Raw genomic sequence first — 57,671 nt, 5'->3', positions numbered from 1 at the left:
TACGCAAAGTATTCAACAAACTGCGTGCTCAGGGCCATGAAGCAGCCAAACTGCATCGTACAGCACACCGGCCATGGGGCACCTATACGGTTCTTGAAGAAGGCGAAGGTTTCAAGATCAAACGTATTGAAGTCAAACCCGGCAGCCGCCTTAGCCTGCAAGCTCATCATCACCGTTCTGAACACTGGATTGTGGTTTCCGGTACCGCGAAAGTTGTTAATGGCGAACGTGAAATCCTGCTCACCAACAACCAGTCGACTTATATTCCATGCGGCTTCAAACACCGTCTGGAAAACCCCGGCATTCTGCCGCTGGTTCTGATCGAAGTGCAGAGCGGTGAATATCTCGGTGAAGATGACATTGTTCGTTTTGATGATGTTTATGGACGTGCCTGATCAGCCGATAACAAATTAGCAGTTCTTCGCAGAAGCGAATCCGCTATAGTTGCTTTATGACAATCCGGCATTTAAGCGAAACCATTATCAACCAGATTGCCGCTGGCGAGGTGATTGAACGCCCCGCCAGCGTGATCAAGGAACTTGTCGAAAACGCGATTGATGCGGGTGCCACCCGCATCGAAGTTGTGACCGCAGGCGGTGGCAAAACGCTGTTGCGCGTAACCGATAATGGTTCTGGCATACCTTCCGATGAACTTCCGCTCGCAGTTTCGCGCCATTGCACCTCGAAACTGAGCGATAATGTCAGCGATATTCGTGCATTGGGCTTTCGTGGCGAAGCATTGCCATCTATTGGCTCGGTTTCAAAACTGACACTTAAATCACGCCCTCAAAATGCAGAATCCGGTTTTGAGGTGAGCGTGAGTGGCGGCCATCTGGATGGTCCGCGTCCAGCAGCACTTAATCATGGCACCATTGCCGAAGTGCGCGATCTGTTTTACGCAACCCCCGCCCGTCTGAAATTCATGAAGACGGATCGCGCAGAAGCAACTGCAATTACCGATGTTATCAAGCGAATTGCCATTGCCTTCCCGCATGTGCGGTTTTCGCTCGCAGGCACGGACCGCACCCCGCTTGAACTGCCCGCAACCGGAACGGGGGTGGATGCAACATTAAAACGTATCGGGCAAATTCTCGGCAACGAATTCTCCGATAATGCGCTGCATATTGATGCCGAACGTGATGGCGTACGGCTTGCCAGTTTTGTTGGCATTCCTTCATTCAATCGTGGCAATGCCTTGCACCAGTTTGCCTATGTGAATGGGCGTCCCATTCGCGACAAACAGATATTTGGTGCACTACGTGGCGCTTATGCGGATGTCATCGCGCGTGACCGGCACCCGGTGGCCGTTTTGTTTCTGACAATCGATCCGGCACAGGTCGATGTGAATGTGCATCCAGCCAAAGCCGATGTGCGGTTCCGCGATCCAGGTCTGGTGCGTGGACTGATCGTTGGCTCGATCAAACAGGCACTTGCACAATCTGGAATACGGCCCGCAACCAGTGGTGCGGAAGCCATGTTACAAGCGTTTCGGGCGGAAGGATTTCAACCCCGCCCCTCTGCAAGCAATTATACAGCACAAAACTGGCGCACAACCACCCCTGCCCCGCGCAATGAATGGTCGCCACAAACAGCACACCCCGCGCATAAGCCACTTGATTTTGATCATATTCCAGCATTTCGCGAAGAAACACAGGCGGTTATTGATACAGTTGTGACACCGGCAGCCGATGCACGTGCAACAATTTCAGAAGCCCCCGTTGAGCTGATGCAGAAACCTCTTGGTGCTGCGCGTGCACAAATTCATGAAAATTATATCGTCGCACAGACAGAAGACAGTCTGGTGATTGTCGATCAGCACGCAGCGCATGAGCGGCTTGTTTATGAAGCATTAAAAAATGCGCTGCATTCGCGACCGATCCCCGGGCAAATGTTGCTGATCCCGGAAATCGTTGATCTGGCAGAAGATGACGCCGAGCGACTTGCCACCCATGCGCAAACACTGGCGCAATTCGGACTTGGCATCGAACAATTTGGCCCCGGTGCAATCGCCGTGCGTGAAACACCCGCCATGCTCGGTGAAATGAATGTGCAGCAATTGATCCGTGATCTGGCGGATGAGATTGCCGACCATGACACATCCGATGGTCTCAAAGCCATGCTCAACCATGTTGCAGCGACTATGGCATGCCATGGTTCTGTGCGCTCAGGTCGCCGCCTTAAACCGGAAGAAATGAACGCACTCTTGCGTGATATGGAAGCAACGCCCGGATCCGGCACCTGCAATCATGGCCGTCCGACCTTTATAGAGCTGAAGCTTACTGATATTGAACGATTGTTCGGAAGGCGCTAAGACTTCTCTCGCATCAAGGAATTACATAATGAACAAATTTGAATCACCACGCTCATCTGAAGCCGTCCTGCGCTATCTTGATGGCGATTTTGAAATCGTCAAACACGGCTCATATGTCCTCTGCGCAGTATCAGCGGCCCCCATTCCTCTTGATGAATTGAAATATTGGAGCGTTGCGCGACAGGAAGCCTATGCAACCGGCCTGATTTCCTATGAACGTGAGCTGGAACTCAATCCGGAATTACGCAGCCGCAAAAAGGCCTGATAGCCTCACAAAGAGCGTAGTTTATAAGATTCAATTGCCTTATCAAGAATATGGTCTAAAGCGTCTTTTCGCTCGAATTGCAGGTCAATATCGAGCACAGCAAGATTGTGAATGAATTCAGCCGGTAACCCCTTCATCGTGATCAGACGGACATGATCCTTGGCCGTTGTAATAAGACCAGCGCCTGACTGCCCTGCCGTTTCAATCAGCCTGGCTATATCTTCCGGCTGATAGCTATAGTGGTCGGGAAAATTTTTCCCCTCCACAACTTCTCCGCCAGCCTGCTGTACGCTTGCAAAAAACTTGGATGGATTGCCAATACCGGCAAAGGCCAGCCAACGATTGCCTGCAACATTGGCCGATGACGATGGCAGCAATTGTGCTTCATAGATAGCACGTCCTGCACGCGATGCCTGCCGCACCACATAATCAGCCTCATCACCCTTGCCGATACGCAAAATTGCATCGGTTTTTCGCAACTGGTCAATCAAAGGTGCGCGCAACGGACCTGCGGGAATAACTTTTCCATTTCCAACTCCCCGTGTGGAATCCACAACCAGAAGAGAAAAATCTGCATATAATCGTGCACTCTGAAATCCATCATCCATGATGATGAAGTCGCAACCGCGCTTAAGCAGTTCCACCGCTGATTTCAAACGATCTGGACAAAGGGCAACCGGCGCATGACGCGCCAACAAAAGTGGCTCATCGCCAACATGCCCGGCACTGTCTCTGTCCGGATCGACAATATGCAGACCCTTATAATTACCGCCATAACCACGTGATACAATGCCGGGACGCAAACCGCGTGCAGTTGCAGCCTTTGCAAAAGCAATGGCAGTTGGCGTCTTGCCTGCTCCACCAACGGTAAAATTACCAATGCATAAAACAGGAGCGTCGATCTTTGGCGGTTCAGATTTAAGCAATCTGCGCCCTGCAACAGCCCCATAAACCCATGAAAACGGTGCAAGAGCATAGGCACGCCAGTCAGGTTTTTGCCACCAGAAGGGCGGCGCTTCACCTGCCATGATCAAATGCCGCCATGAACAAAAGCTGCATCATTGCGATTTCCCGGCAATTGCGCTTGCAACACCAGTGGCTGAATAAAAGGTTCAAGGGAATTGAGTGTCCGGTCAAGCGCACCGCGCATGTCCTTAACCGTATCAACTCCCGCACGGATCATCGTGTTCAAGTGCTCAGGATTGTTAAAAAGAAAATTGATTGCGCCAGCTAACATATTGCGATCCTTCACAACACGCGCACCGCCATTCTTGATAAGACGCTGAAAAGATTCACGGAAATTCTGAACATTCTTGCCAGTCAGAACAGCGGTTCCCATCATGGCCGGCTCAAGCGGATTGTGTCCACCTTCTTTGGTCAGCGAATTGCCAATGAACGCAACTTCGGTGAGTTGCAGATAAAGCCCCATTTCGCCAATAGTATCGCCCAGCAAAATATCGGTATCTGCTTCAATCGCATCGCCACGACTGCGTAGTGCTACCTTCAACCCCTTCTCACCAAGCATGGTTTCTATGGCTTCGGCGCGATTTGGATGGCGCGGCACAATGATTGTAACAAGGCGCGGATAACGCACTTTCAGCATTTGATGAACTTCAGCGGCTATTTCTTCTTCACCGTCATGCGTTGAAATTGCAGCCCAGGTGCGTCGTCCCGCAATCTGGTGCTGAAGCAGGGAAAGTGCGTGCGGATCAGCAGGAGCAGGAGCCGTATCAACCTTCAGATTGCCGGAAACACTGACAGGTCGTGCGCCAAGCGTCCGAAAACGTTCCCCATCCAGTTCGGACTGCGCGATCACATGTGCAAAATTTTCAAAAAGTGCTTCCGCCAGTTCTGGCCGCTTTTGCCATGCGGCAAAAGAACGATCTGACAAACGACCATTCACCAAAACCTGCGGTATATGGCGTGCACCAAGTGAAAGAACCGTGGTCGGCCAGATTTCCGACTCGCACCCAATAACCAGATCCGGTTTCCAATGATCTAGAAAATTATTGACCGCAGGCTGTAAATCAAGGGGTGCATATTGATGAATGACCTGATTACCAAGCTGATCAGCAACCAGCTTTGCCGATGTTACGGTACCCGTAGTCATGACAATATGAATACCGTTTGCAGCAATGCTTTCGATCAATGGTGCCATGGCAACAGATTCACCAACACTTGCAGCATGTGCCCAGATGACCGGCCCCTGCGGACGGGCTATGGCAGTTTTGCCATAACGTTCAGCGCGACGGGCACGTTCCTCCTTGCCGCGCGAAGCGCGGTAGGAAATATACGCTCCGATAAACGGATAGGCCGTAGAACCGAGTATACGATAGGCAGACAACATATTTCGCGCCCATCGTTCACTCATTGACCTGCCTCCAATGCAGCATAGGCTCTGTTCGTCGCGTCATTCAGCTGCCGCGTCAGTTCCATGCGCTTTTCTTCCAGTTGTGCCTCATCGGCATTTTCATCCACCCAGACCGGCTCTCCACAAACGATCATCGAGCGTCCGAATGGCAGTGGAATTGTGGTCTTGTCCCATGTCTTATGCAAAACATGATTCCGCGAAAAAGCATATGCAAAAGGCATGATTGGTCTACCTGAAAGCTTGGCCAGCAAAATAATGCCTTCACCGGCCTCGCGCGCCTTACCATGAGCAATATCAGCAATCATTGATGCTGATTGTCCCTTTTTCAATGCATTTTTCAATGTCAGAAGTGCACGGGCACCACCTTTTTTCGCTGAATTTCCTTCACCTCGCCCACCAGAGCCGCGCACCGTGATGAACCCGAATTTTTCAGCAATCCGCGCATTCAGCTCCGCATCGGCACTACGCGAAAACATCGCCACAACTGACAATTCAGCCGGACGCACAACCGGTGCCATAATATGCTGACCGTGCCAGAAAGTTATGATGGACGGGCTGTTTTCCCGCAAAAGCACCTTGATATCCGCAGAATCCTTAAGTGGTGGATTAGTCAAGCGCACCAGTTTCAAATAGCTGCAAATCAACTGCACCAATGCAGATTTCACCAAAGATGATCGCGCCAAAGGGCCACGCATGCAGCGCCATAAGCGTTTGGCGAAACCGTCCGATCGGGCACGTGCATCAGATTGCGCCGGGCCCTCTCTTTGCTTCATATGTTCTTCACCAGGAGCGGTCAAAAGCACTTATTCCATTTTCAGATCAACACCTTCCGGGTCCAGCAAACGATGCAGATGCACAATGAAATAGCGCATATGCGCATTATCAACGGTCTGCTGTGCCTTGGACTTCCAGGCTGTTTTAGCCGTTTCATAATCAGGATAAATCCCGACGACATCGAGATTATCAAGATCACGAAACTGGACAGTGCCAAGCTTTGTCAGCTCGCCGCCAAACACCAGATGAAGAAGCTGTTTCTTGTCGCCTTCAACGCTCATAATACAATCCCTTGAAACTTCTAATTTTTCGACATGATTAGCTCAATGGCCAGTCTGCGACAACACTCAACATTTCCTGCAAAAGATTTCCACTGGACGCAACCAATGCGCCATGCTTGAGCGCTGTCTCACCATAATTGACGGCTCGGGCATCAGCATCAAGTAACGCTCCGCCCGACTCTCTCAAGATAAGATCAGCTGCTGCCAAGTCCCAATCATGCGAATTTGGCCGAATGAAGGTACCGGCAATATCACCGCGTGCCACCATTGCAATACGATAGGCAAGGGATGGCACATAAGGATGGATGATAACACGATCACGCCAGCCTTCGGGCAGCACATCCACCATTCTTTTCGCCGAAGCCATAGGGATTTTTTCACCCGGGGCAGGCAATCGTGTTTGAATTGGCATTCCGTTTTGCGATGCCCCAAAGCCTTTGCCAGCTTCAATCACTTCGTTCAAAACAGGGCATTGCAGAACTCCGGCAATGGGTTTGCCGTCTTCAACAACAGCCACACTCACACACCATTGAGACTGACCATGAATAAAACCGCGCGTACCATCAATGGGATCAACGACAAAAGCACGGCGACGCGGCTGTGCAATACGATCATCACTTGTTTCTTCTGAAATCCAGCCATAATCAGGCCGCGCTTCGAGCAACACCTGTTTCAGATAGCTATCGACAGCGAAATCGGCTTCGCTGACCGGTGACTGACCCTCTTTAAGCCATACCTCCGGCGATTGGCCGAAATAACGCATGGCAATGCGGCCAGCCTCCCGCGTCGCATGACGCAACAGCTCAAGCTCGTTCTGAATGTCTTTTCGTTTCTCAATTTCCGGCAAGGGTCATGCCTTCAATCACAAGTGTCGGGGCCGTCATGCCAAAGTTCCTGTCAATATCGGAAGCAGGTGTCATGTTAAGGAACATATCCTTGAGATTGGAAGCAATCGTTACCTCACTTACAGGAAATGTCACTTCACCATTCTCGATCCAGAAGCCCGATGCACCCCGGCTATATTGCCCGGTAATCATATCAACACCCTGACCGAAAACTTCTGTCACATAGAAACCGGTGCCAAGTGTTCGAATAAGCGATTGCGGTGTTTCAGTACCCGGCTCAATCGCAAAATTTGTTGAAGCCGGAGTAACGCCAGAACCGGAACGTACACCACGCCCATTTCCAACAAGCCCCAGTTCACGCGCACTCGACCCAGATAAAAGCCAATGTGCCAGAACACCATTCTCAACCATTGTCAGCGGTTGGCCTTCAATGCCTTCACCATCAAACGGGCGCGACGACGACCCACGAATGCGCAAAGGATTGTCAGTGACATTAATTCCAGATTTTAGAATCTGCTTGCCCAGACTATCGCGTAAAAAACTGGTTTTCCGTGCTACCGACGCACCATTGATCGCACTTGCAAGGTGGCCTGCAATACCGCGTGCCAGACGCGGATCAAAAACAACATTGACCGGACCTGTTTTAACCTGCCGCGCGCCCAGACGCCGGACAGCCCGTTCACCAGCGTTTCGGCCAATATTTTCAGGTGAGTCAAGGTCCGCAAAATGAAGACGCGAACTAAAATCATAGTCGCGTTCCATCTTCGTACCTTCACCCGCAATTGCAGACGCAGAGCGTCCGAACCGCGTTGCCGCATATTCGCCAACAAAGCCCGATGAAGTCACAAGAACCAGGCCGCCCATGCTACGCGATGCACCTGCCCCACCCGAATTCGTAACACCTGCAACAGCAAGTACCGCCTCTTCGGTCGCCAGCGCATCTTCCGTCAGCCGTGACGTATCAATTTCAGTCGGATCAAAAAGATCAAGGTCACGCGGTTGTTTAACCAGCAATGAAGGATCGGCCAATTGCTCATACGGATCTTCGGGTGATACTCTGGCCATTGCCACAGCCCGCTCTGCCAATTTTGCCGGATCACTACCGGCATTTGCCGAAATACTCGCAATGCGCCGCCCGACAAATACGCGCAATGAAAAATCATCGCTTTCTGACGATTCGGTTCCCTCAACCTTGCCAAGCCGCACAGAAACACTCACCGAGCGCGCACGGATCACAACCGCGTCAGCATGGTCCGCTCCTGCATGCTTGGCCGCGGCCACAAGCTGTGCAGCGCGATCAACAAGTTTACCCGAAGAGTTGTCTGAAATCATTATATAATCCAAAATTGAAATCAACGATGGCCCAATTGGAAAACCACGATATGTAACCAGCCGTAATCGGAATTTGCAAAAAACTTATGTCAAATTATTCGACAATGAACTGATTAGAGACATATCCTGTTTCTATATTGCTGAAATCGGATGGCTTCAAGGGAAGCCCTCATTTTCTTCGTATATCAAGAGCATATCATGATCCCAACTGGCGGAAGCCTCTACATACAAGCGTTGATGATTCTAGGCGGCGCGATTATCGCGGCTCCGCTATTCAAACGGCTTGGCCTTGGGACAGTTCTCGGCTATCTGGCGGCTGGTATTATTATCGGCCCTGTAGCGCGACTGATCTCGGACAGTGAAGATCTTTTACATTTCTCTGAACTTGGCGTCGTTTTCCTGCTCTTCATCATTGGACTTGAATTAAAACCTTCGCGTTTGTGGGCCTTGCGCCATGCAATTTTCGGCCTTGGTGCGGCCCAGGTGCTGCTGAGCGGCGCAGCCCTTGCAGCACTCGGCATCTATCTGGCTGGACTAAGCACCCAGGCAGCCATCATTATTGGCTTTGGCTTTGCTCTCTCTTCAACGGCATTCGCTATGCAAGTGCTGGAAGACCGGTCTGAAACTAACCAGAAACACGGGCAGCGTGCTTTCGCGATTCTGCTGTTTCAGGATCTCGCGATCGTTCCCATTCTGGCAATCATTCCCGTTCTTTCCCCTAATGAACCCTCACAGACCAGCGCCGGTTTTCATCTTGTGACAGCTATTGCCGCAATTATAGCGCTTGTTATTGCGGGCCGCTATCTGATCAACCCTATGTTTCGGATCATTGCCAATACAGGCGCACGCGAAGTTATGATCGCAGCGGCCCTGTTTATCGTTCTAGGCTCGGCAAGCCTGTTAGAAGCAACAGGGCTATCAATGGCTATGGGTGCATTTATTGCGGGCGTCCTGCTGGCTGAATCATCCTATCGCCATGAACTGGAAGCCGATATTGAACCCTTTCGCGGTATTTTCCTTGGCCTGTTTTTTGTGGCTGTTGGCCTTTCACTCAACCTCACGGTCATTTTGCAATATTGGAAGACCATACTAATCGCCGTACCAATTTTTATGATTGTCAAAGCGGCGATTATCTACATTCTGTGCCGTATCTTTCGCTCCAGCCACAATGATGCTGTGCGTATCGCATTTCTTCTGCCCCAGGGTGGTGAATTTGCATTTGTGCTTTTCTCGGCAGCCGCCGCCGCAGCAGTCATCTCCAATGCCTTAAGTTCAGAACTGATCGCAGCCGTCACAGTATCCATGGCCTTAACACCACTTTCAGTTGCCATTGGCTCAAAACTATTGATTAAAAACAAGGTTGAAGACGTCATTGAGGAGAATTTTGAAGGAGCAGGCGCAGATGTTCTGATGATCGGCTTCTCACGCTACGGACAGATTTCAGCGCAGATATTGCTGGCAGGCGGTATCAACGTAACTGTTATTGACAACTCCCCTAACCGGGTACGTGCAGCTGGAAAATTCGGTTTCCGTATTTATTTTGGCGACGGCACACGCAAGGATGTGCTGGAAGCAGCCGGCATCCGCAAGGCAAAGATCGTAGCCGTTTGCACGCATAAGAAAGAAATCACCAACCGGATCGTCAACCTGATCCAGTCCGAATATCCCGATGTGCGTCTGTTTGTGCGCTCCTATGACCGTGAACACACGCTACAACTCCGGGCGCAGGGTGTGGAATATGAACTGCGTGAAACTTTCGAGTCGGGGCTGTTGTTTGGTCAACGCACTCTGGAAGGATTGGGGATGTCTGAAGCGAATGCCTATGCCATTCGGGAAGAAATCCGACAGCATGACGAAGACCGCCTGCATGTTCAGGCGTCAGAAGGTATCATGGCGGGACGGCATCTGCTTTTCAATAAGCCGGTTACACCGGAACCATTGGTCAAGCCGCAGCGCGAAGGGCAACGGATCGACTCAGTAGCCAATATCGATGCAGAAGCATCTTCTTCTGCATCGCCAGCAGCAGAATAGATCAAGGAGTAGCAGGCTTTCCATTCATCACGGAATCAAGGGTCAGCTTCAGCTCTTCACGGATTCCAGCACTTTGCGACAATATCTGTTCAAATTTCAGAAAATCGAGCAGGCCAATCCGCTCGACATTCGGGCGCAGGAAAATATGCGGCGGACGATTGCGGAACTTATTGTCGATAATTGAACACATTGTGAGCTGATTTGCGCCCATAATGGCTTCAAATGTCGTTGGCATATAATCATCCGGGCCAACCGGCGCACCAACGACATCAATGCCAATTACAATATCGGCCTTGTCAAACAGCAGATCAAACGGCACAGGATTAAGCAGACCACCATCAACCAGAATACGTCCATCACGCCGCACCGGCCTGAAAACAGGCGGTATTGCACAGGATGCTGCAATAGCCGAAGGCAGATCACCTGTATCAATATTGAGTTCAGTCGCTGCATGAAAATCCGATGCCGTGATGCTCATCGGGATTTTCAGCTGTTCAACATTTTCAGGCAAAGATGCAGGAAGAAAGACTTCCAATATCTTCTCAATATTGAACTGGCTGACACGCAAGCCGCCTTTGAGCAGCTCCACCCAGCGTTCCGGGCGGGCCTGCCACATGCGGCGAACCACTTCCGAACGGCGATTAAAAATCGCCGCCATATATTCATGAATTTCCACCCCACTCATGCCGTTTGCCATACCGGCACCGAGAATCGAACCAATTGATGAACCAGCAATAGCCACGGGCTTGATGCCAAGTTCATCCAGCACTTCGATAATATGGATATGCGCAATGCCCCGTGCACCGCCACCGCCAAAAGCAACGGCAATACGCGGGGATGCTGTCATGACATTATCCATATGCTTCTTCCTGATCCTAGGACTGAGCAGGCCCGAAAATCAAAATTGCAGGCTCTGCTTCCAGAAGTTTTTTGGCAATAGCCCTTACCTGATCAAGGGTCACAGCATCGATCAATTCATTACGCTTGTCGATGTAATTGCGATCCAGATCTGCTTCCTGAAGACCAACAAGTGTATCCGCAATCGACATGGAAGAATCGAGATTGTTCACGGCATAAGAGCCTTTAAGATAGCTCTTTGCCGCTGCCAGTTCCTCTTCTGTAGGACCATCATTGGCCATCGCAGCCACCTGATCGCGGATGACTTTCAGCGATTCCTGCGCTTTTTCGGGCCGGGTCGCTGTGGAAATAGTCAATGCTGAAACATGATCGCGCAGCGCCATTGCCGATGAGACAGAATAGGCAAGGCCACGTTTTTCACGCACTTCCTTGTAAAGACGAGACGTGAACCCACCGCCCAGAATATGGTTCATCAGATAGGCCGCAAAAAACTCTTCATCCTTGCGTGGAACAGCAGGATAAACAAAGCTGATTGATGTCTGCGGCATATCAAAACTCAAGCTGGTCGTTGTGCCAAGCGCGAGTTTTGCATCCGGCACCGGCACAAGTTCCGCCGTTGCTGGCAAATCGCCAAAAACCTCATCAAGCATCTCGCCAAGCTCCTTGGCGTTGATCGAACCCACAACACCAACTGTCAAACGATCACGTGCAAAATTTTTACGATGGAAATTCACCAGATCATCACGGCTGATCGACTGAAGCGATTTGACAGTACCATCATCCGGGCGACCATATGGATGGCTACCATAAAGAACCTCGCCAAACTTGCGCGATGCAATGGTCGACGGATTGCGTTGCGATGCTTCAAGTCCTGCAACAATCTGCTGTCGGATACGATCAATGGCGTCCTGATCAAAGCGCGGTTTATTGACCGCCAGCGCCAGCAGATCGGTAACAGGCTTGCGATTTTCGGCCAGCATACGAACACCACCGGAAACGGAATCCGGTGACGCCGAAAAACTCATTTCTGCGCCCAGATTATCAATGCGTTCCTGAAAACTGTCGGAATCAAGATCACCTGCGCCTTCATCAAAAAGCCCGGTCATCAGATTGGCAAGACCTTCCTTGCCCGATGGATCCTGTGAAGCCCCGCCCTTAAACGAGAAACGCATGGAAACAAGCGGTACGGAATCATCTTCCACCAACCAGGCCTTGATACCCTTTGGGGAAACGACTTCCTGAATTTCTATAGCATTGGCAGGCAGGCTCACAGCCACCAGCAGCAACATTGAACTCACAGCTGCTGCAAAAGTATTTTTCGCACGCAGAATGCTCAATATAACAACTTTACTCACTGGATTGCTCCTTCTGCGCCATTGCCCTCTGCATCATCCGCTGTGGCGGCAGGCTGCCCGGAAGCGGCTTCCGGTTCAACCTCTGGCGGCAACAGATAACTGGTCACGGACTGTTCCTTAACCAGATAGCGGCCTGCCACATCCTTGATCTGATCAACGCTCACAGATTTGATCAACTCCGGCCACTTCTGAATATCTTCAATATTCTGGCCGATTGACAAGGTCGAACCATAAATACGAGCCATGCCGGACTGGCTGTCTCGCGCAAATATAATTGCTTTGAGAAAACGATTGCGTGCCTGATCAAGCTCATCCTGTGTCACACCATCCCGGATGATCCGCGCCAGTTCAGCATCAACAGCTTTTTCTACATCAGCCAGTGTCTTGCCATTTTGTGGCGAACCATAAACCGAAAATGTACCATCATCGAGAGCATCGCCATCATAGCTCGCACCCGTATTGGACGCGATACCCTGCTTGACGATCAGCTCCTGATAAAGACGTGAACGCAACGACCCACCTAAAATCTCGCCAAGAAGATCAAGCGCTGGCGCATCACCGGCTTTCACATTCGGGAAACGCTTTTCATTGGCATAAGACGGTACAAGCCATGAAATGCGAAATGAAGGTGTGCTAATGCGATCATCATGCAATGTTACGATACGCGCAGCGTGCTTTTTAGGCTCCTGCGGACGTTCGCGTGGGAGAATTTCAGCACGCTTGGGGATTTTGGCCCAGGTCTGCATAACCAGTTCACGCACACGTTCCGGTGTCACGTCACCGGTAATAACCAATGTCGCATTATTCGGCGTATAATATTGCTGATAAAAATCGATGGCATCTTTCAGGCTCAGCTTTTCCATCTCCTGTTGCCAGCCAATAACCGGCACGCGATAGGGATGATTATAAAAAAGAACCGCATCGGTATTTTCCATCAGCATTGCTGCGGGATTTGAATCAACCCGCATACGCCGCTCTTCCAGAATAACTTCACGCTCTGTCGTTACGGCCTCTTCATCAAGAACCAGATTAGCCATGCGGTCAGATTCATAGCCCATCACCATTTCAAGCGCTTCAGGCGCAACACGCTGGAAATAGGCAGTATAATCATAAGAAGTGAAGGCATTTTCCCGACCGCCAATCGCGGCAATCTTAGCTGAAAATTCACCCGCTGGATAAGTCCTGGTGCCCTTGAACATCAGATGCTCAAGAAAATGGGCAATGCCGGATTTACCCGGAGCCTCATCAGCCGATCCCACATGATACCAGATCATCTGCGTAACGACCGGCGCACGATGATCAGGAATGACCACCACCTTCAAGCCATTTTCGAGCGTGAAACTGCTGACATCTTCCGATTTCGTTATCACCGGAAGGATTTGCCCCGGCTGCGTAACCGTAACGTCTACAGCCGGAGCTGATGTCTGCGCCTGAACAGAAAACGTTGCAAGTGGTAAAGCAATTGCAAAACCGAGTGCAGTAGACAACAAAACATGTCGGAAAACACGTCGAACAACGCGCCGGAGTGAGGGGTTGTGCACCAAACGACATCTCCAATAAGTTTTCATTTCATCCACTCATCAGGATGAAATTACCCAAAGCCCATATTCAAATCATTGCCAGCCCAGCATCCCCGGATCGGCTAATTTTCAGCCTTGCTTCAACTCAATGAGGCGAATGATGGTACCACCATAATTGCGCTCTTCTTGCACAACGAATCGTTCATCCAGTTCAAGCGAGGCTTCTGTTTCTTCTTCAAGCACGATAAGTGCGTCAGGATTAAGCCAACCGCCTTCCAGAGCTGATAAAAGTGCCTTTTCCCCCATACGGCGTCCATAGGGCGGATCAGCAAATACCAGATCAAAAGGCTCCATTGTGCCTGCTTCACCAAGCTTGCAGGCATCGCGACGCAGTACTTTCGTCTGCCCCTGCAAGCCAAAACTCTCGATGTTCTGACGCAGAATACCCCGCCCTTCCGCCGACTCTTCCACAAAAACCGTATAGCGTGCACCGCGCGAAAGCGCCTCAAGACCAAGCGCACCAGTGCCTGCAAAGAGATCCAGAACACGAATATCCTCGACCTTTTGCGGGAAACTATGCGCAAGAATATTGAACAGGCTTTCACGGGTGCGATCCGTTGTTGGGCGGATCGCATTTGTTGTGGGTGTAACGAGCGTGCGCCCGCGGAATTTACCGCCGACGATCCGCACCATTGCCTCCAGGCTTGCCACCACGTGGCTTTCCATCAACAGGTCTTTTACCGCCTGGCTTACCACCCGAACCGCCACGATCAGGTCCCTTGCCGAAACCTCCCGGCCCCTTCGATGGTCCACGACCTTCACTGCGCGGACCTGAAGGCTTGCCGAAGCTGCGACCTTCATAACCACCAGATGATTTTTCACCGCCACCGGCTTTTAATTCAGCACGCTCGCGCTTACCCGGACGTCGTTCCTGTTTGCGCTCATCACGACCTTCAAGACGCGTTTCTGTGCGGTTTTCAAAGCGACGCGGACGATCTTCACGCCCCTCGTCCCTTCGCTGCTCACCATCACCAAAACGACGAGGGCGCGACTTGAAATCACCCTCAGGGCGCGGAGCACGATTAGTCGGGCGCCCTTCCGAACGCCCATCAGACCTGTCAGAGCGTCCTTCGAAACGACGTGGACGATCCTCGCGGCCCTCATCACGACGTGCCTTGAAATCACCTTCCGATCGACTTGCGCGTTCACCACGCGCAGTGGCACGTGCGGCTTTTTCTGCCGCAGCCTTTTCACCCTGCGGGCGCGCACCAGAGGCCATCCAGACGTTCATACCACCACGACGGCGCGGCTCGACCTTGTCTTCCTTTTTTTCTGGACGCTTGCGACGCTCCGGCTGGCTTGAAATCCATTCACGCTCACGTGGCTGACGACGATACTCTCCGTCCTGTTCACGCGGCTCACGCTGTTCCATGTCACGGGCAGTGCGCCCCTGAACAACCGTATTGGAAAATTCATTGAGGATCGGTGCATCAAAATCAGCGCCGGATTCTTCAACAAGTTTCTCGCCAAGCTGATCGCGCAGAATACGGCCACGAATTTCACGCACACCGCCCTCTTCAAGATCTCCGAGCTGGAAAGGACCAAAGGAAACACGGATCAAACGGCCAACGGTCAGACCAAGGGCACCAAGGATGTTTTTAACTTCACGGTTCTTGCCTTCGCGCAAACCGATCGAAATCCAGACATTGGCACCTTGTTCACGCTCAAGCGTTGCTTCAATACTGCCATAAAACACACCGTCGATGGCAATACCGTTTTTCAATTCGTCCAGTTGTGCCTGTGTTACTTTTCCGTGCGCACGAACACGATAACGACGCAGCCAGCCGGTAGACGGCAGTTCGAGAACCCGCGACAGCCCACCATCATTAGTCAGAAGCAACAGACCTTCCGTATTGATATCAAGGCGACCAACAGAAAGCACACGCGGCATCTCTTGCGGCAATGCTTCGAATACTGTCGGGCGGCCTTCAGGATCACGATTGGTTGTCACAAGGCCGGATGGTTTGTGATAAAGCCATAGCCGCGTGCGTTCAGCCTGCTTCAATTGCTTACCATCAACGGTAATAACATCGCTTCGTTTTACATTGATTGCAGGGCTTGCAAGCACTTTTCCATTAACGGAGATACGGCCAGCCGCAATCATCGTCTCAGCTTCGCGACGTGACGCAATGCCTGCACGCGCCAGACGTTTGGCAATACGCTCGCCACTATCATCGCCCTCTTGCGTTTCACGCGCTACAAACTTGCGCGGAGCACCACGGTCATCTTCACGGCGCGGCCTGTCGTCTTTAAAACGATCTTCGCTGCGTCCATATGGAGGACGGCGTCCGCCCTTATTGTCGTCTTCTTTACTCATCTGATATCAGCCTCTCAGCAGCGCTGCCGTGTCGTCTCTTGCCGCGGGGGAGCTGGCGAGTAACAGTCTGGTCAAGAACGCTGTATAAATCCGTTCGCAAATCGGTTTTGATTTCGTGAATTATGCAGTAACAAATCGCTCATAAGCTTGCGAGTAAAATTTCCCTCTACCAGCCATGAAATGAGCCGGGATTGAAAAAGATTACAGATATCTCCCTTCCAAAGGGCGCAACTTTCATGAAAATCGCGCTCGAAGAAGCTCGATCTGCCGCTCGTCGTGGCGAAGTACCAATAGGTGCGGTTATTGTACATGATAACACAATTATCGCACGCAATGGTAACAGAACACGTGAATTTAATGACGTTAGCGCCCATGCAGAGATACTCGTCATCCGTCAGGCAGGCGAAACACTCAACTCGGAACGATTAATCGATTGCGATCTCTATGTCACACTTGAACCCTGCGCCATGTGTGCAGCGGCAATCTCGTTCGCACGTATTCGCCGTCTATATTATGGAGCAGCTGATCCAAAAGGTGGCGGCGTTGAATATGGGCCGCGTTTTTACACACAGCCCACATGTCATCATGTTCCAGAAATATATGCAGGCTTTTCGGAAAAAGAATCCCAGAACCTGCTCCGGGATTTTTTCCGTGAAAAGCGATAAATGCCCTTAGGGTCAGAACCCTAGCTGACAGCATTGTGACCAGTCATCTGACGCAACATATTATCACGCAGAACAAAATGATGAACCCACGGCCACTGCCGTGACTGCGCAGCAATGCCAATGCAGGCACAACAAGCATTAAACATAATTAATATTTGAGTTTACAAGATAAACTATCTTACCATGACAACAAAACCATCAATAAAAAAAGTCAGCCGAAAGAGTTTCTTTCGGCTGAGTAAATAATATTATCAATATTCAGATAATCAGTTCCAGGGCAGCATATCACGCCAGCTTTTACCACCGCCGCCAGCAGCCTTTTTGCGTTCACGCTCTTTCTGTGCTTCATCCGTACCCAATTCACCGGCAGCCGCTGACGCAGCAGGCTGACGATAAGCCAAAGGCGGTTCACTCAGATATTTGCGTGTCGAGGCAGACCCCTGCGCTTGCTGTTCCCGCGCTTTTTTCAACGCTGCAATACGAGCCGGATCGGCAGTCGGTGTACGTGTCTCAAATTCCTCGCGGCGGCTATTGCCACCCGGGAGCTTATTTGCATTGGGTGCAACGGCTACATCCTGATCAATCGGCGACACAAAACTTGGATTATCCCGATTGGCAGTAATTTCATCACGCAGGCGCTTGCGGCGCTCTTCCGGGGATTCTGGCCAAGCAGGATCACCAGCGCTTGCAACGCTCTCCTGCGGCGCAGGCAATACGCCCTTTTCACCTTGTGCCGGACGCACAAGATCAGGACGCGGCTTGTAATTAATGCGTTCTTTATTCTTGCCCTGACCAAAGCTTGCCATATTCGACATGTCGTCAAGAAACTGTGCGCCTGCAGTCTTGTCAGTACCATAAGTCGGCGACGATACACAGCCCGACAGCGCAAGACCTGCAACTGCCGTCATCAATACCAGAACTCGTCCTTCAATCTTCATTAGCGCCACTTCTTTTACGCCTGTCGATTCTCTCTTCACCAGAGACATTTTTACATCTCTGACCTAAAAAACCGGCAACTCCAAGGCAGATTGCAAGTTTATCTCAAGGTCAGTCTTGTACATGAGACCATCTCTTCGGGCAATCGCGATATTGATTGCTATTTGACCATCTACGCACGTTACAAGGCAAGTTCCATAGTAAAAGGCCCGGTAACATACGCAAACCGGGCCTTAAAAATTATACTGACAGCTTACCAAGAGCCTTCAATTCATGCAATGCGAGGGCATCACGTGCTGAAACTTCCGGGAATTCCGGATCTGAACCAACATCGGTCGTATAGCGCCATGAACGCGCACATTTTTCACCTTCCGCACGTGCTGGCACAACAGCAACACCCTTAACATCATCCAGAGTGAATGCACCTTCAGGAGCAGTATCATTGGTCAGTGCTATATCACTTGTGATGCAGATTTCAGCAAAATCCAGACCTTCAAGCGAATCGGCAAGGCTCTTATCGGTAATGTAAACAATTGGAGCCGCTTCAAGCGACGAACCAATACGTTTATCTGCACGTTCCAATTCAAGAGAGCCGGTAACAACGCGGCGCACATTGCGAACCTTGCGCCATTTTTCAGCCAGCACATCATCACGCCATTCAGCTTCAATTGCGCGGAACTGCTCCAGATGCACCGAAACAGCCTGCGGATAACGATCAAGCCATGCTTCTTCCATGGTAAAAGGCAACATAGGCGCAAGCCATGTCGTCACGTGATCGAAAATTTCACGCACTGTCTGAAGCGCTGCCTTACGACGATTGCTTGATGGGGCATCACAATAAAGCGCATCCTTGCGGATGTCGAAATAGAAAGCTGACAGTTCGACATTCATGAAATCGATCAATGCGCGGGCAATACGCTTGAAATCAAACGCATCATAGCCAGAACGAACGACTTCATCGAGCTCAGCCAGACGATGCAGCATCAGACGTTCGAGTTCCGGCAGATCAGCATATGGCAGCGTCTCGCCTTCATCATGGGCGAGCGTGCCAAGCATCCAGCGGATCGTGTTACGCAGCTTGCGATAGGCGTCAATATTGGTCTGGATAATATTTTTACCCAGGCGCTGATCTTCCCAATAATCGGTCGTCATCACCCAAAGACGCAGAATATCTGCACCTGAATCCTTGATAACATCCTGCGGAGTAACAGTGTTTCCAAGCGATTTCGACATCTTCTTGCCGTTCTCGTCCATGGTGAAACCATGGGTGACAACAGCATTATAAGGTGCGCGACCCCGCGTTCCGCAGCTTTCCAGCAGTGACGAGTGGAACCAGCCACGATGCTGGTCAGAACCTTCGAGATAGACATCAGCAGGCCATTTCATGTCCGGGCGGTCTTCCAGCGTGAATGTATGCGTCGAGCCAGAATCAAACCACACATCCAGAATATCGCGAACCTGTGTCCAGTCTTCACCGGCGCGGTTGCCAAGGAAACGCTCACGTGCCCCATCAGCGAACCATGCATCAGCGCCTTCTTCTTCAAAAGCTTCAAGAATGCGCTTGTTGACGGCATCGTCCTGAAGGATATTGCCTTCTTCATCTGCAAAGACGCAGATCGGCACGCCCCATGCACGCTGACGCGACAGCACCCAGTCCGGGCGACCTTCAATCATGGCACGAAGACGAGTCTGGCCAGCGGCTGGCACAAAACGGGTTTCTTCAATGGCTTTCAGCGAACGTGAACGCAGCGTGGTGCCATCGCCGAGATTCTTGTCCATATAGACAAACCATTGCGGCGTATTGCGGAAGATGACCGGCTTCTTCGAGCGCCACGAATGGGGATAGGAATGTTTCAGCCGACCCCGTGCAAAAAGATTATTATACGCAATAAGCTGTTTGATCACAGATTCGTTCGCATCACCCTTTTTGCCATTATCGTCGATAACACGTGCAGGACCACCTTCACGATCCGGGCCAAAGCCCGGCGCATCCTTGGTGTAAAAACCATCATCGCCAACAGGAAAAGGAATGCTTGGATCAATGCCACGTGCTTCAAGTTCACGTACTGCATCCATCCAGGCTTCAAAGTCTTCGCGACCATGGCTAGGCGCTGTATGAACGAAGCCTGTACCGGCATCATCAGTCACATGATCAACGGCGATCAACGGAACAACGAATTCATATCCGCCACCAAAGCCTTTAAGCGGGTGATCAAGAACAAGGCTTGATAACTCCGAAGGAGCAACATCACGCAAGCGCTTGAATTCAAGCTTGGCTTTCTTTGCGCATTCTTCTACGAGCTTGTCGCCGAAGATAAGCTTTTCACCTGCCTGCGGGCCGAAATCATTTTCAGCAGCGATGATTTCATAAAGTCCGTAAGCAACTCGACTGGAATAAGACACAGCGCGATTGCCCGGAATGGTCCAAGGAGTCGTCGTCCAGATGACAACAGAGCTTCCAGCAAGATCATTACTGCCTGCAACCGGAAACTTCACCCAGATCATATCTGACTCGACGTCATGATATTCGACTTCTGCTTCCGCGAGTGCTGTGCGCTCAACAACCGACCACATGACCGGCTTCGAGCCGCGATAAAGCTGGCCAGACGATGCGAACTTCAAAAGTTCGCCTGCAATGCGTGCTTCCGCATGGAAATTCATCGTCGTGTAAGGATTTTCAAAATCTCCACAGATCGCAAGGCGCTTGAATTCTTCCGTCTGGACCTTGATCCAGTTTCCGGCAAATTCACGGCATTCCTTGCGGAATTCGTTGATTTCCACTTCGTCTTTATTCTTGCCCTGAGCACGGTATTTTTCTTCGATCTTCCACTCGATCGGCAAGCCATGACAATCCCAGCCCGGCACATAATTCGAGTTGAAACCACGCATCTGGAACGAACGAGTGATCACATCCTTGAGAATCTTGTTCAGCGCATGGCCGATATGAATATTACCATTTGCGTAAGGAGGGCCATCATGCAGCACATAAAGCGGACGGTCTTTTGCGGCTTCACGCAGCTTTTTATAGAGGTTCATCTCCTCCCAGCGCTGCACAAGAAGCGGCTCACGTGCTGGCAGACCTGCTCGCATCGGAAACTCGGTCTGCGGCAGATTGAGGGTTTTGGAATAATCGATCTTAGCGGTCGTATCGCTCATTTTATCATTTGCCTGTAATCCCGCGGCGCAAAATGGCGGGTGAGAATGCTTGAAAACAAAGTAAAGCTGCGAGGCACAGCAGGCCGTTCCCGGACCTTCCTGCCATGCGCCGCGTCAGGCAGCGCCATTAAGGCTTTAAAGGAAGGCCGGGCCAATAATTCGTATGCCAATAACTGGTATGGTTGGGCCGATATGCCGAAAATCCGTCATCATGGGGATGCTTTTAGCAATGACCTTCACAGGAATAAAGAGGCAGGGTGCAATAAACTTGCAGCCCTGCCTCTGAAATCTTTACAGATTGACAGATTTATCAATCAAGCGAGAAATCGAAACGATAAGTCGCCGACACACCAACCGTAAACTGGTTTGGGGAACCGTAATCCCTGACGATACCCGAATTCTTGGCCTTGTCCTGAAGACGACTATATTCCGCGAACAGGCTGGTATCAATTTTATCGGTTGCTCTCCATCGGATAGCTCCACCGACACCAACCGATTCCCAACCACCGCCTGGACGATATTCCTGCAAGCCCGAAGCTAAAGCTTCTTCAGCAGTCACACCATAATAGGTGCGCATATAATCCTTGGAAGCGTATGTCGCACGCGGACCAGCAGAAACACGGATTTTTGGAGTGACATCGTAAAAAACATCGGCAGCAATATCAGCAACAACGCCCTTATGCGCACGAATACCATGACGCACTTCGCCTCGGAAACGCAGCCAGTCAGTCGGATAGACATCGACGAAACCACCGGCTTCACCACCGAATTTTGTTTCCTCCAGCCCGTCAATATCGGTATCGCGTTTGAACATCAGCTTGCCAACGGCACCAGCACGGAAATGCGTGGTATCAATAAATGCAAAAGCTGCATTATCATTGCGTGAAGAAAAACGCTCCGCTTCACCCTGACGGCCAAGCGAGATCAGCGGCTGCGCAGAAAACCGGTACTTGTTCGATCCTTCAAATTTTGGCGCTACCATCCCGGCTGCGCCAACCTTGAGATACCAGTCACCAGACCAGAAATGTTTACGAGCAGGCTGCACTTCCTGAGCCGCATAAATATCCGTCTGCTGCACATCTGCTGCATGAGATGACAGGGAACCTATGAACAATGCGGTGCCTGTAACAAAGGCAAGAGAGACAATACGCGTCACATGAAACTCCGATAAACAGTTCCCCATAAAACTTAAGGGTCATTAATACTGTTTGAACGAAAGATGTAAAATTAAACTTAAATAATAGGAGAAAATATCAACGCTTCTTTATAGGAGCGTTGCAAGCAAACACTAATATGCTGGAAATGACAGAAGGCGGTCCAGCTCGGACAATGGTTTTGCACCCGCCAGAACTGCACGTGCTTCTTCTTCATCCCGTTTCATCTGCTCAATCAATGGGTCAAGCCCGTCGAATTTTACTTCGCCCCGCAGATAACTGAAGAAAGAAACTTCAGCGACTTCACCATAGAGATCGCCAGAAAAATCAAAAACAAATGTTTCAAGCAAAGGCTTACCATCGCTTGCCACAGTCGGACGACGACCGAAACTCGCAACACCATCATGCAATTTGCCATCTGCACGACGAAAACGAACAGCATAAATGCCATGTTTCAAGCTGACATGATCATCAATGATCATATTTGCAGTCGGAAAGCCCAATGTGCGACCAAGTTTTTGCCCATGAATAACTTCGCCGCTGACACGATAACGATGACCAAGAAGACCAGCGGCTTGCGCAACCTCGCCATTACACAAAAGTGTACGAATGCGTGTTGAAGAAACGAGATGACCGCCCTCGTCGTTAAACGCATCGACAAGCGATACACTGAAACCGGCAGCCCCTCCCGCTTCTACCAGAAATTCCGGTGTTCCTCGACGGTTTTTGCCAAAATGAAAATCATAGCCGGTAACGACGCGATGCGCATGAAGCCTGTCTGTGAGAATATTGCTGACAAATGCTTCCGCAGAAAGTGCCGAAAAATCAGCCGTAAAGGGTTGCTCAACCACGGCATCAAACCCCATGATCCGCAATATTTCTGCCTTTTCAACAGCATCGGTTAAACGCTCAACTGGCTCATGCGGCTTGAAAAAACTGCGTGGATGCGGCTCAAAAGTCAGCACAATGGCTGGCCGGTTTTCTTGCTTTGCCAATTCCAGTGCACGCTCCAGCACGGCCTGATGCCCACGATGAACACCATCAAAATTGCCAATCGCCACCACGCAATTGCGAAGTGATTCTGGCAATTTGTCTTTTCCTGAGAGGCGCTGAAAAGCTGGTTTAGTCATGATCGCGGCCGGTTCTTCAACAATTATCAGACAAGAGCATAAAGCGATGCGACCGGCTTATGCCCGTGCTTGTTCAGGAATATGTTCATTCTCTCAAAATCAACTGTGCCATCCACTGTATAATCAGCAGCATGAACGCCCCCTGAGATATAAAGCACATCCAGACCATAATCTGCCGCACCCTTCACATCTGTCAGCACACCATCGCCGATGCCAAGAATACGGGACTTATCAATTGTATGGCCGCGAATTTCCTCAACAGCCTTTGACGCCGCTTCATAAATTGGACGATATGGCTTGCCAGCAATCAATGTGCGGCCGCCGAGTTGTCCATATTCACGCGCCAGTGCACCTGCGCACCAGATCAGGCGTGAACCGCGCTCAACCATGATGTCAGGATTGGCGCAGATGAAGGGCAGATTACGCGAGCGGATACGCTGTAATAAGTCTGCATAATTTTCCGGTGTCTCGGTCTCATCATCATAAAGACCAGTACAGACAACGCCTGATGCTTCAAACTCTTCGACCAGCTCGACATCAAGGCCTTCGTAGATTGCAAGCTCGCGTTCACTGCCGATGTGAAAAACCTTGCGTGGGCCTTCAATAATAAGATCACGGGTCACATCACCAGATGTTACAACACGGTCATAGGCATCTTCCGGCACCCCCAACAATGTCATCTGTGCGATTACACTCGGGAATGGACGTGGTGCATTGGTGACAAGAATAACGGTAATGCCTTTGGCACGCGCGCGTTTGAGTGCAGCCACCGCCGGGGCGAAGGCAACTTCGCCATTGTGCAACACGCCCCAGACATCACAGAAGATCGCATCATATCTATCCGTCAGATCGTCCAGGCGTTCAGGCAGTTTCATCGGTTTCCTCAATATGCTGGCTCCGGCCGCTCGCCGGTCAAATCAAATGATGTGCAGATGCACCACGCGCTCTCGTCTACTAGAACCAGCTCAATCTGTCACCCGACTTGAACCGCTCTGCGGCTAAATGAGCGGCCATACAAGTGGATTCTATTAACCACACAAGCTGTTTCTTTAAGATAAACGGCCAAAAACCATTATTTTCTACCTCGTTTGCCGAACAAAATTATAGTGTCCATATCTGGCAAAAGCCTGTTCGCTGCCTTCACCACGCTTTGCAAAAAAATTTAATTTCCAAACTGTCAAAAAATGGCAACGATCCTTGACAAATAATAACGCCGCTCCTATCTCAGATACACGTTAGCACTCGAGATAACAGAGTGCTAACAAGCGCGGATCGGTTTGATCCGTTAACAGGGTTCAACATCTATAACACCAAGGGTTATACCATGGCTGATATCAAGTTCCGCCCGCTTCATGACCGTGTCGTCGTTCGTCGCGTTGAATCGGAAGCTAAGACCGCTGGCGGGATCATCATCCCTGATACCGCTAAAGAAAAGCCACAGGAAGGCGAAATCGTCGCTGTGGGCAGCGGCGCTCGCGATGAAGCAGGCAAGCTGATTGCTCTCGAAGTCAAGGCTGGCGACAAGGTTCTGTTTGGCAAGTGGTCGGGCACTGAAGTCAAGATCGGCGGCGAAGACCTGCTGATCATGAAAGAATCCGACATTCTCGGTATTGTCGGCTAACGCCTCCGACTGGGTATCATCGGCTAATTTAGCCGGGAGCGGTGTCGCTCTGACCTCAAATCAATTCACCATAATCTGACCGGGACAATTCCCAGGAGAGTAAAATGGCTGCAAAAGAAGTAAAATTCGGTCGCAATGCGCGCGAAAAGATGCTGCGCGGCGTCGATATCCTCGCTGATGCTGTTAAGGTAACGCTCGGCCCAAAGGGCCGTAACGTTGTTATCGACAAGTCCTTCGGCGCTCCACGCATCACCAAGGACGGTGTATCGGTTGCCAAGGAAATCGAACTCGAAGACAAGTTCGAAAATATGGGCGCACAGATGCTGCGCGAAGTGGCTTCCAAGACCAATGACACTGCTGGTGACGGCACCACAACCGCGACCGTTCTCGGTCAGGCCATCGTTCAGGAAGGCGCAAAAGCTGTTGCTGCCGGCATGAACCCAATGGACCTGAAGCGCGGCATTGATCTCGCAGTGACTGAAGTTGTTGCAAACCTTCTCGGCAAAGCCAAGAAGATCAACACTTCTGAAGAAGTTGCTCAGGTTGGCACAATCTCCGCTAACGGCGAAGCCGAAATCGGCAAGATGATCGCTGAAGCGATGCAGAAAGTCGGCAACGAAGGCGTAATCACGGTTGAAGAAGCCAAGACCGCTGAAACCGAACTCGAAGTCGTTGAAGGCATGCAGTTCGACCGTGGCTACCTGTCGCCATATTTCGTCACCAATCCAGACAAGATGATTGCTGACCTCGAAGACGCATACATCCTTCTGCATGAAAAGAAGCTCTCGAACCTGCAGGCTCTTCTGCCAGTTCTCGAAGCTGTTGTTCAGACTTCGAAGCCACTCGTCATCATCGCTGAAGACGTTGAAGGTGAAGCTCTTGCAACGCTCGTTGTCAACAAGCTGCGTGGCGGCCTGAAGATTGCTGCTGTCAAGGCTCCTGGCTTTGGCGATCGCCGCAAGGCAATGCTCGAAGACATCGCGATCCTCACCGGCGGTCAGGTTATCTCCGAAGACCTCGGCATCAAGCTCGAAACTGTTACGCTCGACATGCTCGGCCGTGCAAAGAAGGTTTCGATCTCGAAAGAAAACACCACAATCGTTGATGGTGCAGGCCAGAAGGCTGAAATCGACGCCCGCGTTTCGCAGATCAAGCAGCAGGTTGAAGAAACCACTTCTGACTACGATCGTGAAAAGCTTCAGGAACGTCTTGCCAAGCTCGCTGGCGGTGTAGCCGTCATTCGCGTTGGCGGTGCAACGGAAGTTGAAGTCAAGGAAAAGAAGGATCGCGTTGACGATGCTCTGAACGCAACCCGCGCTGCGGTTGAAGAAGGTATCGTAGCTGGTGGTGGTACCGCCCTGCTCCGCGCTTCGTCCCAGATTTCTGCCAAGGGCATAAATGCCGATCAGGAAGCCGGTATCAACATCGTTCGTCGCGCTCTGCAGGCTCCGGCTCGCCAGATCACGACCAATGCTGGTGAAGAAGCATCCGTGATCGTTGGCAAGATCCTTGAAAACGGCTCGGACACCTATGGTTACAACACAGCCAATGGTGAATTCGGCGACCTGATCAAAGCTGGTGTTGTTGACCCGGTTAAGGTTGTTCGCACTGCTCTGCAGAACGCAGCTTCGGTTGCGGGCCTCCTGATCACCACCGAAGCCATGATCGCTGAACTGCCTAAGAAGGATGCAGCTCCTGCTGGCATGCCTGGCGGTATGGGTGGCATGGGCGGCATGGATTTCTAAGAAATCCATAAAGCACGCCCATGAGTGAAAGTGCCTGCACCGCAAAGCGGTGCGGGTGGCGGCATGGAGTTCCAAGAAATCCATAAAGCACGCCCATGAGTTAAAGTGCCTGCACCGCAAAGCGGTGCGGGTGGCGGCATGGATTTCTAAGAAATCTGTTGCCAGAAAATTTAAAGAAAGGCGGCTTTTAAGCCGCCTTTTTTACGTTACATAAACTTTATTCTTTAAAGAAAAACCATCCATTTTTAACTTTTCAATAAGCAGATTTCTCAAATTAGAATTTTCTGATTTACATCCGATGTCATTCATGATCAATCACAGGTGTATTTGAGATAGACTTCCTGATTGCCCCCGCACTTGGAAGTCTTGTCTCAGGCAACAAGAAAGGCAGGCTCGCGCCTGCCTTTCTCCTTTTCAGAGCGTGCTGCCATTTCATATCCAATGATTTAAGCCCTATCGATGAGTGCATTCTCGTCAATATCATCAGTTCCGGGCCTTACTAATTCTGACTTGTCGCAAAGCTTTTTCGCCCTATGATTATACGAATTAAAATGGGATGAATAATCATATGCACAAGATACTGCCGATAGCCACTGCACCAAAAGACGGGCGCAAGATCACTGTGATCTGGATTGATGATAATGATCAACGCAATGAATCTGTTGGTCAATACCGCTCTCTTGACCGTCTTAGAGCTGGCGGCGGTGACTGGGATGAAACTGACACCGGATGGTGGGTTTTTACTGATAGCAAAACCCAGCAAAAGGTTGAACCAACGGCATGGATATCAGAAGCCGACGACGAGAATGGCGACGATGAAGACAATATTCAATAAAATTTGACTTTTATAGTCATATTTTATTGAATAATTTTGGGCAAAAGCTAAACCGTTCAGCTATGGCATACCAATAAAACCTGCCAATGCGACTATTGCTCAATCAACAGGCAGATACTTAATATCTGAAACCATAGCCGGAGACTGAAAATGACTGCTACGCGTACCGAAACAGATACTTTCGGACCGATTGATGTTGCTGCCGACCGTTACTGGGGTGCGCAAACTCAGCGCTCATTGCAAAATTTCAAGATCGGCAATGAACGGATGCCTCTACCATTGATCCATGCACTGGGCGTGGTCAAACGGGCCGCAGCAGAGACCAATATTGCGCTGGGCAAGCTTGATCCGGTTCTGGGACAAGTGATTGCTGTCGCTGCAACCGAAGTGATTGAAGGCAAGCTCGACGATCACTTTCCGCTTGTTGTCTGGCAAACAGGCTCCGGCACACAATCGAACATGAACGCCAACGAAGTCATTTCGAACCGTGCGATAGAGTTGCTCGGTGGGGAGCTCGGCTCAAAAAAACCCGTCCACCCGAATGATCATGTCAATATGAGCCAGTCTTCAAATGACAGTTTTCCAACCGCGATTCATATCGCAACTGCCCTGGAAACTGTTAGCCATCTGTATCCTGCGCTGGAGAAGCTGACACAAGCTCTTAAGAATAAAGAAGCCGCATTCAAAGACATCATCAAGATTGGCCGCACGCATACTCAGGATGCAACGCCGGTCACGCTGGGACAAGAGTTTTCCGGCTATCGTGCAGCACTTGAATATGCCCGCCATCGCATCGAACAATCACTCGCTGATGTGTTCCTGCTGGCACAAGGGGGCACGGCTGTCGGCACCGGCCTCAATGCCCCAAAAGGATTTGATACCGGCTTCGCGGATGCCGTCAGTGCAATCACCGGCCTGACATTCAAGACTGCGCCCAACAAGTTTGAAGCACTTGCAAGTCACGGTGCACTGGCAAATTTCCATGGCAGTCTCAACGCACTGGCAGCCGATCTCTTCAAGATTGCCAATGACATTCGCTTCCTGGGGTCTGGCCCACGTTCAGGCCTTGGCGAACTTTCGCTGCCAGAAAATGAGCCAGGCTCATCCATCATGCCAGGCAAGGTCAATCCAACACAGGCCGAAGCCTTGACCATGGTTGCCACACAGGTCTTTGGCAACCAGACTGCCGTAACGGTTGCTGCAAGTCAGGGTCATTTTGAGCTTAATGTGTTTAAGCCCGTCATCGCCTATAATGTATTGCAATCAATCCGCATCCTGAGTGACGCGATGGTTTCCTTTGCAGATCATTGCGTTGAAGGAATTGAAGCAAATGAAGATCGCATCAAGGATCTGCTAGAGCGCTCGCTCATGCTTGTCACCGCCCTGGCACCAGCCATCGGCTACGATAATGCTGCCAAGATCGCAAAAACTGCCCACAAGAATGGAACGACCTTGCGGGAAGAGGCTCTCAAGAGCGGCCACGTCACCGAGAACGACTATGAACAGCTCGTTCGAGCGGAGAAAATGATCGCTCCAGAATAACTGTTCACGATAATAGAACGAACTGTCGAGAATTATCTATCTTTTCTTGACAGTTCTTATCATTTAATTGGTAGCTTATATTAATTTGGAGATACCAAAATGTCCTCTATTACTCCCCAGAGCAATGGCATTGCCACACTGATAGCACGTGTATTCCTGTCGATCCTTTTCATTCTTGCTGGTTTTAGCAAGCTGACAGCAATTTCCGGTACAGCCGGTTATTTTGCAGGCCTTGGCCTTCCGGTCCCAACGGTAACAGCCGTTCTGGTTGGTCTGATTGAATTCATTGGCGGTCTGGCTATTCTTGTTGGCTTTCAGACACGTATCGCTGCTGCAATCGTTGCCCTGTTCACAATCGGTGCGATACTCGTCGCCCACATGAACTTTGCTGAAGGCCTGAACGCGCTGATGGCACAAAAGAATCTGGCCATTGCTGGTGGCCTTATTCTTCTGGCACTTCAGGGTGCGGGCTCGATTTCGATCGATGCAAAGCGCAACTAAACAACATATCGCGCATAAAGAATAGAAAAGCCGTACCTCATCAGTACGGCTTTTTAGCATCTGCTTTATAGAACATGCTTTTGTTATTTAATAAAATGCCATGATTGCATCGGCCTATCTTGTACGATAATGCAAAGGTCTATTTTAATTTAAAAAAGATATATCGACTTATAATATCGTTTCATAACTTAGCTTGTAGAGAAAAAATGGCAGTTTCCCCGACATCGAATGGTCAGCTTCGTGCTGATACCCATACGGGCAATAATTACAGCTTTGCTCTCACCAGCCTCACAATGCTTTTCTTCATGTGGGGCTTTATCACCTGCCTTAACGACATCCTGATTCCGCATCTTAAAGGCGTCTTTTCGCTCAACTACTTCCAGTCGATGCTGATCCAGTTCTGCTTCTTTGGTGCTTACTTCATCGTCTCGCTGCCTGCCGGTGCTCTGGTCAAACGTATTTCTTATAAATGGGGTATCGTAACCGGCTTGATTGTAGCCGCAACCGGCTGTGCACTGTTCATCCCGGCGGCATCCTATCGTGTCTATGAACTGTTTCTAGGGGCGCTTTTTGTGTTGGCATCGGGTGTCACCATTCTTCAGGTGGCTGCAAATCCTTATGTCACCATTCTGGGTGCGCCGGAAACAGCAGCCAGCCGCCTGACGCTGACACAGGCCTTTAATTCGCTTGGAACCACTATTGCACCAATCTTCGGCGCATTCCTGATCCTGTCGGCTGCAACCTCCGATGCTGCAAATTCTGCAAGCGCAGATGCCGTTCAGTTTCCTTATCTGTTGCTGGCACTCGCCTTTTCAGTTCTTGCAATTGTGTTTGCAATCCTGAAACTGCCTGATGTTCAGGAAGAAGAAACTGATGTGGTCACAAAGGAAGACGGCTCAGCTTGGCAATATCGTCATCTGGTCCTGGGTTCCATCGGCCTGTTCGTTTATGTGGGCGCAGAAGTCAGTATCGGCAGCTTTCTCGTCAACTTTCTGAGCGACCCGAATGTTGCAGGTCTGGCTGAAGCAGAAGCCGCCCATTACGTTGCCTATTTCTGGGGTGGTGCCATGGTTGGCCGTTTCATTGGTGCAGTCGCAATGCGCTATATTAATGACGGCAAGGCGCTTGCATTCAATGCGGTTGTGGCAATTGTGCTGCTGCTCATCACCGTTGCAACCACTGGTCATGTCGCCATGTGGTCGGTTCTGGCAATCGGGCTGTTCAACTCGATCATGTTCCCGACAATTTTCAGTCTGGCGCTGCATGGTCTTGGCAAGCATACCAGTCAGGGTTCAGGTATTCTGTGTCTGGCAATTGTTGGTGGCGCTATTATTCCACTTGTTCAAGGCGCACTGGCAGATAGTATTGGCATTCATCAAGCATTCCTGATGCCAATCATCTGCTATATTTATATAGCCTATTACGGTCTTATTGGCAGCAAGCCACAAAATTAAAACAAAAAAGCCGGAGCTTTTTGCTCCGGCTTTTTTTCAGTATCGATTGTTATCAGCCAGCAAGACTATTGCGGATACGCGAAACAATCTGTGCCACTTTTACATTTTCTTCGCTACGACGTGCTGAAACAAGACAGGCTTGTGAACGCAGGATCACACCATCTTCAAGCACTTTAAGCAGGTTGGCTTTCAGCGTCGAACCTGTCGAGGTAATGTCGACAATCATATCCGCCGACCCTGCTGCTGGTGCGCCCTCTGTTGCGCCAAGACTTTCAACAATGCGATAGACCTGAATACCGTGTTTTTGCGAAAAAAACTGCTGCGTCAGGCGCCAGTATTTGGTGGCAATACGCAGGCGCCGACCATGACGCTGGCGAAAATCGGCCGCAACATCATCAAGGTCAGCCATCGTCGTTACATCGCGCCAGACTTCCGGCACAGCAACCACAACATCCGCATGACCAAAACCAAGCTCTGCTTCAATCGCCACGCGCTCATCAGCATGAGCCAATGTTTCACGGATCAGATCTTCACCGGTCACGCCCAGATCAACGCTGCCATAGCCAAGCTCACGTGCAATTTCAGATGCCGACAAGAACAGAATGTCGAGCTCACTGTCGCCTTCAACCCGCGCACGATAATTGCGTGAGTCATCTGGCAAAATAACCTTGTATCCAGCTTTTTCCAGAACGGCGAGGGTCTGTTCTTTCAATCGCCCCTTGGATGGAAGTGCGAGCGTTACAGTCATGATTATTCTCCGCTCAGCGCCTCAAGCCGGTCAAGCCAGATGGAAAAACCGACGCCTGGAATATTCTCCGACGCGCCAAGCATAGTCAGCAAACGGTCGTAGCGTCCGCCCCCGGCAAGTACCATATCCTTATCGCCGCCTGCCTGACGGATTTCATAAACAAGACCGGTATAATAATCGAGCGGACGCCCGAAAGATGCATCATAAATGATGTCTTCAACGGGAATACCGGCTGCATAAATGGCATCGGTCCGCGCTTCAAACTTTTGCAGAACCGCACTTAAATCAAGCGCATTATCAGCCGCAAAAGCCCGCAGTGTAATGCTTGCTGTTTCAAGCGAAACGCGGATGGAAAGGAAACGCTTTAATACATCCAGCGCTGATGAAGGGAATCGCGCTGCGGCCAGATCTTCCTTCTCGATCAGGCGCCGAGCAATTTCCGCAGGCGTACGGCCTGCACCCGGCGACATACCGGCTTCAAGCATTTCGGCTTCAAGCATTCGCGCCAATCCTGCTTCGTCACCTTCAGCAACCAGTCCGGCCAGATGTTCTGGAAGCGGATCAGTGCGCTGTTCACCGCTCAGTTCGGCAAAAGCTGTTTCCATTGTGCGTTCATCACCAAAAGCACGCAGCAACTTTTTGCGCCATCCCTGCGGAAGACCCAACGCTTTCAACATGCCAGCAAAAACGGACTGATCACCCAGCACGATTTGAAGCTGCGCGTCTGGAGCTGCCGATTTCACACAAGCGATTGCATCGGCAATCGAACGTGCATCCGATGCAGCTTCATCACTTGCACCAAGATCCTCGATACCAGCCTGAAGAAACTCGGCCGCACCATCACGACGCTGGCGGAACACTTCACCAAGATAGGCATAGCGCTTAGGTGTTGCCGCATTCAATGCAATATGATTGCGGCAGACCGGAATGGTAAATTCCGGGCGCAGGCACAAACTGTCGCCATTTTCATTTTCTGTAAGGAAAATACGCCGCCGCAGATCTTCACCCGCCATATCCAAAAACGGATCAGCAGGTTGAATCAGCGGAATATCGACCAGCTCAGCTTCACTGGCATCAAGCTGTCTGCGAAGTGTCGTGAAGACAAAAGATGTGCGTTGACCAGCCATATTATCCGTCACTTCGCCTGCTGTGCGCGATCACGAGCCTGCGCATCGAGGATTTCGCGAACAGCATTTACAATATCCTCTTCCTTGACCGTGACTTGCGCCGGGCGGCTTTCACGCCAGGTTGCATTGTCCTCGATCTCGGCAGAAATACGCTTGCCTTCAATCAGGTCCTTGATCTGGATTTCGCCTGCTTCACGTTCCTGCGATCCCTGAATGATAACGCATGGCGCATCACGACGATCAGCATATTTCATCTGCGCCTTCATGCCGGAACCACCGACATACATTTCAGCACGGATGCCGGCCTGACGCAGATCAGACACCATCTTCTGATAACGACCAAGGCTTTGCGCATCCTTGTCCATCACCAGCACCACAACCGGGCCAACCACATCGGACACATCAAGTTTTCCGAGGTTTTTCAGCGCCGTCATCAGGCGCGAAACACCGATGGAAAAGCCCGTTGCCGGAACTGACTCGCCACGGAAGCGCGAAACCAGACCATCATAGCGACCGCCGCCGCCAACCGAACCGAACACAACCTTCTGGCCATCTTCATTGGTCACATCGAACAAAAGCTCGGCTTCAAACACAGGACCGGTGTAATATTCGAGACCACGCACGACCGATGGATCGATCTTCACACGCCCCTCATAACCACCAGCGTCAAAAAGCGCTTCCATATCGGCAAGCTCTTTCACACCTTCTTCGCCCTTGGCGTTACCAGCAACCACGCTCTGCAAATTGGCAATGGTTTCAGCCCCTGTTGCGCCGCCCGCAGCGGTGAAGGCCAACACCTTTTCCACGGCCGCAGCAGACAGTTCAGCGCCCTTGGTGAAATCGCCGCTTTCATCAAGACGGCCTTTGCCCAAAAGAAGTCTTACGCCGTCAGCGCCAAACTTATCGAGCTTATCAATGGCACGAAGAACATTAAGGCGCTTGCCCGCATTTGCATCGCCGTCAAGGCCAATGGCTTCAAGCACACCGTCAAGAACTTTGCGATTGTTGACACGGATAACATAATCGCCGCGTGCAATGCCAAGGCGCTCAACCGTATCAGCCATCATCATGCACATTTCAGCATCCGCCGAGACGTTCGGTGCACCAACCGTATCCGCATCAAACTGCATGAACTGGCGAAAACGGCCCGGGCCCGGCTTTTCATTGCGGAACACCCAGCCATTGCGATAGCTGCGGTAAGGCTTTGGAAGGCTTTCGTAATTTTCCGCAACAAACCGCGCCAGCGGCGCCGTCAGATCATAACGCAGCGAAAGCCACTGCTCGTCATCATCCTGAAACGAGAACACGCCTTCATTCGGACGATCCTGATCGGGCAGGAATTTGCCCAAAGCATCCGTATATTCAATAAGCGGCGTTTCCACCGGCTCGAAACCATAAAGGTCATAGACTTCGCGGATGGTCGCGGTCATCTTTTGAGTGGCGCGCAGATCATCCGGCACCCGATCGACAAACCCACGCGGCAACCGCGCCTTCATCTTGTCCGCTTTATCGGCCATTTTTCCTGCCTGATCACTGATTTTGTCATATTGCGCCGGAAAATCCGGCAAATTCGTTGCCGGTTTCCTAACGCATCAAGACCGGTGCGGCAAGTGCAGGAAGCTGTTTAAAAAGAAGCGTTCAGCGTGTGGCAATCGCCACCGCAGCACCTGCCATCATTCCAGCACTTGTACGATTGGCAATCCGCATTGCACGTGGACTGCGCAAGAAACGACGCGCCTGTGCAGCAAGCACCACCCAGGCACTGTCGACTGCGGCCAAAACTGCAAACATAACAAGCAGCAATTCCAGCCAGCCGATCACCGAAACATGCGTAATATCGATCACAGTCGGCAGGATTGCTATATAAAATACCATGATTTTTGGATTGCCGAGCGTCACAGCCAGTGCGCTGAAAAACAGTTTCTTTGCTTCACCATGGCTCGGAATGGCATTCTCGTCCACACTCGTTTCAACGGGTGCAATCCACATTTTCCATGCAAGATAGATCAGATATGCGACACCGAGATATTTGAGAACAAGAAAAACAGTATGAAAGCTGTTTGCGATCGCTGACAAGCCCCATACCGCCAATGAGAGCCAGATAGCATCGCCCAGCCAAAGACCAAACATAAATGGAAATACACCCTTATGGCCGCGGCTAATCACCCGCGCAACCAAAGCGCCAACATTTGGGCCCGGCGTGCCTGCTGCGACAACCAGAATACCGGCAAAAACCACAAGGGATGTGAAATCCATTTTTATCTCCTGTTGCGGCTTTCTGCCAGAAAAAGAATATAAACGCAATCAACGCTTAAGGGCGTTTGAATGCCGTTCTCAGTTGTTCAATATGAGCGCGGCAATGACAACCCTCAATGTGATCATTTACCAGCCCCATAGCCTGCATAAAAGCATAGACCGTCGTTGGGCCGACAAAAGACCATCCGCGTTTTTTCAGATCTTTGGAGATATTTGTAGAAGTCGCTGTAGTGGGATTGGCAATCAGGGTCGGGTAATCCACGACCGCAGGACGCTCTTGCGCACCCGGTTCAAAAGACCAGAAATAGGCAGCAAGCGAGCCTTTTTCCTGCACCAGTTCAATGGCACGATTTGCATTATTGATGGTCGAGACAATTTTACCGCGATGGCGCACAATCCCTTTATCAGCCAGCAACCGCTCAATATCCTTCTCATCATAGAGTGCTACGCGATTGAAATCGAAACCATCAAAAGCGGCCCGAAAATTCTCACGCTTGCGCAGGATTGTCAGCCAGGACAGGCCGGACTGAAACCCTTCAAGGCAAATTTTTTCAAACAAACGGTAATCATCGGTTACAGGGATGCCCCATTCATTATCGTGGTAAGCGATATAATCGGGCAACTCGCCAGGCCAGAAACAACGCGTCCTGCCATCTGCATTGACAATCAATCCGGTCTTTTTTTCTGACGCATCATTCATTCCGGTCTCCCTGTTTCATCAACTCTTAATCATGTCACGCAACCTTGCGCTAACCACAACTTCAATTTGAAGCGCCATGATCTCTTAGTCGCAAAAAAATTTACCTTTATGATTCCATTGCCCCGCACAATAGACCCATGAAATTCAGGGCTGTACTACTGACAGGGGATGTCAGGAGTGCGATGGGCAACCGCGTCAGCGTGAATGCAGGGCGCAAAAGAGACGGATTTGGCTTATGAAACCACGTCATCTGCTTTTGATTGGATCCTTTGCGGCGATTGCCGTTTCCATTGTTACCACCAGCATGGCTTTTGCAAATGATCGTTATGCGACCAAACCACCAGTGCGCATCGATAATGCAACATCACAACGCTGGCTTGCGCAACTTGGCAGCCCAGCTGTTCGTGTTTTGCCTCAAACAGGCACTGCGCAACCGCAAAAGCGCACCGTTGTTAAAAAGAAGCAACCCTCCAAAGCACGCTATCAGAATGTGAGCCAGCAGCGACCGGCCGTCAATCCAGCAAAGGCTGTGCGCAAGAAACAGCATTTTGATCCCATGTTCCTGCCGCAGCGTGTTTCCTATTCAGGCGGAGAGAAAGCGGGAACCATTGTGATCGATACCGGCAAACGTTTTCTTTATCTCGTTGAAGGCAACGGTCAGGCGCGTCGCTATGGCATAGGTGTCGGCAAGCAGGGCTTTGGCTGGAAAGGCACCCAGAAAGTGAGCCGCAAAGCTGAGTGGCCAACATGGACTCCGCCTAAAACAATGATTGCGCGGGAACGTAAAAAAGGGCGCATACTCCCGGCCCAGATGAAAGGCGGAATCAATAATCCGCTTGGCGCACGCGCACTCTATCTCGGTTCAACGCTCTATCGTATTCATGGCACCAATCAGCCCTGGACCATTGGCAAAGCCATGTCTTCAGGCTGTTTCCGTATGCGTAACGAAGATGTGACCGATCTGTATGGCCGTGTTCCTGTGGGTACACGCGTGGTCGTTCGCTGATCAAAACCTGCTGCAAACCCTTTATTCAGGCCGTTGTCGCGAATGTGACTGCGGCCTGAATTGTCATCAAATTGAAATTTTTGACGTTTTTATAGGAAAAACGACCACCTTCGCGCAAAAAGACCGTCGAAATATCTTTCACTTTTAATCCGAACACCCATATGCTGTGGAAGTAAAACGAAGAGTTTATATGTAAGAGGGAAGGACTGATCATGACCGTACCGGCAGTAAAACTAAACGACGGCAATCATATCCCGCAGCTCGGTTACGGTGTCTGGCAGGTGGGCAATGACGAAGCCATCTCAGCGGTCAGCGAAGCGCTGAAAGTGGGCTACCGGCACATCGATACTGCTGCCATTTATGGCAATGAAGAAGGCACCGGCAAAGCAATTAATGCATCTGGCATTGCCCGCAGTGACATTTATCTGACCACCAAGCTCTGGAACAAAGAACAGGGTTATGAGACAACGCTCAAGGCTTTTGACGAAAGCCTCAAGAAGCTTGATACTGATTATGTTGATCTTTATCTGATCCATTGGCCGCTTCCATCCAAAGATCTTTTCATGGATACATGGCGTGCGCTCATCAAGATCAAGGAAGAAGGCCGGGCGAAATCTATCGGCGTGTCGAACTTCCAGATTGCCGATCTTGAGCGCATTCTCAAGGAAAGTGACACTGTTCCGGTTCTCAACCAGATTGAACTGCACCCACAGTTTCAGCAGGACGAGCTACGCCTGTTTCACAGCAAGCATAACATCGCAACCGAAGCATGGAGCCCACTGGGGCAAGGCACCATTCTGGAAAACCCGACCCTGAAATCCATTGCTGAAAAGCACGGAAAATCAGTCGCACAGATCATCCTGCGCTGGCACATCGAAACCGGCAATATTGTTATTCCAAAATCCGTTACACCAGCGCGTATCAAGGAAAATTTCGAGATTTTCGATTTTAGTCTCAATGGCACAGACCATGATGCGATTACCAAGCTGGACAAGCCAGATGGCCGTATCGGGCCAAATCCTGCGACCTTCTCGGTCGTTTGATTTTAAAATAACGGCGTTGCAGTCAACGCCGTTATTTTACACTGTAAGTGCCAGCGGTTTTGGACCACCATAGGCCCAGTCCAGCAATTCAACTGTATGAACAATCGGCAATTTACTGCCTGTTGCAATCTGCGTCATGCAGCCAATATTTGCGGTCGCAATCAGATCGGCACCTGTGGCCTCAATATTCCTGACCTTGCGGTCACGAAGTTTGGTCGCGATTTCAGGCTGCATAATATTATAAGTGCCCGCTGAACCACAACAAAGATGCCCCTCCAGCGGTTCTTTCACCTTAAAGCCAGCTTTTGAAAGCAAATCTTTTGGCTCACGCAAGATTTTCTGACCATGCTGCATGGAGCAAGCCGAATGATAGGCAACGCTCAGCGTTTTCGGCTCTTCAGGTTTGGGCAGTTCGATCGTGGTGAGATATTCGGTAATGTCCTTGGCAAGTGACGATATACGCGCTGCCTTATCCCTATAGGCTGGATCGAGCCGCAGCATATAACCATAATCCTTGATCGTCGTTCCGCAGCCCGAAGCAGTCACGATAATCGCATCAAGACCACCTGCATCGATTTCGCGCGTCCAGACATCAACATTGTGCCGTGCCTGATCAAGTCCATGCTCCTCGCGCCCCATATGGTGAACAAGCGAACCGCAGCAGCCTTCATTCTTTGGTGCCACCACTTCAATCCCAAACCGATTGAGCAGTCTGAGTGTTGCTGCATTGATACCGGGATTGAGTACGGGTTGCACACAGCCATTAAGAATTGCAACGCGCCCACGCTTTTCTCCCTTAGGCGTACTGACCGGTTCGGGATCAGCTTTGGAGGGCAGGCTTTGCGGCACAAGTTCCAGCATAGCTGCCATGGGCTTCAGGCTCTCACTTTTTCGCATGAATGGCGCAAAGGGACGGCCAAGCCTTGCAAGTTTGAGCGCCAGACGAAACCGGCCCGGATAAGGCATGACCTGCGCCAGAAGCCCACGCAAAAAACGGTTCATGAAAGGTCGCTTATAAGTCTTTTCGATATGCGCACGCGCATGATCGACAAGATGCATATAATTGACGCCCGATGGACAGGTGCTCATGCAGGAAAGACAGGACAGGCAGCGATCGACATGGCGCACGATTTCTTCATCCGCCGGACGCCCGTTTTCGAGCATATCCTTGATCAGATAAATGCGGCCACGCGGACTATCGAGTTCATTGCCAAGCGTCACATAGGTTGGACATGTCGCGGTACAGAACCCGCAATGCACACATTTACGCAGGATCTTGTCCGCTTCATTCACACCGGGATCGAGCAATTGTTCGGGACTGAAATGAGTTTGCATGGCTTAAACTCCCGCCTGCTCAGAATATATACGTCCCGGATTTAGAATGTTTTCCGGGTCAAACTGATGTTTCAATCGTTGTGACAATGCTGCAAGCGCTGCGGGTTGCGGCTCAAATACTTGCGTTTTTGCACGTATAAATTCCGACGCTCTTATCAATGTTGCATGCCCGCCACCATATTTGGCGATCAGCTTGCGCAGCGTCTTGGCTTCCGGCTCCGCCTCCATCCGCATCCAGATCAACCCACCCTGCCAGTCATAATAGGCATCAACACCTGCATGACGGCGAAACTCATCCACCATGCGCCAGCCCTGAAGTGGAGCCATCGAAACACGCCAGACCACCCGATTGTCACCCGCCTGTGCATAGGGCGACACATCGCGTATTTCTGCCCAGAGCTGTGCAGATTGATGCTCATCAAGCTCGTCAATTGCTCCGGTGCTGTGAAGCATCGCCTGTAATTGCCTGGCTCTATGCGCAACAGATGGCGCAAAGCCTTCGAGCCTCAAAAGGGTCGCAGCATCCCAGCCCAGCCTGCCATCGAGAAAGCGATTGATAACACTGGGTGGCAAATGAGCGCTCGATGCGACCTCCTCGCGCGACCCCATCGCCATGGCCATGACGCGCGACGCCTTCTCGTCATCCAGCCCACGAACAGCCAGCGTTACAGAGGTTTCAGGCTTGGGCAGAACCTTGAATGTAACTTCCGTTGCAATACCCAGCGTGCCCCAAGAATTAGCCATGCCTTTGGAAAGATCATATCCGGTGACATTCTTGACGACGCGCCCACCGGATTTGAACAATTCCCCACGACCCGAAACCACCCGTACGCCCAATATATGATCACGTGCCGCACCCGCTTTTAAGCGACGCGGTCCAGAAAGATTGGCAGCTAACACGCCGCCAATCGTCCCCTGTCCGGCTTTTCCACCAAGCAAGGGGCCATAGTCCATCGGCTCAAAATGAAAACACTGATTGTTTGCGGCGAGCAAGTTTTCAATCTCGGCAACAGGCGTACCAGCCTTGGCCGAAAGAACCAGTTCATCCGGTTCATAAAGCGTTATGCCAGAAAGCTGCGATACATCCAGAATGTGAGCGGCCTGCACCGGATGACCTATTTTACGCTTTGAGCCATTGCCGATAATTTCCAGCGGAGTGGAGGTGCCAAGCGCCCATTTTACGGCCTCAAGGACAGCTTCTTCATCTTGCGGCTTTATAATATTTACATCAGTCATCATCAAAACCACAGATCAAAAACGCGGAAGGTCGGGGAAGGCCAATGCGCCGCGATGCACATGCATACGGCCAAGCTCGGCACAGCGGCGCAATTGTGGAAATACTTTGCCGGGATTGAGCAAGTGTTTGCTGTCAAAAGCACATTTGACACGCATCTGCTGGTCAAGATCAATCTCGTTGAACATTTCCGGCATAAGATCGCGCTTTTCGATACCCACACCGTGCTCGCCAGTCAGCACACCGCCAACTTTCACACAAAGACGTAAAATGTCGGCACCGAAATTTTCTGCGGCTTCAAGCTCTCCGGGAATATTGGCATCATAGAGGATGAGCGGATGCAGATTGCCATCACCCGCATGAAAAACATTGGCGACCCGCAGCCCATATTTTTCAGACAATTCACGCATACCCGCCAATACCCGTGGCAGTTCCTTGCGCGGAATGGTTCCATCCATACAAAGATAATCCGGTGATATGCGCCCCACTGCCGGGAAAGCAGCTTTACGCCCTGCCCAGAAAGCCAGTCTCTGTTCTTCTGATTGCGAAAGCGTACAAGTGGTCGAACCATTTTCAAGCGCGATTGCCTCAACCTGCCCGATCAAATGATCCACCTCAATCGGCGGTCCGTCGAGTTCAACAATCAGCAGCGCCTCCACATCAAGCGGATAGCCAACGCGGACAAAATCTTCAGCCGCCTGAATAGCAGGCCGGTCCATCATTTCCATGCCACCCGGAATAATGCCCGCCCCAATAATATCCGCCACACATTGCCCTGCCTGCTCGCTTGACGGAAAGCCGACCATAACAGCGCGCGCAGTTTCAGGCTTTTGCAGAATACGAACGCTAACTTCGGTCACCACACCAAGCAGACCTTCCGACCCTGTCATCAATCCCAGAAGATCATAGCCTTCGCTATCAAGATGCTTGCCGCCAAGTCGTATGACTTCACCGGTGATCAGTACCATTTCGATACCCAGCACATTGTTGGCAGTAAGACCATATTTCAGGCAATGCACGCCCCCTGCATTCTCGGCAACATTGCCGCCTATCGAGCAGGCAATCTGCGAAGACGGGTCAGGCGCATAGTAAAAACCTTCATGCTCAACCGCTTTTGTAATGCCCAGATTGGTTACACCCGGCTGCACAACTGCCACACGATTGGGATAATCAATTTCAAGGATGCGATTGAAGCGCGACATGACAAGAAGCACAGCATCAACCAGCGGCATGGAGCCACCAGACAGCGATGTGCCAGCACCACGTGGCACCACGCGAATGCCATTGTCATGACAATAGCGCAAAACCTGTGCGACCTGATCAACCGTTTCTGGCAGGACAGCGACCAGCGGCAAGGATCGATGCGCAGTCAGACCATCGCTTTCAAAAACCCGCATCGCATTGACGGTATCGACAACACCCTCGCCCGGCACGATATTGCGCAAATCTGCCACGATGTCAGCCCGTCTTTGCAAAACATTTGCATCCGGCTCCGGCATGATCAATCCGCTCATATATTCCTCCGCTTCCAGCGCCCTCTCTTAACTGGTAAACTGAATTTACCAGTCTTGCCTATGGCGAAACAGTTTTAACGCTGCGGCATAATCGCCTTGCGATCCAGACAAGCCCTCGGTTAGATGATAATCAGCACATGGAGCTGTCGGGGAGGTTTTGAAACTATCATGATGAGCAGTCTGGCCGATATGGAGATTTTCGCACGTGTTGTCGCAACTGGCAGCATGTCCGCAGCTGCACGCGATCTCGGCCTGTCGCCTGCTGTCGTATCCAAAAGACTTGGCAGACTTGAAGAACGACTTGGCACCCGCCTTCTCCAACGTACGACACGCCAGATTGCGCTCACCGAAGCAGGTGAAGGCTATCACGAGCGCGTGCTGGCAATTTTATCCAGCATCGAAGAGGCTGAGACCTTTGTTGCAAGACGCTCCGCAGATGCCCGTGGGACTTTGAAAATCTCTGCACCTACCACTTTCGGACGAATGCATATTGCGCCCTATCTGGTACCATTCATGCGTGCCAATTCTGATTTGACTGTAAATATGCAGCTTTCAGACGATATGGTCGACATTGTCGGGGATGGCTATGATCTTGCAATCCGCATTGGTGAATTGTCAGATTCAACCCTTGTTGCTCGCCGTCTTGCACCTGTGCGCCGCATTCTTGTGACCTCGCCGGCCTATATTGCTGAACGCGGCACGCCTAAGACAATTGAAGACCTCACCGATCATATCTGCCTTGCGCCCCATAATAATGACCCATGGCGGCTTGAAGGACCACAAGGGCCAATTACCATTCGGCCCGTCGGTCCGCTCCAGACCAATTCAAGTGAACTGGTGCGTGAAGCAGTGCTCGCAGGGCTTGGCATCGCGCAGCGCTCAACATGGGATGTGGGACCGGATCTCGCAGCCGGGAAGCTGGTACAGGTTTTGCCTGAATATACGGCATCGCGAAATGTCGCCATTCACGCAGTCTACCCATCAAAGCAATTTCTTCCCGCCAAAGTGAGACTTTTTATCGATTATCTGGCCGATCTTTATGGACCGGTTCCTTATTGGGAGAGCGGAAGTTCTCCACAAGGCATTTCTAAATAATAGACGAAGCAAACATGATTGCGTATGAACGCGACCGGACTGCAAGACATCCGTCAAAAAATTAAGGAATGAAAATGAACACAGGCCCCCGCCTTATTTTTGCACTCATCGTCGCCATCGTTGTTGGCTGTGGCTTTATGTTTTATGACAAATCGCGCGGTGCTGAATGGGTTGTTTCCCCGCAACAGATCGAGCAGGCAAAAGCAGAAGGCAAGACTGGCTTTGAAAGCCGTCCAGGAACTGTTACCGTTCTTCCAATCCGCAGTGAAACTGCCGACGTTCTGCCCTTCAAATGGGCAATGTATGGGATCGTTGCCGGGCTCGTTGTTTTCATCTCTGGCCGCAAGCGCAAGAAAGCCTGATACCAGTTTTTCACGTTTCAAACCCCGGATGCATCGCTTCCGGGGTTTTTGTTTATGCAATCAAGAGATTCGTTGCTGTAATCTCCGCTTGAAGCTAACTTACCATCATGACCGAACCAGTATTTTCTCGCATTCCAGTCAGCCGTACGGCAGATGACGTTGTCCACCAGATCGAGAGCCTCATCCTGGAAGGCGTTCTTCGCGGTGGCGACAAGCTTCCAGGTGAACGCGATCTTGCACAACAACTCGACATATCGCGCCCTATCCTGCGTGATGCGCTCAAACGGCTTGAAAATGCGGGACTTGTCATTTCACGCCATGGCGATGGAACCTTTGTGGCAGATGTCATTGGCCAGCTATTCAGTGCTCCGGTTGTGAAACTATTCGCTGAACATCGCAAGGCAACGGCTGACTATCTTGAATATCGCCGCGAGATCGAAAGCATTACAGCGGAATATGCAGCGCTACGCGCCACTTCAGCCGATAAGGCTCTACTGGCAGAAATCATGACAGCGATGGAAAACGCCAATAATGCCAATGATCTGGATAAGGGTGCCCAACTCGATGTCGAATTTCATAACGCAATCGGAGAAGCTGCTCACAATATCGTTCTGCTTCACACTTTACGCTCCTGCTATCAGCTTCTGAAAGATGGCGTATTTTATAATCGCAGTCTGATTTACAGTTATCCCGGCGTCGCTGACATGCTGCTGTCACAACATCGCGCCATTTACGACGCAGTGATTGCAGGCAATCCGCAAGCAGCGCGCAATGCAGTTCAAAATCATATCCGTTTTGTCGAACAGGCAACCACTGACCGCGAACTCAACGACGAACGTGAGCGCGTATCACGCCTGCGCTATCGTCAGCGGGCTGGAAAAGACGTGAAAGAGAGCGCTGATTCATGAGTGACGTAACCTTAAACGAAGCAAAAGGCCCGGAAGATATCCGGCTTTATGCTATAGGTGATATCCATGGCCGCCTTGACCTGTTGCAAGATATGCACGGGTTGATCCGCGCCGATATAGACCATCATCCAACCCATGACTGGCGCATTATTCACCTTGGCGATTACATCGACCGAGGACCGGATTCGAATGGTGTTCTTGAATTTCTCATTCAAGCGTCAACCAATGATCCGCGCATTATCTCACTGATCGGCAATCATGATGATGGTTTGCTGCGTTATCTTGCAACCGGCGATACCAATGGTATATTTGCACTGCATGGGGGGAGTGACACAGCGCGATCCTACGGCGTGGATGTCGACTACGCTGATCCAGCATCGGCAAAAGCAGCATATTCCAAGCTTTTACATGCCATTCCACAAACGCATGTCGATTACATCCGTTCAATGCCCTCTTCTATAAGCTTCGGAGATTTTTTCTTCTGCCACGCAGGTGTAAACCCAACCATTCCATTGGATGCGCAGGACCGTGACGAGCTGATGTGGATCAGAACATCATTTCTGAAATGGGCAGACCCCTTACAGAAGGTCATCATCCACGGTCATACACCGCAAACTATTGTCGATGTCCACCCCAATCGGGTCAACCTCGATACCTATGCATGGAAGAATGGAAAGCTGTCAGCCATCGTCATCAATGGGCAGGAAAAACGCTTTCTGGAAGTGACTGGTCCAGCCGCTATGCCAGCTGTTTAACGCGCACTGGAAACGCCATAACCGTCAGTGGAAGTCATGCTGTTACCGGCATCGACGGTAAAAATTCCAACTGCCATAAACACGATCCCGGAAACCATCAAAACTGTAAGAAGTGCGGCATGTTTAGTGGTCATAATAGAAAACTCTTTGACGGATTACCGGAAATAGGAGACCGAGTTTTCTTGATGAGCAAAGCTTGCACCTTGCCAGATCATTTGCCACCCGGAACATGGCCTCCACTACACCTGAAAAAAGTTACCCGCAACTGAACGCCATCGTTACAATTGTTTCTTTCAGGGTGGAAAACCCAAATGATTTTCACCTGTGGCAAAGTGGCAACGAATTATCCGATCAAATGAGGATAAGCTTGTACATCTAGTCATTTTAGATGCCATTCTCATCAAACCAATGGGTCATGATTTCAACTATAATAGCATTTTGCACGGCATCGGGCAGCAAAAGGCTTGACCATGGGTCAAGGCCTCTGCCATCGATATGATCATGCGCGCAAATTACAAAATGCAACGAATTTACATTGAAGCAGACCTTGCTGACGGCAAAACTGTCGAAGCACCATCACAAATCGCCCATTATCTGACGCATGTATTGCGGCTGAAAGGAGGCGACGAAGTTTTAGCCTTTAACGGGCGGAATGGTGAATGGAAGGTCAGACTACGTCCCGAGGGTAAAAAGCGGCTCTTTCTGGAAATGATTGAACAGACGCGGCCACAGCCTGCACCCTGCGATCTGATTTATTGCTTTGCGCCACTTAAACAGGGCCGGCTCGATTATATGGTGCAGAAGGCCGTGGAAATGGGTGCAGGTGTACTGCAACCCGTAGTGACACAGCATACACAAGTAACCAGACTCGGCACAGACCGCATCAGGGCAAATGCGATCGAGGCAGCCGAGCAATGCGGTGTGCTTGCAATCCCCGAATGCCGTGATGCTATACGCTTTGATCGCTTTCTGGAGCAGTGGGACCCGTCACGCCGCCTCATCTTTTGTGATGAAGGTCATGAAAGAGATAATCCGCTGAGCATTCTCAACAGTTTCGAACCTGGCGCTTATGCCGTGTTAATCGGTCCTGAAGGTGGTTTTTCGGAAAGCGAACGTCAGCAATTGCACGACCTCCCTTTTGTAACTGCAATTCCACTTGGGCCTCGCATTCTGCGTGCCGATACAGCGGCTGTTGCAGCGCTCACCCTTGTACAGGCCGTATTGGGTGACTGGAAAACACCCTCATGAATTCAATAAAATCCAATCATCAATGAAATTGACTTGCGTGATTTGACAAATTTGTCCAATCACGCTGACAAAGACAAATTCGACCAGGGATAATATGTATGGCACGCGACACGACCGATGAAACAGCACTGAGCAGTGTTGAAGAACTCGCTGCCTATCTTGCTGAAGGAGCCAAGCCAAAAGACGCATGGCGCATCGGCACCGAACACGAGAAATTTCCTTTCTATACCGCTGATAACAGCCCTGTTCCTTATGAAGGGCCAGGCGGAATCAAAGCGATTCTCGAAGGCATGCAAGCCAAGCTCGGCTGGGAACCAATTATTGACGAAGACAATATTATTGGTCTTGTTGAGCCAACCGGACAGGGCGCAATTTCGCTTGAGCCGGGCGGCCAATTTGAATTGTCAGGCGCCCCGCTATCATCCATCCATCAGACATGCCGCGAAGTGAATGCGCATCTTTCGCAGGTGCGTGAAATTGCTGAACCGCTCGGGATTCGGTTCCTCGGACTTGGTGGCAGCCCGAAATGGACATTGGCTGAAACGCCGGTCATGCCAAAATCACGGTATAAAATCATGACCAACTACATGCCTAAAGTCGGGCATGAAGGTCTCGACATGATGTACCGCACTTCGACCATTCAGGTTAATCTCGACTTCAGTTCGGAAACCGATATGCGCCGCAAGATGCAGGTTTCGATGAAATTGCAGTCGATCGCGACCGCATTGTTTGCCAGTTCACCTTTCACGCAAGGTAAACCCAACAATCTTCTGTCATGGCGCTCCAATATCTGGCGAGACACGGACAACCAGCGCTCAGGGGTGCTGCCCTTTGTTTTCTCAGAAAACTTCGGCTTCATCGATTATGTTGAATGGGCGCTCGATGTGCCAATGTATTTCATTTTGCGCGACGGACATTATCACGACTGCACACATGTCACCTTCCGCCAGTTCATGAATGGTGCTTTGAAGGGCGAAGTCAGCGACCCTGTGCCAAACATGGGCGACTGGACAAACCATCTTTCGACCTTGTTCCCGGAAGTACGCCTCAAGCGCTTCCTCGAAATGCGTGGAGCTGACGGTGGCCCATGGCGCCGCATCTGTGCCCTGCCTGCTTACTGGGTTGGCCTGCTTTATGATGATGAAGCACTGGATGCCGCTGAAGAACTGACAAAAGACTGGACCTATGAAGAGGTTCTCGCACTACGCAATGACGTTCCTGCGAAAGCACTCAATGCCTCATTCCGCGGTAAACCTGTGGCACAGATTGCGCGAAAAACGCTGGAAATCTCCCGCCTGGGTCTTCTCAATCGCAAACAGTTAAACAGTGACGGTTTTGATGAAACGCATTTCCTCGCACCGCTCGAAGAAATCGTTGCAGCCGGCATCACCGATGCTGAACGCATGCTCAAAGCCTATCACAGCGTCTGGGGTGGTTCTGTCGAACCAATCTTTCTGGAATACGCTTACTAAGCAAGCTCGAAAAACAGCGAAACAAATAATTAGAGTGCGTCTCAAAACTATGACAGTTTTCGGGGCGCACTTAAAATAATGAGCCTTGCCCACCACGGCCAGATGTTGGTGTTTTACGACGGGTCATAGAAGTTGATGACGAATCGGTTGCATCTCCAACCCTTGCAGCCACATCACCATCACGAAAACGAATAGATAAAGCGTCACCTTCCGAAACACTTGCGGCCTGTTTGACGGGCTTGCCTTCTGCATCAAACACAACTGCAAAGCCACGATCCAGAACACTTTCATAAGAAAGTGTACGCATCAGACGCTCCAGCTCCTGACCACGCCTTTTTATGCGTTCAATCAATATGTTGATCGCCTGATCACAACGCCGTTGAAGCTGATCAGCAACACTGTTTGCAAGGGTTATACGGCGCAATATAGGATCGGATGTTAATCTGTCAGAACGCCTTGCAAACAACGTACGGCGTTCGCGCAAAAAGGATTCCAATGCGCGTGGCAATCGCTGCTCAACCAGCTTTATATGACGTTTCCGCTCATCAAAACTGCGCTGCAACAAGCGGGCAGACAGCATACGTGCCCGCCCCTCAAAATGAACACGCTTCTTTTGTGTATTCACAAAAAGTGCTCGCGTCAGCCGCAAAGCAGCCTCATCAAAACGACGGCGCGGCAAAGCCAGCAACTGATCGGCAGATGGCAAAGCGCGACCGGCAGCGCGATATGCTTGACGCTTCACATCGATGAAACGTGCTATGGCAGAAGTGAGACGTGCAGATTGTGCAGCGACTGTTGCCACGAGATCAGCCTTAACCGGCACCGCCATTTCGGCAGCACCTGTCGGTGTCGGTGCACGCACATCCGCAGCCAGATCAATCAGTGTCCAGTCCGTCTCGTGTCCAACAGCTGAAATAACCGGTATATGCGAAGCGGCTACCGCACGCACCACGATTTCATCATTGAACCCCCAAAGGTCTTCAAGACTGCCACCACCACGTGCCACTATCAGCACATCAGGGCGTGCAATTGAGCCATCCTGGGGCAGACTATTAAAACCGTCTACTGCTGCTGCCACTTCTGAGCCGCTGGTTTCCCCCTGTACACGCACCGGCCAGACAATGACATGCAAAGGATAGCGATCAGAAATACGATGAATAATATCTCGAATGACCGCCCCTGTTGGCGAAGTAACAACCCCGATCACCTTTGGCATGAATGGCAGAAGCTGCTTCATTGCCGGATCGAACAAGCCTTCGGCCGCCAGTCTGCGCTTGCGCTCTTCAAGCAGTGCCATCAAGGCGCCTGCACCTGCCGGCTCCATCTGCTCAATAACAATCTGATATTTGGATGACCCCGGATAAGTTGTCAGCTTACCGGTAACAATGACTTCCATCCCTTCTTCCGGCTTAAAGCGCAAACGTCCCATCGACCCGCGCCAGATCACTGCCTCAAGCCGTGAGCGATCATCTTTCAAAGAAAAATAAGCATGTCCCGATGAATGGGGTCCACGATAGCCCGAAATTTCACCACGGACGCGCACATGCGCAAACGTATCCTCAACGGTGCGTTTCAATGCACCGGAAATTTCGGAAACGCTATATTCAGCGACATTGGTAGCGCTGTTGTCCGTTATCGATTCTGAACTCATGCTCATTTCATAATAGGTATCAGCCGCCATTCAATGGTCAACGGGACAAGACGCCGCCATATATGCAACTTCATTGTCACCAGCCGGGTAATAATTCATTATTGCGCACTCGCCGCGTACGCACCGATGGGAAAGATGCTATTTCCCCTGAAGCCATCACTGCCGGTGCTGGCGATGAAATATTATCAAGACTTTCAACAATATGCTGCGCCAGTGCGTCAACAATAGCGTTCTGTTTCGTATGGCCGCGCATGATACCAATACCAAATTCCGGCAAGACACCAAAACCGTCTGCTTCGCCTAAAACACGCATCCCTGGCCGCAACGCACATTCCGGTAAAATAGAAACAGCAAGCCCTGATAAAACAGCAGCCGCCAGCACGGTTGCCGACCAACTCGTTATGATGATGCGATAATCCCGTTCCGCCTGTTCCAAAAGATCAATGGCTGCATGTCGCCATATGCATGTCGGGCGCCCGACTGCCAGCGGCAATATCACCTCTTCATGCACGGTATGACTGCTTGATGTCACCCACAGAAGTGGTTCGGTACGCACAACCTCAGAACGACGCTTGTCATCACATTGCGTGACAAGGGCAATGTCGAGTGCGCCACGGCGAATCATTTCATCAAGATTCACTGTTGGTTCGCAAACCACCGAAAGCTCCACACGCGGGTTCGAACGCGCAAACCGTGCCATGATCTCCGGCAGGAACCGATCTGCATAATCATCCGGCGTGCCGATACGTACATGCCCTTCAAGCTGTTTATCATCGAAAGCCGCAATGGTTTCACTATTCAATAACAACATACGACGCGCATAAAGCAATAATCGCTCGCCATCTTCAGTCAGACGATTAATACGGCCATCGCGTTCGAAAAGTGGCTTTCCGATGCGATCTTCCAAACGACGCATCTGCATGGAAACAGCCGACTGTGTTTTAAACACACTATCCGCCGCCTTGGTAAAACTACCCATATCCGCAATAGCAATAAAGGTCTGCAACTGATCCAGATCTAACGGAGCGTTCATCGAGAAAATCCATCACTATTATTGAACTATTACATTAAAAACATTCACTGGAATAATCAATTTCATTATTAGATAAAGTCATCATATCCGAAACTGATCGGTTTCTGGATTATAGGTTCCCAAAGGTAAGCATATGAGCTGCCAACAGGGATCACTTCAAACCTGCACGCTTGAAGGAGAGCGGCAATGATAGCGACCAGCAAGAGCCCTGCAACATTTTTACCTGCAACCAGCGCATTAGCGTCCATGCTACAGCAAATTGCAAAAGCTGTATCTGTATCAATTTTGCATCGCTGGAAGCTCTTAAATAGTCGTCGTCATATCCAGCATATCAATACACTCGACAATTATCTGCTCAAAGACATCGGGCTAAAGAGTGAAGATCTTTATACCGCGACCCATATGCGCAGCGCGGAGAATCCAACACGTATTCTGGCAGATCTTGCACAGGCGCGCATAACAGCCGCCAGGCATGTCTGCTGAAGGAACATCTGGCAGGCGCCACCTTCACATACCGGGTCGCCTCCCGGTAGCCTGCCCCTTGCCCGGCGGCAGCTCTGCTGCCGGGCCTTTTTGCCTGCTGCAAGCCCAGGAATGCACAGACAACATCTCTACCAGGATAACAAAGAAATATCTGAATTTACCACATTTTTTCAAAGAGGGGCTTGCGCTAGCTGTTTGAGTTCGCTAGATGATGGCCGCAGACAAACAAAGAAAAGTTCTTTGTTCGCTACCCTTTTAGTCTTATCTGGCTAAAATTAAATACTCTGCTGGGGAATAGGTTAACGGTAGACCCACGGACTCTGACTCCGTTAGTCCTGGTTCGAATCCAGGTTCCCCAGCCATTTGATTTTGTTAAGCTTTTTGTATATTAGTCTACATTTTTTGGTTTGTAAACTTCGTAAGCCACGGTTTTTGAACCAGATAACTCACTATTTCTGTTATAGTTTAAATTCAAAACAACGGTACACTTTCCAAACCTCTTAAGCATCAAAAGTCTGTCAGACTGCTTTTGCGGGGGGTATTATTGGATCGATCTGTTTATAACTTAGACGAAGTTAGAAGCAAAATGACAGCTTTCGGAGACAGCCTCAGAAAGCGGATCATCAATTGGACTGTGGCTATGGCAAACTCCGGCCCAAAGCGGTCATTTCAGATGCGTGGTTTGGAGGCCGGTTCGCGATCGGAATCACCTGAATTTGGTTCGCCTTTCGGTTCGATCAGAAGAACCTTCACTTCATTCTCGGCTCGTGGGCGATGCACAACACCTTTAGGAACCACAAACAATTCGCCGGCTTTGACGGTGCGTGACGCCTCTCCTTCAATATCAATTTCCATTTCACCTTCGATGACGTAGAAGAAATCATCAGTCGCGTCATGCTTGTGGAAGGGATACTCACCAATAAATCTGACTACCATTACGTCATTTTCATTGTAGTCTGCGATGACATGCGGGTCCCAGTGGCTTGAAAATTGGTTCAGCTTTTCATCAAGATTAATTATTTTCATCTGTGTTTCCTCATTGTTAGACCGTTAAGGAGAAACGAAATTTCAGCTAACGACAGTCACCAAAGTTGTGTGCCACAGGAGATGACATCAGGTCTTGAACGATCGTGCACGAGTGACTGGGTCCGTTCAGCCCCGCGGCAAGTTGAAATCCAGCGAATAGAAGCCTTTTTTTCAGGCAAAGCATATGCTTCCCATCGACACGACACTTATTCGATCGGTTACACGATTAATGGCGTCCAAAGCTTCGACTACCGCGGAACACGTTTGAACAGTACGGCGGGGCGCGTCATCGTGTTGCATCCTGACGAAATTCATAATGGCGAAGCAGGAAACGAGCAGGGTTTCCACTATCGCATGCTTTATGTTGAACCAGCAATTATCAGAGAGGCGCTAGGCCGACCGGCCGGTGCGCTTCCATTCGTGAAAGATGCTGTGTTAGGCGATCCGAGATTGCTCAACGCCATACATTCGGCTTTTGCAGACATGGATGTGATATTAGAGCCAATTGCATTAGATGGCATAATGGCCCGTCTGACAGATGGGTTGCTCGCATATGATGCTTCTACCAAAAACTCCCAACGCAGTTTTATCGACATTAGAGCTGTGCGCCTAGCGCGGGAATATCTTGAGGCAAATATTTGCAGGACTGTGGCTTCAAGCGAGCTTGAAAACGTTACAGGGCAGAATCGTTACGAACTCGCCCGCCAATTCCGCAAAGCATACGGCACAAGCCCTTATCGTTATCTTACGATGCGTCGTATCGACCGGGCGCGTTTTTATATCGCAGCAGGCCTAGCCTTAGCCGATGCAGCGATCAATGCCGGGTTCAGCGATCAGGCTCATATGAACCGCCGGTTCAAAGCAAACTTCGGTTTAACACCCGGCTGCTGGCAGCGCTTGGTCCTAAGCTGAACTTAAACTAGCACTATTGACCCCAAGGGCGCGTCTAATACGCAGCTGTCAGGATTAGATGCGGCGGCCATAGCGATGTCCTAATGTGGCCCCTTCTTTTCAACCGCTCTTGGGGTAAAAGCTGAAGTCTATTAAACTCAGTTGAAGCTAGCAACTATATGCGAACCCATCGTGCCAAATTACAAAATAATGGTTTGGATTTGGCAGCTAACCCATTGTTTCACATAGGACATGAAATACATCGTTTTGCAAAATGATTATCATATTATCAATATATTGGCTTGGACTCTGACTCAGTTACTCCTACTTCGAATCCAGGCTCCCCAGCCAAAGCTTTCCTTAATAAAATCAACAAGATGGATAAATGAAACACTCGATTGCGCACCGTTTTCATGTTGCATCTTGTTCCAAACAGATTCTATGTAATTACAACTGATTACAAAAACCCACGGCAAATCCATGCAACATTCATTACTCAGCAATAGGTTGTATCATAGGAATTCATTTCATTTTTTTCAAATATTCTACTTTGTATATAGCGCACGCGAGCGCTCCAGATGATGAAGCATCGCAGCTTCTACACCGTCTGAATTTTTGGCAGCGAGCATATCTATGATTTCTTCATGCTCAACCAACGTATAATTTTCCTTACCCGTCCAGATCAGCATATGAGTATGATACTCGCGCAGCCATGCGAGCATGGCCTCACTCACACCAACAAAGATTGGATTGCCGGAAATCTTTGCAATACGGCTATGAAATTCCATATCAGCCGAAATGAATGCATCCGCATCACCCAATGCTTCACGCTGACGGCCAACAATCGCCCGAAGATCGGCGATATCCTGATCATTGGCTTTATAGGCCGCCTCACGCGCAATGACACACGGGGCCGTTTCTTCAATGCTTTTGATCTGGTCAATCGACTTGAAACTGAAACACGCAACAAGGCAGAACCTCAATTATCGTTACGACCAATCTGGCATTCGGCGAGTGGCTCACTGTCTATGGTGATGCCAAAATGACAACTGCACTTCTTGATCGGCTGACGCACCATTGCGAAATCGCAGAGACAGACTCCGATTGGCATGCGACGTGAGAGTATAGCACACTCTCGCTTCGGCGAATGAAAGTGGCTATCTCAAACAGACCAAGATTGAGAATAGGGTCAGATATTTTGGTGTGGACATAGAGGATGCTTTAGAATTTACCTATGACATGAAAACTCACTGAGCAGCTGTGCGCTTTAAAGTTTTCTTTTGGCTTATGCAAAGCGATGACGAGCTTGGGATAGAATAGGCGCTGCCTGATATCTACAGTGCTGATTTCACCATGCGTGGCTAAAATTTATGGAAAACATTTGGCTGTTTGGCGTGTAGCTTTTTTTGGCAACAGTTGTATTCCAGCTTACAGCAATCGCATCTACAGGAGTGAGGTTGAGACTCCCGCCAATGCCAAGCTTGAGCGTGCTCTGCAAATTATCCTGAGAAGTTCCGTCGACAAATGTTTGTCCACCGTAACTATAAAACGCATCCGCAGAAACCCATAATGCCTTATTCAAGTTTTTGCTGTAGTGAGCTTCAATCGTAAATAATGGGTCCTGTGCAAGAGTCTTGTCCTTATGGTATGCATCGTTATTCGTGAATAGTTGCACATTTGCGTTTGCCGTGATCCAGTCTGCTGCTCCACCTAAAGGCACACCAACGGACAGTTGAGGTTTGAAGCCCCAGCGATTGGCACCGATATTTACCACTCTCTCTCTATCATATTGACCGGTGGGTATGGAAACAGCCAGGGATGCTGTCAGATAGGGCTCTGGTGTCCAGTTGGCAAAGGCTTCCTTGGAGAGCGCCGGTGCGCCCACTAAATTGACGAGGAAAATTGCCTGGATGTCTCCAAAGCCATCTACGTTGGCACCTATCCTCGTTGCGTCTAGATTTGCATCGACAAATGCGTAGGGAACTACGAGTTGTATACCCGCGATCTGTCCATTTAAATCAAAGCTATGCGCATATCGGAATATAGGAATGCTTGAATTGACCGACGCGCCTGTAATGGGCAAAGCCGAGTTGATAGATGTCTCTGCATTTGAGTATGTATAATAAATATACGCAAAGTTCATGTCGACTGGCACATTCAGCCAGTCGCGTGCGCCGTCTGCCCAAGCGGAGCAAGGCAGATACAGCGGTAAAATTAATAAACCCGTCAAAATTTTTTTCAAAACGATGCCCCTTCTTCAAGAGAAAATTATATTTTATCAAGGGGTTACGATGTTGAAACTGCTGTCGAAGCTATCTATCAATGATATGAACTCCTGGAAAGCACCACTGTCGCCTACTATTTTGATATTCCCGGAGCTCACTTCATCATCCAAACTGGATTCGCCAAGATTGACTTTGTCTAAAGCAGACTTGGTAAGTGTTGCCGTCGCAACTGCTCGCGGATCAGCTTTATTGTTATAAACGAGAACAGAGTTTTCAATAGCGAGGTTGTAGGTGGTTTTAAGGTCTGTAAAGTCAATATTGATGGAAAGAATTTTTCCTTCTGCTTTTTCAGCGTTTAAGCGAACAGCCAGATAATCAAACAGCATTTCAGGCGTCATTGCCTGTATCACATCTGGGCTGGCACTGCCGCCTTTCGTCGTGAGCTTTGGCGTTCCGTTGCGCAATTCATAGGCACCTTGCAGATATATAGAACGCCATGGTCCAGCTTCAGCCTGATAGCCCAGTTGTTCATAGCTCTTTGCCAATAGCTCTTTGGCATCCGTATTCTCAGGGTTGGCAAAAACAACATGCTTCAATGCAGTGGCCGTCCACCGATATTCGCCCTTATCAAAATCTGCCTTAGCCTTGCCTACAACGTTTTCTTCCCCACCCATATATTCAACATATTTCTTGGCTGCTTCCACAGGAGGCAGGTTATCCAGATCCGAGGGGTTGCCGTCATACCAGCCCATGTAACGCTGATAGACTGCCCGCGAATTGTGTCGCAAAGTCCCGTAATAGCCACGGCCGGGCCAAAAGCTTTCCAAGCTTTTAGGAAGTCGGATCATTTCGGAGATTTCTTCTCCGGTATAGCCCTGATTAAGGAGATTAACAGAACGGTCGTGGATGAATTTGTAAAGGTCGCGCTGCTTTTTCAGATAGTCGTTAATATTGTTGTTTCCCCATTTTGGCCAATGGTGGGATTGAAATTTCACGTCTATCTTATCGCCATAACGATCTATGGTATCGTTTATATATTTCGCCCAGGCCAATGCATCACGGACCTGCGCACCACGAAGCGTCAGGATATTATGCATGGTAGAGACTGTGTTTTCTGCCATCCACATCGCACGGAACTTTGGAAAATACGTATTCATTTCCGCAGGGGCTTCTGTTCCGGGAGTGAGCTGAAATTCCATCTCAATTCCGTCTACAGTCAGTGTTTCGCCATCATTTTTAATATACTCATTGGGCGCAATTAATGTACCGGTCCCACGGGGAGTGGTAAGCCCAAGACCCGCGCCAACGCTGCCTTCTGCATTGCGCGGAAGAAGAACACCGTACATATAGGTGGCACGACGGGTCATCGCGTTTCCGGCGATCACTCCCTCGCTGACTGCATGCTCCATAAAACCCTCAGGAGCGATCAGGCGAACTTTGCCGGAAAGAACATCGTCTTCGTTTATAATAGCCTTTACGCCTGAATAGTGATCGACATGAGGGTGGCTGTAGATGACTGCAACAACAGGACGTTCTCCGAAATGTTGTGTGAGAAGCGCGAAAGCAGCTTTTGCTGTTTCAACCGAACTGCCAACATCATAAACGATCCAGCCAGTATCGCCTCGAATGAAAGTGATATTCGACAGATCGAATCCTCTGACCTGGTATATCCCGTCTGTAACTTCATAAAGGCCGTATTGGAGATTTAGCTGAGCATTGCGCCAAAGGCTCGGATTCACGGACGCTGGAGCAGGGCTATCAAGCGTTATGAACTTCTTATAGCTCTCCAAATCCCAGACTACTTTGCCATCATCGCTTTTGATCGTCAGTGTTTCGGGCCGCAGTAGCAATCCTTTTGCAGCATCGTCAAATTCTCTTCTGTCTTCAAAGGGAAGCTGCTGAAGGATCTTCTCATTAGCATCGCGAGTTGTTGTTGTGGCAGGATCGGAGAGTGCCGAATTGATGCCAGCTAGTAACAGCGATACGATGAACACTTGAGTTTTAAAATGACGGCCGCTGCGCATATAATTCCCCTGAGCTGTAAAGCAAACATAGTTAAATATTTTTCAATCAATTAGACTGAACTCAGCTAGAAACTTAGGCACATATATTTTAAAAGATTGAACCTCAGGTTCATTCTACAATAATTTTTTATAGTTCTAGCATGGTTTCTAATGGATGCAGCAAGGAAACACATGAATGGTTTTTTCAGGATCTCTGGCGCAAAACTTTTCTATGGATAGGAAAGAAGCCGATTTGATCATGAGATCAAATGGTTGGCTCTCCAGTCAGAACCCTGAATTTCAGAACGAAGTGCTGAAAAGATCCTTGCTGGTAAGTTTTGAGCCGGGAGAATACGTGTACAGGATGGGGGACTCGCTGGGTGGAATTTATGGCCTGGTGCGAGGCAACCTCACAATCAATACAGAGGTGGTTCGGGAAATCTGGACAGCGGAGATAAGTGGAATTTCTGCCTGACTTCGGCTTAGATGCCGAGAAC

General features: G+C 50.2%; 52 protein-coding genes, 1 tRNA gene and 2 pseudogenes (1 of these 55 running past the window's edge). 24 read left to right on the top strand and 31 right to left on the bottom strand.

All coding sequences use genetic code 11. The annotated features are described in order from the left end of the window. The 3 genes in view from FHY56_RS13085 to FHY56_RS13075 are tightly spaced (at most 56 nt apart) and all read left to right on the top strand, a layout consistent with a single transcriptional unit that may run on beyond the window. Positions 1-395, top strand: partial view of a mannose-1-phosphate guanylyltransferase/mannose-6-phosphate isomerase gene (locus tag FHY56_RS13085; RefSeq protein WP_140905647.1) — the 3' end only. It extends 1,021 nt beyond the left edge of the window; 395 of the gene's 1,416 nt are visible here — the last part of the coding sequence; the start codon falls outside the window, past its left edge; its stop codon occupies positions 393-395. 56 nt (positions 396-451) lie between these two features. Next, on the top strand, positions 452-2,311 hold the full coding sequence (mutL, locus tag FHY56_RS13080) for a DNA mismatch repair endonuclease MutL (RefSeq protein ID WP_140905646.1): 1,860 nt from the start codon (positions 452-454) through the stop codon (positions 2,309-2,311). Positions 2,312-2,339: 28 nt separating this feature from the next. Beyond that, a complete protein-coding gene (locus tag FHY56_RS13075; RefSeq protein ID WP_140905645.1) occupies positions 2,340-2,576 on the top strand; it encodes a DUF2093 domain-containing protein in 237 nt (78 codons plus the stop codon). A gap of 5 nt (positions 2,577-2,581) precedes the next feature. Here FHY56_RS13075 and lpxK read toward each other — a convergent pair whose 3' ends face one another. Genes lpxK through FHY56_RS13045 form a run of 6 tightly spaced genes read right to left on the bottom strand, consistent with a single transcriptional unit; the run spans position 2,582 to position 8,179 of the window. Continuing rightward, a complete protein-coding gene (lpxK, locus tag FHY56_RS13070) occupies positions 2,582-3,604 on the bottom strand; it encodes a tetraacyldisaccharide 4'-kinase (protein WP_140905644.1) in 1,023 nt (340 codons plus the stop codon). A gap of 2 nt (positions 3,605-3,606) precedes the next feature. Next, positions 3,607-4,947, bottom strand: a complete 1,341-nt coding sequence (gene waaA / locus FHY56_RS13065; RefSeq protein WP_140905643.1) for a lipid IV(A) 3-deoxy-D-manno-octulosonic acid transferase — start codon at positions 4,945-4,947, stop codon at positions 3,607-3,609. Beyond that, positions 4,944-5,720 carry a lysophospholipid acyltransferase family protein gene (locus tag FHY56_RS13060; RefSeq protein WP_140905642.1) on the bottom strand — a complete coding sequence of 259 codons (777 nt, stop codon included), beginning with the start codon at positions 5,718-5,720 and terminating at the stop codon, positions 4,944-4,946. The genes waaA and FHY56_RS13060 overlap by 4 nt, the downstream gene beginning before the upstream one ends. A 30-nt stretch (positions 5,721-5,750) precedes the next feature. Further along, positions 5,751-6,002, bottom strand: coding sequence for a DUF4170 domain-containing protein (locus FHY56_RS13055; protein WP_140905641.1), 252 nt, complete (start codon positions 6,000-6,002; stop codon positions 5,751-5,753). A gap of 37 nt (positions 6,003-6,039) precedes the next feature. Beyond that, positions 6,040-6,849, bottom strand: a complete 810-nt coding sequence (locus FHY56_RS13050; RefSeq protein WP_140905640.1) for a 3'(2'),5'-bisphosphate nucleotidase CysQ — start codon at positions 6,847-6,849, stop codon at positions 6,040-6,042. Further along, positions 6,836-8,179, bottom strand: coding sequence for a TldD/PmbA family protein (locus FHY56_RS13045; RefSeq protein ID WP_140905639.1), 1,344 nt, complete (start codon positions 8,177-8,179; stop codon positions 6,836-6,838). The genes FHY56_RS13050 and FHY56_RS13045 overlap by 14 nt, the downstream gene beginning before the upstream one ends. A 198-nt stretch (positions 8,180-8,377) precedes the next feature. On the opposite strand from FHY56_RS13045, the gene FHY56_RS13040 reads away from it, so the two are divergent. Then, complete coding sequence (locus FHY56_RS13040; protein WP_140905638.1) at positions 8,378-10,210, top strand: monovalent cation:proton antiporter-2 (CPA2) family protein; 1,833 nt, start codon at positions 8,378-8,380, stop codon at positions 10,208-10,210. 1 nt (position 10,211) lies between these two features. Here the strand turns inward: FHY56_RS13040 and FHY56_RS13035 are convergent, their stop codons facing one another. The 5 genes from FHY56_RS13035 to FHY56_RS13015 all read right to left on the bottom strand — a co-directional run bounded on the left by FHY56_RS13035 (position 10,212) and on the right by FHY56_RS13015 (position 16,320). After that, positions 10,212-11,069, bottom strand: a complete 858-nt coding sequence (locus tag FHY56_RS13035; RefSeq protein WP_140905637.1) for a patatin-like phospholipase family protein — start codon at positions 11,067-11,069, stop codon at positions 10,212-10,214. Between the two features lie 16 nt (positions 11,070-11,085). Beyond that, the gene (locus FHY56_RS13030) at positions 11,086-12,357 is read right to left on the bottom strand and encodes a M16 family metallopeptidase (protein WP_140905723.1); all 1,272 of its coding nucleotides are present in this window, start codon (positions 12,355-12,357) and stop codon (positions 11,086-11,088) included. A 62-nt stretch (positions 12,358-12,419) separates the two neighbouring features. After that, positions 12,420-13,991, bottom strand: coding sequence for a M16 family metallopeptidase (locus FHY56_RS13025; protein WP_376890334.1), 1,572 nt, complete (start codon positions 13,989-13,991; stop codon positions 12,420-12,422). An 81-nt stretch (positions 13,992-14,072) separates the two neighbouring features. Beyond that, positions 14,073-14,633 (bottom strand): 16S rRNA (guanine(966)-N(2))-methyltransferase RsmD, encoded by a 561-nt coding sequence (rsmD, locus tag FHY56_RS13020; RefSeq protein ID WP_235889501.1) that lies wholly within the window; start codon positions 14,631-14,633, stop codon positions 14,073-14,075. After that, entirely contained in the window at positions 14,614-16,320 is a 1,707-nt protein-coding gene (locus FHY56_RS13015; protein WP_140905634.1) for a pseudouridine synthase, read from the bottom strand. Before FHY56_RS13015 ends, rsmD begins: the two co-directional genes overlap by 20 nt. A gap of 236 nt (positions 16,321-16,556) precedes the next feature. Between FHY56_RS13015 and FHY56_RS13010 the strand changes: the two genes are divergently transcribed. Further along, positions 16,557-16,985, top strand: a complete 429-nt coding sequence (locus tag FHY56_RS13010; RefSeq protein WP_140905722.1) for a nucleoside deaminase — start codon at positions 16,557-16,559, stop codon at positions 16,983-16,985. Positions 16,986-17,251: 266 nt separating this feature from the next. Here FHY56_RS13010 and FHY56_RS13005 read toward each other — a convergent pair whose 3' ends face one another. From FHY56_RS13005 to FHY56_RS12985, 5 genes are all read right to left on the bottom strand, one after another. Beyond that, a complete protein-coding gene (locus FHY56_RS13005; protein ID WP_140905721.1) occupies positions 17,252-17,923 on the bottom strand; it encodes a hypothetical protein in 672 nt (223 codons plus the stop codon). 238 nt (positions 17,924-18,161) lie between these two features. Beyond that, positions 18,162-21,077, bottom strand: coding sequence for an isoleucine--tRNA ligase (ileS, locus tag FHY56_RS13000; protein WP_140905633.1), 2,916 nt, complete (start codon positions 21,075-21,077; stop codon positions 18,162-18,164). Positions 21,078-21,387: 310 nt separating this feature from the next. After that, positions 21,388-22,233: a MipA/OmpV family protein gene (locus FHY56_RS12995; RefSeq protein ID WP_235889497.1), complete on the bottom strand. Its 846-nt coding sequence runs from the start codon at positions 22,231-22,233 to the stop codon at positions 21,388-21,390. Between the two features lie 132 nt (positions 22,234-22,365). Next, positions 22,366-23,361: a bifunctional riboflavin kinase/FAD synthetase gene (locus FHY56_RS12990; protein ID WP_140905631.1), complete on the bottom strand. Its 996-nt coding sequence runs from the start codon at positions 23,359-23,361 to the stop codon at positions 22,366-22,368. Between the two features lie 26 nt (positions 23,362-23,387). Continuing rightward, a complete protein-coding gene (locus tag FHY56_RS12985; protein WP_140905630.1) occupies positions 23,388-24,236 on the bottom strand; it encodes a TIGR01459 family HAD-type hydrolase in 849 nt (282 codons plus the stop codon). Positions 24,237-24,685: 449 nt separating this feature from the next. Here FHY56_RS12985 and groES point away from each other — a divergent pair, with 449 nt between their 5' ends. The 6 genes from groES (at position 24,686) to FHY56_RS12955 (ending at position 31,059) form a co-directional block, all read left to right on the top strand. Continuing rightward, positions 24,686-24,982, top strand: coding sequence for a co-chaperone GroES (groES, locus tag FHY56_RS12980; RefSeq protein ID WP_140905629.1), 297 nt, complete (start codon positions 24,686-24,688; stop codon positions 24,980-24,982). A gap of 104 nt (positions 24,983-25,086) precedes the next feature. After that, complete coding sequence (groL, locus tag FHY56_RS12975; RefSeq protein WP_140905628.1) at positions 25,087-26,727, top strand: chaperonin GroEL; 1,641 nt, start codon at positions 25,087-25,089, stop codon at positions 26,725-26,727. Between the two features lie 568 nt (positions 26,728-27,295). After that, on the top strand, positions 27,296-27,562 hold the full coding sequence (locus FHY56_RS12970; RefSeq protein WP_140905627.1) for a hypothetical protein: 267 nt from the start codon (positions 27,296-27,298) through the stop codon (positions 27,560-27,562). Between the two features lie 150 nt (positions 27,563-27,712). Continuing rightward, on the top strand, positions 27,713-29,104 hold the full coding sequence (fumC, locus tag FHY56_RS12965; RefSeq protein WP_140905626.1) for a class II fumarate hydratase: 1,392 nt from the start codon (positions 27,713-27,715) through the stop codon (positions 29,102-29,104). Between the two features lie 99 nt (positions 29,105-29,203). Beyond that, complete coding sequence (locus FHY56_RS12960; RefSeq protein WP_140905625.1) at positions 29,204-29,605, top strand: DoxX family protein; 402 nt, start codon at positions 29,204-29,206, stop codon at positions 29,603-29,605. Positions 29,606-29,811: 206 nt separating this feature from the next. Further along, on the top strand, positions 29,812-31,059 hold the full coding sequence (locus FHY56_RS12955) for a sugar MFS transporter (RefSeq protein ID WP_140905624.1): 1,248 nt from the start codon (positions 29,812-29,814) through the stop codon (positions 31,057-31,059). Between the two features lie 52 nt (positions 31,060-31,111). On the opposite strand, the gene hisG is transcribed toward FHY56_RS12955, so the two are convergent. The 5 genes from hisG to FHY56_RS12930 all read right to left on the bottom strand — a co-directional run bounded on the left by hisG (position 31,112) and on the right by FHY56_RS12930 (position 35,890). After that, positions 31,112-31,807: an ATP phosphoribosyltransferase gene (hisG, locus tag FHY56_RS12950; protein WP_140905623.1), complete on the bottom strand. Its 696-nt coding sequence runs from the start codon at positions 31,805-31,807 to the stop codon at positions 31,112-31,114. Positions 31,808-31,809: 2 nt separating this feature from the next. Then, positions 31,810-32,934, bottom strand: coding sequence for an ATP phosphoribosyltransferase regulatory subunit (locus FHY56_RS12945; protein ID WP_140905720.1), 1,125 nt, complete (start codon positions 32,932-32,934; stop codon positions 31,810-31,812). A gap of 8 nt (positions 32,935-32,942) precedes the next feature. Then, entirely contained in the window at positions 32,943-34,451 is a 1,509-nt protein-coding gene (hisS, locus tag FHY56_RS12940; protein ID WP_140905622.1) for a histidine--tRNA ligase, read from the bottom strand. Positions 34,452-34,572: 121 nt separating this feature from the next. After that, complete coding sequence (locus FHY56_RS12935; protein ID WP_140905621.1) at positions 34,573-35,190, bottom strand: LysE family translocator; 618 nt, start codon at positions 35,188-35,190, stop codon at positions 34,573-34,575. Between the two features lie 55 nt (positions 35,191-35,245). Next, on the bottom strand, positions 35,246-35,890 hold the full coding sequence (locus FHY56_RS12930) for a DNA-3-methyladenine glycosylase I (protein WP_140905620.1): 645 nt from the start codon (positions 35,888-35,890) through the stop codon (positions 35,246-35,248). A 235-nt stretch (positions 35,891-36,125) separates the two neighbouring features. Here FHY56_RS12930 and FHY56_RS12925 point away from each other — a divergent pair, with 235 nt between their 5' ends. Both FHY56_RS12925 and FHY56_RS12920 read left to right on the top strand, forming a co-directional pair. Then, entirely contained in the window at positions 36,126-36,896 is a 771-nt protein-coding gene (locus FHY56_RS12925) for a L,D-transpeptidase (RefSeq protein ID WP_140905619.1), read from the top strand. A gap of 212 nt (positions 36,897-37,108) precedes the next feature. After that, the gene (locus tag FHY56_RS12920; protein ID WP_140905618.1) at positions 37,109-37,939 is read left to right on the top strand and encodes an aldo/keto reductase; all 831 of its coding nucleotides are present in this window, start codon (positions 37,109-37,111) and stop codon (positions 37,937-37,939) included. Between the two features lie 36 nt (positions 37,940-37,975). On the opposite strand, the gene glcF is transcribed toward FHY56_RS12920, so the two are convergent. Genes glcF through FHY56_RS12905 form a run of 3 tightly spaced genes read right to left on the bottom strand, consistent with a single transcriptional unit; the run spans position 37,976 to position 42,022 of the window. After that, positions 37,976-39,274: a glycolate oxidase subunit GlcF gene (gene glcF, locus FHY56_RS12915; protein ID WP_140905617.1), complete on the bottom strand. Its 1,299-nt coding sequence runs from the start codon at positions 39,272-39,274 to the stop codon at positions 37,976-37,978. Between the two features lie 3 nt (positions 39,275-39,277). Further along, positions 39,278-40,510 (bottom strand): glycolate oxidase subunit GlcE, encoded by a 1,233-nt coding sequence (glcE, locus tag FHY56_RS12910; protein ID WP_140905719.1) that lies wholly within the window; start codon positions 40,508-40,510, stop codon positions 39,278-39,280. A 15-nt stretch (positions 40,511-40,525) separates the two neighbouring features. Beyond that, positions 40,526-42,022, bottom strand: a complete 1,497-nt coding sequence (locus FHY56_RS12905) for an FAD-linked oxidase C-terminal domain-containing protein (RefSeq protein WP_140905616.1) — start codon at positions 42,020-42,022, stop codon at positions 40,526-40,528. 168 nt (positions 42,023-42,190) lie between these two features. Here FHY56_RS12905 and FHY56_RS12900 point away from each other — a divergent pair, with 168 nt between their 5' ends. The 4 genes from FHY56_RS12900 to FHY56_RS12885 all read left to right on the top strand — a co-directional run bounded on the left by FHY56_RS12900 (position 42,191) and on the right by FHY56_RS12885 (position 45,142). Further along, a complete protein-coding gene (locus FHY56_RS12900) occupies positions 42,191-43,117 on the top strand; it encodes a LysR family transcriptional regulator (protein ID WP_140905615.1) in 927 nt (308 codons plus the stop codon). 74 nt (positions 43,118-43,191) lie between these two features. Then, complete coding sequence (locus FHY56_RS12895) at positions 43,192-43,479, top strand: hypothetical protein (RefSeq protein ID WP_140905614.1); 288 nt, start codon at positions 43,192-43,194, stop codon at positions 43,477-43,479. Positions 43,480-43,586: 107 nt separating this feature from the next. Beyond that, positions 43,587-44,387, top strand: coding sequence for an FCD domain-containing protein (locus FHY56_RS12890; RefSeq protein WP_140905613.1), 801 nt, complete (start codon positions 43,587-43,589; stop codon positions 44,385-44,387). Continuing rightward, positions 44,384-45,142 carry a metallophosphoesterase gene (locus FHY56_RS12885; RefSeq protein WP_140905612.1) on the top strand — a complete coding sequence of 253 codons (759 nt, stop codon included), beginning with the start codon at positions 44,384-44,386 and terminating at the stop codon, positions 45,140-45,142. The genes FHY56_RS12890 and FHY56_RS12885 overlap by 4 nt, the downstream gene beginning before the upstream one ends. Here the strand turns inward: FHY56_RS12885 and FHY56_RS17920 are convergent. After that, a complete protein-coding gene (locus tag FHY56_RS17920) occupies positions 45,139-45,276 on the bottom strand; it encodes a hypothetical protein (RefSeq protein ID WP_168927607.1) in 138 nt (45 codons plus the stop codon). The genes FHY56_RS12885 and FHY56_RS17920 overlap by 4 nt on opposite strands. Positions 45,277-45,643: 367 nt before the next feature. On the opposite strand from FHY56_RS17920, the gene FHY56_RS12880 reads away from it, so the two are divergent. Then, complete coding sequence (locus tag FHY56_RS12880) at positions 45,644-46,390, top strand: 16S rRNA (uracil(1498)-N(3))-methyltransferase (RefSeq protein ID WP_140905611.1); 747 nt, start codon at positions 45,644-45,646, stop codon at positions 46,388-46,390. Positions 46,391-46,488: 98 nt separating this feature from the next. Continuing rightward, positions 46,489-47,862, top strand: a complete 1,374-nt coding sequence (locus FHY56_RS12875; protein ID WP_140905610.1) for a glutamate--cysteine ligase — start codon at positions 46,489-46,491, stop codon at positions 47,860-47,862. Between the two features lie 70 nt (positions 47,863-47,932). Here FHY56_RS12875 and xseA read toward each other — a convergent pair whose 3' ends face one another. After that, entirely contained in the window at positions 47,933-49,519 is a 1,587-nt protein-coding gene (xseA, locus tag FHY56_RS12870; RefSeq protein WP_376890359.1) for an exodeoxyribonuclease VII large subunit, read from the bottom strand. 70 nt (positions 49,520-49,589) lie between these two features. Continuing rightward, positions 49,590-50,546: a LysR substrate-binding domain-containing protein gene (locus FHY56_RS12865; RefSeq protein WP_140905608.1), complete on the bottom strand. Its 957-nt coding sequence runs from the start codon at positions 50,544-50,546 to the stop codon at positions 49,590-49,592. A 186-nt stretch (positions 50,547-50,732) separates the two neighbouring features. Here FHY56_RS12865 and FHY56_RS12860 point away from each other — a divergent pair, with 186 nt between their 5' ends. Continuing rightward, positions 50,733-51,029 carry a hypothetical protein gene (locus FHY56_RS12860; RefSeq protein ID WP_140905607.1) on the top strand — a complete coding sequence of 99 codons (297 nt, stop codon included), beginning with the start codon at positions 50,733-50,735 and terminating at the stop codon, positions 51,027-51,029. Positions 51,030-51,317: 288 nt separating this feature from the next. Beyond that, a tRNA-Gln gene (locus FHY56_RS12855) sits at positions 51,318-51,391 on the top strand. A 307-nt stretch (positions 51,392-51,698) separates the two neighbouring features. Here the strand turns inward: FHY56_RS12855 and FHY56_RS12850 are convergent. Then, the gene (locus tag FHY56_RS12850) at positions 51,699-52,055 is read right to left on the bottom strand and encodes a cupin domain-containing protein (protein WP_140905606.1); all 357 of its coding nucleotides are present in this window, start codon (positions 52,053-52,055) and stop codon (positions 51,699-51,701) included. Between FHY56_RS12850 and FHY56_RS12845 the strand changes: the two genes are divergently transcribed. After that, the gene (locus FHY56_RS12845; RefSeq protein WP_235889495.1) at positions 52,020-52,967 is read left to right on the top strand and encodes an AraC family transcriptional regulator; all 948 of its coding nucleotides are present in this window, start codon (positions 52,020-52,022) and stop codon (positions 52,965-52,967) included. The genes FHY56_RS12850 and FHY56_RS12845 overlap by 36 nt on opposite strands. A gap of 524 nt (positions 52,968-53,491) precedes the next feature. Here FHY56_RS12845 and FHY56_RS12840 read toward each other — a convergent pair. Beyond that, positions 53,492-53,848, bottom strand: a pseudogene (locus tag FHY56_RS12840) (FCD domain-containing protein); the annotation flags it as partial. Between FHY56_RS12840 and FHY56_RS12835 the strand changes: the two are divergent. Then, a pseudogene (locus tag FHY56_RS12835) lies at positions 53,813-54,066 on the top strand (ATP-binding protein); the annotation flags it as partial. The pseudogenes FHY56_RS12840 and FHY56_RS12835 sit on opposite strands and share 36 nt — an antisense overlap. Positions 54,067-54,294: 228 nt before the next feature. On the opposite strand, the gene FHY56_RS12830 reads toward FHY56_RS12835, so the two are convergent. Continuing rightward, the gene (locus tag FHY56_RS12830; RefSeq protein WP_210240055.1) at positions 54,295-55,188 is read right to left on the bottom strand and encodes a transporter; all 894 of its coding nucleotides are present in this window, start codon (positions 55,186-55,188) and stop codon (positions 54,295-54,297) included. A gap of 36 nt (positions 55,189-55,224) precedes the next feature. After that, a complete protein-coding gene (locus FHY56_RS12825) occupies positions 55,225-57,195 on the bottom strand; it encodes an alkyl/aryl-sulfatase (RefSeq protein WP_140905604.1) in 1,971 nt (656 codons plus the stop codon). 175 nt (positions 57,196-57,370) lie between these two features. Between FHY56_RS12825 and FHY56_RS12820 the strand changes: the two genes are divergently transcribed. Then, positions 57,371-57,649, top strand: coding sequence for a cyclic nucleotide-binding domain-containing protein (locus FHY56_RS12820; protein ID WP_140905603.1), 279 nt, complete (start codon positions 57,371-57,373; stop codon positions 57,647-57,649). The last annotated feature ends 22 nt before the right edge of the window (positions 57,650-57,671 follow it).

This window comes from Brucella gallinifaecis (genome assembly GCF_006476605.1).
GTDB classification, from domain to species: domain Bacteria; phylum Pseudomonadota; class Alphaproteobacteria; order Rhizobiales; family Rhizobiaceae; genus Brucella; species Brucella gallinifaecis.
This window is presented reverse-complemented; position numbering and strand designations above follow the sequence as displayed.

Bases quoted from the DNA above. Each gene is read 5' to 3' on its own strand.
- mutL (WP_140905646.1), top strand. From the start codon at position 452: ATGACAATCCGGCATTTAAGCGAAACCATTATCAACCAGATTGCCGCT.
- FHY56_RS13075 (WP_140905645.1), top strand. From the start codon at position 2,340: ATGAACAAATTTGAATCACCACGCTCATCTGAAGCCGTCCTGCGCTAT.
- lpxK (WP_140905644.1), bottom strand. From the start codon at position 3,604: ATGGCAGGTGAAGCGCCGCCCTTCTGGTGGCAAAAACCTGACTGGCGT.
- waaA (WP_140905643.1), bottom strand. From the start codon at position 4,947: ATGAGTGAACGATGGGCGCGAAATATGTTGTCTGCCTATCGTATACTC.
- FHY56_RS13060 (WP_140905642.1), bottom strand. From the start codon at position 5,720: ATGAAGCAAAGAGAGGGCCCGGCGCAATCTGATGCACGTGCCCGATCG.
- FHY56_RS13055 (WP_140905641.1), bottom strand. From the start codon at position 6,002: ATGAGCGTTGAAGGCGACAAGAAACAGCTTCTTCATCTGGTGTTTGGC.
- FHY56_RS13045 (WP_140905639.1), bottom strand. From the start codon at position 8,179: ATGATTTCAGACAACTCTTCGGGTAAACTTGTTGATCGCGCTGCACAG.
- FHY56_RS13040 (WP_140905638.1), top strand. From the start codon at position 8,378: ATGATCCCAACTGGCGGAAGCCTCTACATACAAGCGTTGATGATTCTA.
- FHY56_RS13035 (WP_140905637.1), bottom strand. From the start codon at position 11,069: ATGGATAATGTCATGACAGCATCCCCGCGTATTGCCGTTGCTTTTGGC.
- FHY56_RS13030 (WP_140905723.1), bottom strand. From the start codon at position 12,357: ATGTTGCTGCTGGTGGCTGTGAGCCTGCCTGCCAATGCTATAGAAATT.
- FHY56_RS13025 (WP_376890334.1), bottom strand. From the start codon at position 13,991: ATGAAAACTTATTGGAGATGTCGTTTGGTGCACAACCCCTCACTCCGG.
- FHY56_RS13015 (WP_140905634.1), bottom strand. From the start codon at position 16,320: ATGAGTAAAGAAGACGACAATAAGGGCGGACGCCGTCCTCCATATGGA.
- FHY56_RS13010 (WP_140905722.1), top strand. From the start codon at position 16,557: ATGAAAATCGCGCTCGAAGAAGCTCGATCTGCCGCTCGTCGTGGCGAA.
- FHY56_RS13005 (WP_140905721.1), bottom strand. From the start codon at position 17,923: ATGAAGATTGAAGGACGAGTTCTGGTATTGATGACGGCAGTTGCAGGT.
- ileS (WP_140905633.1), bottom strand. From the start codon at position 21,077: ATGAGCGATACGACCGCTAAGATCGATTATTCCAAAACCCTCAATCTG.
- FHY56_RS12990 (WP_140905631.1), bottom strand. From the start codon at position 23,361: ATGACTAAACCAGCTTTTCAGCGCCTCTCAGGAAAAGACAAATTGCCA.
- FHY56_RS12985 (WP_140905630.1), bottom strand. From the start codon at position 24,236: ATGAAACTGCCTGAACGCCTGGACGATCTGACGGATAGATATGATGCG.
- groES (WP_140905629.1), top strand. From the start codon at position 24,686: ATGGCTGATATCAAGTTCCGCCCGCTTCATGACCGTGTCGTCGTTCGT.
- groL (WP_140905628.1), top strand. From the start codon at position 25,087: ATGGCTGCAAAAGAAGTAAAATTCGGTCGCAATGCGCGCGAAAAGATG.
- FHY56_RS12970 (WP_140905627.1), top strand. From the start codon at position 27,296: ATGCACAAGATACTGCCGATAGCCACTGCACCAAAAGACGGGCGCAAG.
- fumC (WP_140905626.1), top strand. From the start codon at position 27,713: ATGACTGCTACGCGTACCGAAACAGATACTTTCGGACCGATTGATGTT.
- FHY56_RS12960 (WP_140905625.1), top strand. From the start codon at position 29,204: ATGTCCTCTATTACTCCCCAGAGCAATGGCATTGCCACACTGATAGCA.
- FHY56_RS12955 (WP_140905624.1), top strand. From the start codon at position 29,812: ATGGCAGTTTCCCCGACATCGAATGGTCAGCTTCGTGCTGATACCCAT.
- hisG (WP_140905623.1), bottom strand. From the start codon at position 31,807: ATGACTGTAACGCTCGCACTTCCATCCAAGGGGCGATTGAAAGAACAG.
- FHY56_RS12945 (WP_140905720.1), bottom strand. From the start codon at position 32,934: ATGGCTGGTCAACGCACATCTTTTGTCTTCACGACACTTCGCAGACAG.
- hisS (WP_140905622.1), bottom strand. From the start codon at position 34,451: ATGGCCGATAAAGCGGACAAGATGAAGGCGCGGTTGCCGCGTGGGTTT.
- FHY56_RS12935 (WP_140905621.1), bottom strand. From the start codon at position 35,190: ATGGATTTCACATCCCTTGTGGTTTTTGCCGGTATTCTGGTTGTCGCA.
- FHY56_RS12930 (WP_140905620.1), bottom strand. From the start codon at position 35,890: ATGAATGATGCGTCAGAAAAAAAGACCGGATTGATTGTCAATGCAGAT.
- FHY56_RS12925 (WP_140905619.1), top strand. From the start codon at position 36,126: ATGAAACCACGTCATCTGCTTTTGATTGGATCCTTTGCGGCGATTGCC.
- FHY56_RS12920 (WP_140905618.1), top strand. From the start codon at position 37,109: ATGACCGTACCGGCAGTAAAACTAAACGACGGCAATCATATCCCGCAG.
- glcF (WP_140905617.1), bottom strand. From the start codon at position 39,274: ATGCAAACTCATTTCAGTCCCGAACAATTGCTCGATCCCGGTGTGAAT.
- glcE (WP_140905719.1), bottom strand. From the start codon at position 40,510: ATGACTGATGTAAATATTATAAAGCCGCAAGATGAAGAAGCTGTCCTT.
- FHY56_RS12905 (WP_140905616.1), bottom strand. From the start codon at position 42,022: ATGAGCGGATTGATCATGCCGGAGCCGGATGCAAATGTTTTGCAAAGA.
- FHY56_RS12900 (WP_140905615.1), top strand. From the start codon at position 42,191: ATGATGAGCAGTCTGGCCGATATGGAGATTTTCGCACGTGTTGTCGCA.
- FHY56_RS12895 (WP_140905614.1), top strand. From the start codon at position 43,192: ATGAACACAGGCCCCCGCCTTATTTTTGCACTCATCGTCGCCATCGTT.
- FHY56_RS12890 (WP_140905613.1), top strand. From the start codon at position 43,587: ATGACCGAACCAGTATTTTCTCGCATTCCAGTCAGCCGTACGGCAGAT.
- FHY56_RS12885 (WP_140905612.1), top strand. From the start codon at position 44,384: ATGAGTGACGTAACCTTAAACGAAGCAAAAGGCCCGGAAGATATCCGG.
- FHY56_RS17920 (WP_168927607.1), bottom strand. From the start codon at position 45,276: ATGACCACTAAACATGCCGCACTTCTTACAGTTTTGATGGTTTCCGGG.
- FHY56_RS12880 (WP_140905611.1), top strand. From the start codon at position 45,644: ATGCGCGCAAATTACAAAATGCAACGAATTTACATTGAAGCAGACCTT.
- FHY56_RS12875 (WP_140905610.1), top strand. From the start codon at position 46,489: ATGGCACGCGACACGACCGATGAAACAGCACTGAGCAGTGTTGAAGAA.
- xseA (WP_376890359.1), bottom strand. From the start codon at position 49,519: ATGAGCATGAGTTCAGAATCGATAACGGACAACAGCGCTACCAATGTC.
- FHY56_RS12865 (WP_140905608.1), bottom strand. From the start codon at position 50,546: ATGAACGCTCCGTTAGATCTGGATCAGTTGCAGACCTTTATTGCTATT.
- FHY56_RS12860 (WP_140905607.1), top strand. From the start codon at position 50,733: ATGATAGCGACCAGCAAGAGCCCTGCAACATTTTTACCTGCAACCAGC.
- FHY56_RS12850 (WP_140905606.1), bottom strand. From the start codon at position 52,055: ATGAAAATAATTAATCTTGATGAAAAGCTGAACCAATTTTCAAGCCAC.
- FHY56_RS12825 (WP_140905604.1), bottom strand. From the start codon at position 57,195: ATGCGCAGCGGCCGTCATTTTAAAACTCAAGTGTTCATCGTATCGCTG.
- FHY56_RS12820 (WP_140905603.1), top strand. From the start codon at position 57,371: ATGGTTTTTTCAGGATCTCTGGCGCAAAACTTTTCTATGGATAGGAAA.